This is a genomic window from Bacteroidota bacterium (assembly GCA_038746285.1).
Taxonomy (GTDB): domain Bacteria; phylum Bacteroidota; class Rhodothermia; order Rhodothermales; family JANQRZ01; genus JANQRZ01.
On sequence record JBCDKT010000019.1, the window covers coordinates 1 to 55,889 of the forward strand.

The 55,889-nt window shown below is 69.4% G+C and carries 52 protein-coding genes and 1 other RNA gene; 25 read left to right on the forward strand and 28 right to left on the reverse strand.

Features of this window, described 5'->3' with window-relative positions; genetic code table 11:
- Positions 1-122: 122 nt before the first annotated feature.
- Positions 123-1,478 carry a polysaccharide deacetylase family protein gene (locus AAGI91_07970; GenBank protein MEM1042550.1) on the reverse strand — a complete coding sequence of 452 codons (1,356 nt, stop codon included), beginning with the start codon at positions 1,476-1,478 and terminating at the stop codon, positions 123-125.
- Positions 1,479-1,661: 183 nt separating this feature from the next.
- On the opposite strand from AAGI91_07970, the gene AAGI91_07975 reads away from it, so the two are divergent.
- Positions 1,662-3,746 (forward strand): peptidylprolyl isomerase, encoded by a 2,085-nt coding sequence (locus AAGI91_07975; protein ID MEM1042551.1) that lies wholly within the window; start codon positions 1,662-1,664, stop codon positions 3,744-3,746.
- Between the two features lie 54 nt (positions 3,747-3,800).
- On the opposite strand, the gene dapF is transcribed toward AAGI91_07975, so the two are convergent.
- A complete protein-coding gene (dapF, locus tag AAGI91_07980; GenBank protein MEM1042552.1) occupies positions 3,801-4,634 on the reverse strand; it encodes a diaminopimelate epimerase in 834 nt (277 codons plus the stop codon).
- Between the two features lie 180 nt (positions 4,635-4,814).
- On the opposite strand from dapF, the gene AAGI91_07985 reads away from it, so the two are divergent.
- Together AAGI91_07985 and AAGI91_07990 are read left to right on the forward strand one after the other, a co-directional pair.
- Positions 4,815-5,780 carry a PhoH family protein gene (locus AAGI91_07985; GenBank protein MEM1042553.1) on the forward strand — a complete coding sequence of 322 codons (966 nt, stop codon included), beginning with the start codon at positions 4,815-4,817 and terminating at the stop codon, positions 5,778-5,780.
- Positions 5,777-6,565 carry an MBL fold metallo-hydrolase gene (locus tag AAGI91_07990; GenBank protein MEM1042554.1) on the forward strand — a complete coding sequence of 263 codons (789 nt, stop codon included), beginning with the start codon at positions 5,777-5,779 and terminating at the stop codon, positions 6,563-6,565. The genes AAGI91_07985 and AAGI91_07990 overlap by 4 nt, the downstream gene beginning before the upstream one ends.
- Here the strand turns inward: AAGI91_07990 and AAGI91_07995 are convergent.
- Positions 6,562-7,074 carry a CIA30 family protein gene (locus AAGI91_07995; protein MEM1042555.1) on the reverse strand — a complete coding sequence of 171 codons (513 nt, stop codon included), beginning with the start codon at positions 7,072-7,074 and terminating at the stop codon, positions 6,562-6,564. The two genes, AAGI91_07990 and AAGI91_07995, sit on opposite strands and share 4 nt — an antisense overlap.
- A gap of 135 nt (positions 7,075-7,209) precedes the next feature.
- Here AAGI91_07995 and AAGI91_08000 point away from each other — a divergent pair, with 135 nt between their 5' ends.
- From AAGI91_08000 to AAGI91_08010, 3 genes are all read left to right on the forward strand, one after another.
- Positions 7,210-7,479: a DUF4160 domain-containing protein gene (locus AAGI91_08000; GenBank protein MEM1042556.1), complete on the forward strand. Its 270-nt coding sequence runs from the start codon at positions 7,210-7,212 to the stop codon at positions 7,477-7,479.
- A gap of 47 nt (positions 7,480-7,526) precedes the next feature.
- Complete coding sequence (locus tag AAGI91_08005; GenBank protein ID MEM1042557.1) at positions 7,527-7,769, forward strand: DUF2442 domain-containing protein; 243 nt, start codon at positions 7,527-7,529, stop codon at positions 7,767-7,769.
- Between the two features lie 114 nt (positions 7,770-7,883).
- Entirely contained in the window at positions 7,884-8,273 is a 390-nt protein-coding gene (locus tag AAGI91_08010; protein ID MEM1042558.1) for a hypothetical protein, read from the forward strand.
- Between the two features lie 11 nt (positions 8,274-8,284).
- Here AAGI91_08010 and AAGI91_08015 read toward each other — a convergent pair whose 3' ends face one another.
- From AAGI91_08015 to panC, 6 genes are all read right to left on the reverse strand, one after another.
- Positions 8,285-8,923, reverse strand: coding sequence for a CoA pyrophosphatase (locus AAGI91_08015; GenBank protein ID MEM1042559.1), 639 nt, complete (start codon positions 8,921-8,923; stop codon positions 8,285-8,287).
- The gene (locus tag AAGI91_08020) at positions 8,920-9,714 is read right to left on the reverse strand and encodes an SDR family NAD(P)-dependent oxidoreductase (GenBank protein ID MEM1042560.1); all 795 of its coding nucleotides are present in this window, start codon (positions 9,712-9,714) and stop codon (positions 8,920-8,922) included. The genes AAGI91_08015 and AAGI91_08020 overlap by 4 nt, the downstream gene beginning before the upstream one ends.
- 72 nt (positions 9,715-9,786) lie before the next feature.
- On the reverse strand, positions 9,787-10,644 hold the full coding sequence (locus tag AAGI91_08025) for a 3-hydroxybutyryl-CoA dehydrogenase (GenBank protein MEM1042561.1): 858 nt from the start codon (positions 10,642-10,644) through the stop codon (positions 9,787-9,789).
- Between the two features lie 50 nt (positions 10,645-10,694).
- A complete protein-coding gene (locus tag AAGI91_08030) occupies positions 10,695-11,852 on the reverse strand; it encodes a WG repeat-containing protein (protein ID MEM1042562.1) in 1,158 nt (385 codons plus the stop codon).
- 163 nt (positions 11,853-12,015) lie between these two features.
- Entirely contained in the window at positions 12,016-13,191 is a 1,176-nt protein-coding gene (locus AAGI91_08035; GenBank protein MEM1042563.1) for a thiolase family protein, read from the reverse strand.
- 211 nt (positions 13,192-13,402) lie between these two features.
- Positions 13,403-14,269, reverse strand: a complete 867-nt coding sequence (gene panC / locus AAGI91_08040) for a pantoate--beta-alanine ligase (GenBank protein MEM1042564.1) — start codon at positions 14,267-14,269, stop codon at positions 13,403-13,405.
- Between the two features lie 124 nt (positions 14,270-14,393).
- Between panC and AAGI91_08045 the strand changes: the two genes are divergently transcribed.
- The 6 genes from AAGI91_08045 (at position 14,394) to rnpB (ending at position 20,419) form a co-directional block, all read left to right on the forward strand.
- Positions 14,394-15,785, forward strand: a complete 1,392-nt coding sequence (locus AAGI91_08045) for a class II fumarate hydratase (protein ID MEM1042565.1) — start codon at positions 14,394-14,396, stop codon at positions 15,783-15,785.
- Between the two features lie 24 nt (positions 15,786-15,809).
- Positions 15,810-16,283, forward strand: a complete 474-nt coding sequence (locus AAGI91_08050; GenBank protein MEM1042566.1) for a type II toxin-antitoxin system VapC family toxin — start codon at positions 15,810-15,812, stop codon at positions 16,281-16,283.
- 322 nt (positions 16,284-16,605) lie between these two features.
- Entirely contained in the window at positions 16,606-16,818 is a 213-nt protein-coding gene (locus tag AAGI91_08055; protein ID MEM1042567.1) for a DUF433 domain-containing protein, read from the forward strand.
- 588 nt (positions 16,819-17,406) lie between these two features.
- Positions 17,407-18,945 (forward strand): Do family serine endopeptidase, encoded by a 1,539-nt coding sequence (locus AAGI91_08060; GenBank protein MEM1042568.1) that lies wholly within the window; start codon positions 17,407-17,409, stop codon positions 18,943-18,945.
- A gap of 199 nt (positions 18,946-19,144) precedes the next feature.
- On the forward strand, positions 19,145-19,906 hold the full coding sequence (locus AAGI91_08065) for a hypothetical protein (protein MEM1042569.1): 762 nt from the start codon (positions 19,145-19,147) through the stop codon (positions 19,904-19,906).
- Positions 19,907-19,986: 80 nt separating this feature from the next.
- Positions 19,987-20,419, forward strand: an RNA gene (rnpB, locus tag AAGI91_08070) — RNase P RNA component class A.
- 69 nt (positions 20,420-20,488) lie between these two features.
- Here the strand turns inward: rnpB and secG are convergent.
- From secG to AAGI91_08090, 4 genes are all read right to left on the reverse strand, one after another.
- Entirely contained in the window at positions 20,489-20,848 is a 360-nt protein-coding gene (gene secG / locus AAGI91_08075; GenBank protein ID MEM1042570.1) for a preprotein translocase subunit SecG, read from the reverse strand.
- A gap of 221 nt (positions 20,849-21,069) precedes the next feature.
- Entirely contained in the window at positions 21,070-21,618 is a 549-nt protein-coding gene (locus AAGI91_08080) for an NUDIX hydrolase (protein MEM1042571.1), read from the reverse strand.
- A 5-nt stretch (positions 21,619-21,623) separates the two neighbouring features.
- The gene (locus tag AAGI91_08085; GenBank protein ID MEM1042572.1) at positions 21,624-22,373 is read right to left on the reverse strand and encodes an RsmE family RNA methyltransferase; all 750 of its coding nucleotides are present in this window, start codon (positions 22,371-22,373) and stop codon (positions 21,624-21,626) included.
- Between the two features lie 8 nt (positions 22,374-22,381).
- On the reverse strand, positions 22,382-24,022 hold the full coding sequence (locus AAGI91_08090; GenBank protein ID MEM1042573.1) for a BamA/TamA family outer membrane protein: 1,641 nt from the start codon (positions 24,020-24,022) through the stop codon (positions 22,382-22,384).
- A gap of 426 nt (positions 24,023-24,448) precedes the next feature.
- On the opposite strand from AAGI91_08090, the gene AAGI91_08095 reads away from it, so the two are divergent.
- From AAGI91_08095 to AAGI91_08105, 3 genes are all read left to right on the forward strand, one after another.
- On the forward strand, positions 24,449-24,775 hold the full coding sequence (locus AAGI91_08095; protein MEM1042574.1) for a hypothetical protein: 327 nt from the start codon (positions 24,449-24,451) through the stop codon (positions 24,773-24,775).
- Complete coding sequence (mutY, locus tag AAGI91_08100) at positions 24,772-25,902, forward strand: A/G-specific adenine glycosylase (GenBank protein MEM1042575.1); 1,131 nt, start codon at positions 24,772-24,774, stop codon at positions 25,900-25,902. Before AAGI91_08095 ends, mutY begins: the two co-directional genes overlap by 4 nt.
- 69 nt (positions 25,903-25,971) lie before the next feature.
- The gene (locus AAGI91_08105) at positions 25,972-26,577 is read left to right on the forward strand and encodes a hypothetical protein (protein ID MEM1042576.1); all 606 of its coding nucleotides are present in this window, start codon (positions 25,972-25,974) and stop codon (positions 26,575-26,577) included.
- 166 nt (positions 26,578-26,743) lie between these two features.
- Here AAGI91_08105 and AAGI91_08110 read toward each other — a convergent pair whose 3' ends face one another.
- Both AAGI91_08110 and AAGI91_08115 read right to left on the reverse strand, forming a co-directional pair.
- Complete coding sequence (locus AAGI91_08110) at positions 26,744-27,220, reverse strand: hypothetical protein (protein ID MEM1042577.1); 477 nt, start codon at positions 27,218-27,220, stop codon at positions 26,744-26,746.
- Positions 27,221-27,296: 76 nt separating this feature from the next.
- Complete coding sequence (locus AAGI91_08115) at positions 27,297-27,794, reverse strand: DUF2085 domain-containing protein (GenBank protein ID MEM1042578.1); 498 nt, start codon at positions 27,792-27,794, stop codon at positions 27,297-27,299.
- A gap of 123 nt (positions 27,795-27,917) precedes the next feature.
- On the opposite strand from AAGI91_08115, the gene groES reads away from it, so the two are divergent.
- The 4 genes from groES to AAGI91_08135 all read left to right on the forward strand — a co-directional run bounded on the left by groES (position 27,918) and on the right by AAGI91_08135 (position 33,656).
- A complete protein-coding gene (gene groES, locus AAGI91_08120; GenBank protein MEM1042579.1) occupies positions 27,918-28,211 on the forward strand; it encodes a co-chaperone GroES in 294 nt (97 codons plus the stop codon).
- 47 nt (positions 28,212-28,258) lie between these two features.
- Positions 28,259-29,896 carry a chaperonin GroEL gene (gene groL, locus AAGI91_08125; GenBank protein MEM1042580.1) on the forward strand — a complete coding sequence of 546 codons (1,638 nt, stop codon included), beginning with the start codon at positions 28,259-28,261 and terminating at the stop codon, positions 29,894-29,896.
- A gap of 114 nt (positions 29,897-30,010) precedes the next feature.
- Complete coding sequence (locus AAGI91_08130; GenBank protein ID MEM1042581.1) at positions 30,011-32,539, forward strand: LamG-like jellyroll fold domain-containing protein; 2,529 nt, start codon at positions 30,011-30,013, stop codon at positions 32,537-32,539.
- A gap of 181 nt (positions 32,540-32,720) precedes the next feature.
- Positions 32,721-33,656: a COX15/CtaA family protein gene (locus AAGI91_08135; protein ID MEM1042582.1), complete on the forward strand. Its 936-nt coding sequence runs from the start codon at positions 32,721-32,723 to the stop codon at positions 33,654-33,656.
- An 81-nt stretch (positions 33,657-33,737) separates the two neighbouring features.
- Here the strand turns inward: AAGI91_08135 and AAGI91_08140 are convergent, their stop codons facing one another.
- The 6 genes from AAGI91_08140 to AAGI91_08165 all read right to left on the reverse strand — a co-directional run bounded on the left by AAGI91_08140 (position 33,738) and on the right by AAGI91_08165 (position 39,442).
- A complete protein-coding gene (locus AAGI91_08140; GenBank protein ID MEM1042583.1) occupies positions 33,738-35,240 on the reverse strand; it encodes an MBOAT family O-acyltransferase in 1,503 nt (500 codons plus the stop codon).
- Between the two features lie 12 nt (positions 35,241-35,252).
- Positions 35,253-36,206 carry a hypothetical protein gene (locus AAGI91_08145; protein MEM1042584.1) on the reverse strand — a complete coding sequence of 318 codons (954 nt, stop codon included), beginning with the start codon at positions 36,204-36,206 and terminating at the stop codon, positions 35,253-35,255.
- 76 nt (positions 36,207-36,282) lie between these two features.
- Positions 36,283-37,548 (reverse strand): patatin-like phospholipase family protein, encoded by a 1,266-nt coding sequence (locus AAGI91_08150; protein ID MEM1042585.1) that lies wholly within the window; start codon positions 37,546-37,548, stop codon positions 36,283-36,285.
- A gap of 161 nt (positions 37,549-37,709) precedes the next feature.
- The gene (locus AAGI91_08155; protein ID MEM1042586.1) at positions 37,710-38,453 is read right to left on the reverse strand and encodes a phasin family protein; all 744 of its coding nucleotides are present in this window, start codon (positions 38,451-38,453) and stop codon (positions 37,710-37,712) included.
- Between the two features lie 50 nt (positions 38,454-38,503).
- Positions 38,504-38,923 carry a phasin family protein gene (locus AAGI91_08160; protein MEM1042587.1) on the reverse strand — a complete coding sequence of 140 codons (420 nt, stop codon included), beginning with the start codon at positions 38,921-38,923 and terminating at the stop codon, positions 38,504-38,506.
- A gap of 54 nt (positions 38,924-38,977) precedes the next feature.
- Positions 38,978-39,442 (reverse strand): polyhydroxyalkanoate synthesis regulator DNA-binding domain-containing protein, encoded by a 465-nt coding sequence (locus AAGI91_08165; protein MEM1042588.1) that lies wholly within the window; start codon positions 39,440-39,442, stop codon positions 38,978-38,980.
- A gap of 180 nt (positions 39,443-39,622) precedes the next feature.
- On the opposite strand from AAGI91_08165, the gene AAGI91_08170 reads away from it, so the two are divergent.
- Entirely contained in the window at positions 39,623-40,363 is a 741-nt protein-coding gene (locus AAGI91_08170) for a PspC domain-containing protein (GenBank protein ID MEM1042589.1), read from the forward strand.
- A gap of 130 nt (positions 40,364-40,493) precedes the next feature.
- Here AAGI91_08170 and AAGI91_08175 read toward each other — a convergent pair whose 3' ends face one another.
- From AAGI91_08175 to AAGI91_08195, 5 genes are all read right to left on the reverse strand, one after another.
- Positions 40,494-41,072 (reverse strand): hypothetical protein, encoded by a 579-nt coding sequence (locus AAGI91_08175; protein ID MEM1042590.1) that lies wholly within the window; start codon positions 41,070-41,072, stop codon positions 40,494-40,496.
- Positions 41,073-41,241: 169 nt separating this feature from the next.
- A complete protein-coding gene (locus AAGI91_08180) occupies positions 41,242-41,409 on the reverse strand; it encodes a hypothetical protein (protein MEM1042591.1) in 168 nt (55 codons plus the stop codon).
- A 36-nt stretch (positions 41,410-41,445) separates the two neighbouring features.
- A complete protein-coding gene (locus tag AAGI91_08185; protein MEM1042592.1) occupies positions 41,446-42,756 on the reverse strand; it encodes a pitrilysin family protein in 1,311 nt (436 codons plus the stop codon).
- A 40-nt stretch (positions 42,757-42,796) separates the two neighbouring features.
- Positions 42,797-44,110, reverse strand: a complete 1,314-nt coding sequence (locus tag AAGI91_08190) for a pitrilysin family protein (protein MEM1042593.1) — start codon at positions 44,108-44,110, stop codon at positions 42,797-42,799.
- Between the two features lie 202 nt (positions 44,111-44,312).
- Positions 44,313-47,393, reverse strand: coding sequence for a DNA polymerase I (locus AAGI91_08195; GenBank protein ID MEM1042594.1), 3,081 nt, complete (start codon positions 47,391-47,393; stop codon positions 44,313-44,315).
- Between the two features lie 161 nt (positions 47,394-47,554).
- Between AAGI91_08195 and AAGI91_08200 the strand changes: the two genes are divergently transcribed.
- Genes AAGI91_08200 through AAGI91_08210 form a run of 3 tightly spaced genes read left to right on the forward strand, consistent with a single transcriptional unit; the run spans position 47,555 to position 50,900 of the window.
- Positions 47,555-49,102 (forward strand): hypothetical protein, encoded by a 1,548-nt coding sequence (locus AAGI91_08200; protein ID MEM1042595.1) that lies wholly within the window; start codon positions 47,555-47,557, stop codon positions 49,100-49,102.
- 44 nt (positions 49,103-49,146) lie between these two features.
- Entirely contained in the window at positions 49,147-50,217 is a 1,071-nt protein-coding gene (rfbB, locus tag AAGI91_08205) for a dTDP-glucose 4,6-dehydratase (GenBank protein MEM1042596.1), read from the forward strand.
- Positions 50,214-50,900 (forward strand): HAD hydrolase-like protein, encoded by a 687-nt coding sequence (locus tag AAGI91_08210; protein MEM1042597.1) that lies wholly within the window; start codon positions 50,214-50,216, stop codon positions 50,898-50,900. Before rfbB ends, AAGI91_08210 begins: the two co-directional genes overlap by 4 nt.
- A 6-nt stretch (positions 50,901-50,906) precedes the next feature.
- Here the strand turns inward: AAGI91_08210 and AAGI91_08215 are convergent, their stop codons facing one another.
- Together AAGI91_08215 and AAGI91_08220 are read right to left on the reverse strand one after the other, a co-directional pair.
- Entirely contained in the window at positions 50,907-51,785 is an 879-nt protein-coding gene (locus AAGI91_08215; protein ID MEM1042598.1) for a fructosamine kinase family protein, read from the reverse strand.
- On the reverse strand, positions 51,782-52,297 hold the full coding sequence (locus AAGI91_08220; GenBank protein ID MEM1042599.1) for a low molecular weight protein-tyrosine-phosphatase: 516 nt from the start codon (positions 52,295-52,297) through the stop codon (positions 51,782-51,784). Before AAGI91_08220 ends, AAGI91_08215 begins: the two co-directional genes overlap by 4 nt.
- A 344-nt stretch (positions 52,298-52,641) precedes the next feature.
- Here AAGI91_08220 and dxs point away from each other — a divergent pair, with 344 nt between their 5' ends.
- Positions 52,642-54,588, forward strand: coding sequence for a 1-deoxy-D-xylulose-5-phosphate synthase (gene dxs / locus AAGI91_08225; GenBank protein ID MEM1042600.1), 1,947 nt, complete (start codon positions 52,642-52,644; stop codon positions 54,586-54,588).
- A gap of 215 nt (positions 54,589-54,803) precedes the next feature.
- Entirely contained in the window at positions 54,804-55,688 is an 885-nt protein-coding gene (locus AAGI91_08230) for a PEGA domain-containing protein (GenBank protein ID MEM1042601.1), read from the forward strand.
- Positions 55,689-55,889: the final 201 nt, after the last annotated feature.

Below are 55,889 nucleotides of genomic sequence, written 5' to 3' on the forward strand. Positions count from 1 at the left end.
CTTTCTCGGCTTTTCTTTCCACTCCTCCCACTCCTCCCACTCCTCCCACTCCTCCCACTCCTCCCACTCCTCCCACTCCTCCCACTCCTCCCACTCCTCCCACTCCTCCCACTCCTCCCACTCTACCGCCCCTCCAGCACGTCCCGCAGGCTGAGCACGGCGGCCCCGTCGGCGAGGGCGCGGTCGAGGGTGCGCTCGAAGACGGCGGCCTGGCCGGGGTAGTCCACCTCGTCGTAGACCGTGTTGTGCCAGAGCACGACGCACACGCCGCCCACGCGGCGGCATGCGGCGAAGAGGCCGAGGATCGCGGCCTCGGCGGCGTCCGGGGCGAGGCCGAGGTGGGCGAAGAGCGTCGTGTCCATCACCGCGAGCGGCAGCTCCCAGAGGTCGAGCGGCGCGTTTGCCTCCAGGTCGAAGAGCGGGAACGGGAAGCAGGTCCCGCGCCGGAAGCCCGGCTGCCGGGCGAAGCCGAGCGTCGAGTCGAGCCGGAACCCGGCGGCGGCGTGAAGCCTCGGCGTTGCCTCCGTCCAGCGCAGGAAGTGCTGGCGGACGGCGGTCGGCGGCGCGCCCGCGAGAGCCGCGAGGCGGCTGCGCTCCTCGGCGAGGTGGCCGGGGTGGTCGTGCGCGAAGTAGCTCGGGTGCAGCCCGACCTCGAACCCGTCGCCGAGGTCGGCGATGAACCGGCGCAGCCAGGGGTCGTACGCCGGGTACGGCACGTCCCACGGACTCCGGGCGGCGGTCTTGAAGAAGTAGGTCGCCCCGACGCCCCGACGCCGCTCGGCCTCGGCCATCCGTTCGAGGCTCCGCTTGCGGGGGTTGGGGTCGAAGACGGCTTGCCGGACGGCGGCACCGGCCTGCCCGTCGCGGCGGAGGGCGGCGCGGGCAAGCGTGCCGAGCCGCCGCTTGCGCAGCAGGTCGACGTCGTGCGTCAGCGCCACGGCCCACGGCCTCCCCTGCCGCGTCCACCGGCAGACCGGCACGCCGTGCGCGGCGAGCTGCTCGGCCAGCCTCTCCCGGTACAGGTCCACGACCGGCGCCGCCGCGCAGCCCAGCACCGCCTGGAGCGAGGCGTGGTACGGGAAGCGCCCGTGCTCGTCGCGCACCCGCGTCGTGGCCTCCTGCCAGCCCGCGAGCCAGAAGAACGCCGAGGCGATGAGGTCGGGGCGGTGAGACGGTGGGACGGTGAGACGATGGGACAGGCACCGGGGGAAGAGGACCGGGACGCCGTCGACCGTCGAGGCGTCAGCCGCCGCGTACGCATCGGACCCGTCGAAGAACGCGGCCGTGTCCGGGTCGAGGTGGAGGGCGAGGACGGACTCGGGCAGGCCGTCGGGCCGGGGGCCGTAATAGAGCGCGCCCGTGCCGAGTTCATCCCGGGACGCCCACGCCGGGGCGAGGCCGAGCGGGGCGAGGAGCACGCGCAGCGCGTAGCGCGCTTTCGGCTCGAACGCCGCCGGCGCTTCGACGCAGCAAGGCACGCGAGCGGCGTAGTCCCGCCCGCTGCCCGCTGCCCTCTGTCCTCTGTCCTCTGGAGTCGGCATTTCACCGAAAAATACCTTGGCGCGGCTCGACCCTCTCGCTATTCTTTCCGCGCACGAAACCGCCCCCGGCGGCTGACTTCGCGACCTACCTGACTTAACGGAGCACGTAACGTTATGGGCATGATGACCAAAATGCGGGAGAGCACGGGCGTGGTCCTGTGGATTCTCGTCCTCTCCTTCGGCGGCCTGTGGGTCCTCCAGGACTCCGGTGCCCTCGACAACATCGGCATCCAGCAGCGCCAGAACATCGCCGTCGTCAACGGCGAGCCCGTGCTCTACGAGGAGTACACGCGCGCGCTCGAGCAGGAAGTCCGCAACTACCGGCAGCAGACCGGGCAGTCGGCGACCCAGGCCCTGCGCGACCAGTACTCCGACGCGGTCTACGACCGCCTCGTCGAGGACCGGCTGCGCGAGCGCGAGATGGACCGCCTCGGCATCCGCGTCACCGACGCCGAGGTCGAGAACCTCTTCACCGGCCCGAGCCCGGACCCGGTCGTCCTCCAGCTCTTCGCGGGCCAGGACGGCGAGCTCGACCGGGGCCTGCTCCAGAGCGCCATCGACAACCCCGAGGCCACGCAGGACCTGATCGCGATCGAGGAGTACCTCCGGGGCAAGCGCCGCGCCGAGAAGCTCAACGCCCTCTTCGGGGCCGCCGTCCGCGTCAGCGACGCCGAGGTCGACGCCGAGTACGTCCGCCGCAACCGGACCGCGCAGGGGCGCTACGTCGCCCTCCGCTACGCCGAGATCCCCGACAGCGCCGTCGCCGCGACTGACCGCGACTTCCGGGCCTACTACGACGCCAACCGCGACGACTTCGCCCGCGAGCGCACCGTCTACGTCGACTTCGTCACGCTCTCGCAGGAGCCGAGCGCCGAGGACTCCGCTGCCATCATGAGCGACCTCGGCGACCTCCGCGCCGCCTTCGCCGCCGCCGAGGACGACTCGCTCTTCGTCCTCCAGAACTTCTCGCAGACGCCCTTCGACGGCCTCTACGCCGGGCCGAGCGGCATGGAAGCCGAGATCGCCGAGGCCGTCTTCGCCGACCCGACCGAGGGCCGCGTCGTCGGCCCCGTCCTCGTCGGCGACCAGGCGCGGCTCGTCAAGATCGCGGACGTGCGCGAGGCCGACGAGGTCGCCGTCCGCGCCCGCCACATCCTCTTCGGCAACCGCGGCGACACCGACGCCCAGCGCGAGGCCCAGCGCCAGCAGGCGCTCGACGTCAAGCGGCAGCTCGACGGCGGCGCGTCGTTCGAGACGCTCGCCCGGCAGTACTCCCAGGACCCCGGCAGCGCCGCCCGCGGCGGCGACCTCGGCTGGTTCGGCCAGGGCCGGATGGTCCCGCCGTTCGAGGAGGCCGCCTTCGGAGCCCGCACCGGCGAGGTCGTCGGGCCGGTGGCGACCGACTTCGGGTTCCACCTGATCCGCGTCGAGGACCGCACGAACGCTGAGGTCCGGCTGGCGCAGCTCTCGCAGTCCGTCGGCATCACGTCGGCCACGCTCCGCGCCGTGCGCGACCAGGCCGACGACCTGACCTACTACACCGAGGAGGGCGGCGACTTCGCCGGCGAGGCCGAGCGCCTCGGGCTGGAGCTCCAGCAGGCCGTCGTCCAGGGCGACCAGGCGTTCATCCCCGGCCTCGGCAACAGCCGCGCCGTGCGGAGCTTCGTCGCCCGCGCCGAGCCCGGCGACGTCTCCGACGTGATCGACACCGGCACGGCCTTCGTCGTGGTCCGCGTCACGGATGTCGAGGCCGAGGGCTTCCGCCCGTTCGAGGACGTGCGCGCCGAGGTCGAGCCGCGCGTCCGGCTGGAGCAGAAGAAGGAGGTCCAGGCCGCGAAGCTCCGCGACGCCAGCGGGAGCCTGGAGGAGATCGGGGCCGCCGTCGGCGCGCCCGTCCGCACCGCGCAGAACCTCGCGCTCTCGGCCACGACCGTCCCCGGCCTCGGGCGCGAGCCCGCCTTCGTCGGGACGCTGCTCGGGCTGGACGAGGGCGAGACCTCGGGCGTAGTGACCGGCGAGAACGCCGCCTTCGTCATCACGTCCACCGGTGTCACCGAGGTCGATCCGGCGTCGATGACGGCCGAGGAGCGGACGACGCTGCGCAGCGAACTGCTGAACCAGCGCCGCCAGCGCATCCAGCAGCAGTGGCTCGAGCGCCTCCGCGACGAGGCCGACATCGAGGACAACCGCTCGCTGTTCTTCTAGGTGCGGGTCCCGGATGCATCCTGTAGGGGCGACCGGCCGGTCGCCCCTACGCGTTTATACCTCCAGCATCCCCTGAAAGACGGCGACGGCGGGGCCTTCGAGCCATAGGTCGCGGACGTGGCCGTGCTCGTTGAGGCCGAACCCGACGCGGAGCGTCCCGCCCCGGGCGACGATCTCCACTTCGTCGCCCTCGACCCGCTCCATGAGCCGCGCCACGAGGGCCGCCGCGAGCGCCCCCGTCCCGCACGCCAGCGTCTCGGCCTCGACGCCCTTCTCGAACGTCCGCACCTCCACCCTCGCCGGGCTCGCCTCGGCGATCTGCACGAAGTTGACGTTGGCCCCCTCGGGCGCGAGCGCCGCGTCGTGCCGGATGCGCGGGCCGATCTTCTCGACGTTCGCCGTCGCCACGTCGCGGGCGAAGACGACCGTGTGGTGGGTGCCGGTCCAGATGTAGGGCACGGTCCCCCCGGCCTCGAGCACGCGCGCCGGGTCGAAGTGCTTCGGGTTCGGGACGAAGAGGCGAACCGGGGCGTCGGGATCGCCGGGCACCGAGGCGCGGTAGACGCCGTCGTCGGAGGCGAAGACGAGCGGCTCAGCGTCGAGGCCGGCGGTGCGGGCGAAGCGGGCGAGGCAGCGGGCGCCGTTGCCGCACATCCCGGCGCGCGAGCCGTCGGGGTTGACGTAGTCCATCCGGTAGGCGTGCCCCTCGTCATCGGGCGCGCTCAGCGCGAGGAGGCCGTCGGCCCCGACCCCGAAGCGGCGCGGGCAGAAGCGCCGGGCGAGGTCGGCGAGTTCGTCGTGCGCGAGGTGGAGGAAGCGGTTGTCGAGGACGAGGAAGTCGTTCCCCGCGCCGTGCATCTTGGTGAAGGGGACGACGAGGTTGGGCATAGAGCGGAAGAGCGGAAGAGCGGAAGAGCGGAAGAGCGGAAGAGCGGAAGAGCAAGATAGGCGGTGTCTCGCCTTCGCGTGGCGATCCGTCAGAGTTCACGCATCCAGCATCGTGCGCCGGAAAACCTCCGCCGAATCCGCGCATACCAGACGCCCCTACTCACTCTAGCTCCCTGCTGATTGGCTGACAAAACCCTCACGATCGAAGGCGTCGAGCCGCTGCTGCTCTTCGGCTTCGACGACACCTACCTCCGCAAGATCGAAGCCGCGTTCGCCGACACCCGGATCACGGCGCGCGGCCAGCAGCTCTTCCTCAGTGGCGACGCCGAGGCGCTCCGCCGCATCGAGCAGATCCTCGGCGAGCTGACGCGCATCCTGACGCGCAACGGCAACCTCACCGAGCGCGACGTGGACACCGTCCTCGACCTCACCACGCTCGGCAGCGGCCATCCGCGCGCGGACACGACCGATGTGGTGCTCTTCACGCCGTCGGGCGGCGTCATCAAGGCCAAGACGCCCGGCCAGGTTCGGCTCGTTGAGTCGGCTCGGCAGAACGACATCGCGTTCGCCGTCGGGCCCGCCGGGACCGGGAAGACCTATATGGGAGTCGCGCTCGCGGTCTCGGCGCTCAAGAGCCGGCAGGTGAAAAAGCTCATCCTCAGCCGCCCGGCCGTCGAGGCAGGCGAGAGCCTCGGCTTCCTCCCCGGCGACTTCCGCGACAAGATCGACCCCTACCTGCGCCCGCTCTACGACGCGCTCGAGGACATGATTCCGCGTGACAAGCTCGCGGCTTACCTCGACCAGAACATCGTTGAGATTGTACCGTTAGCTTACATGCGCGGTCGGACGCTCAGCCAAGCGTTCGTCATCCTCGACGAGGCGCAGAACGCGACGGCGGCGCAGATGAAGATGTTCCTCACCCGCCTCGGGCCGGGCAGCCGCTGCATCGTCACCGGCGACGTAACGCAGACCGACCTCCCCAACCGTGCCGACAGCGGCCTCGTTCACGCCACGCGCATCCTCCACGGCGTCGACGGGATCGACTTCGTCGAGTTCAACCGGGGCGACGTGGTCCGCCACCGCCTCGTGATGGACATCATCGAGGCCTACGAGAAGCACGAGGACAAGAAGGAGCGCACCTCGTGATCGAGTACGGCGACCTCCGCATCTGGCCGCTCCCCGAGGGCCGCTTCACCGTCGGGGGGGACAAGCGCTTCGTGCCGAGCGCCGACGGCGAGCCGAAGCCGCCGGGGACGCTTTTCATCTCCGTCACCCCGTTCCTCGTCGAGACGCCCGCCGACCTCCTCCTCCTCGACACCGGCCTCGGCGAGTACGCCCGCGGGCGCGACGCGACGTTCCTCACCGACGGCCTCCGCCGCGCCGGGTTCGAGCGCGAGGCCGTCACCCGCGTGCTCCTCTCGCACCTCCACTTCGACCACGCCGGCGGCACCGTCCTCGACGCGGGCGGCTCTGACCTCCCGACCTTCCCGAACGCCGAGTACGTCGTCCAGGCCGGCGAGCTCGACGCGCCCTACGCCGGCGTCTCCGCCGAGGCCCGCGACCGGGTAATCCACACGCTCGACACGGCGGGCCAGCTCGTGACGGTCGAGGGCAGCGGGTGGCTCACCGACGAGATCGAGTTCGAGCACACAGGCGGGCACACGCGGGACCACCAGCTTTTCCGGCTCCACACTGGCGGGCGCACCGTCGTCTTCGGCGGCGACGTGGTCCCGAGTCCAGGCCAGATCACGCGCTCGTTCCGCGCCAAGTACGACTTCGAGCCGGAGCGCTCGCAGGCCGAGCGCAAGCGGATCGTGGGCGAAGCTGCTGAGGGCGGGCACCTGCTGCTCCTCTATCATTCGACCGAGGCCCTGGCCGCGTTTGTGGACGAAGCCACGCGCGGCTTCCACGTCGAGCCGGTGGCGACTTAGTCGGCCTCGCGGTACGCCCGAATCCAGTCTACCTCCAGCCGGAAGAGTCCGTCCTGGCCGTCGATGATGTAGAGGCCAATCGACCGCATGGCCGCCAGGTCGAGCGGGGCGATGGTTACTCGCTCGCCGTGGGCGCGCGCTGTGGGGGCGGCGAATGGGACGCGGACCGTCGCCCACGCCTCGGCCGTCGGGACCGGTCCGCGACGGGTTACCTGGCGGTTCCGGTTGCGCGTCCCGTCGTCGATGTCGACCTCGAACGTGCGTCCGCCGCCGCGGACGCGAAGCTCGACCCCGTCGTGCCCGGAAGGGATTCGGGGTAGGGTCGCTCGTGCGACCGCCGCTGTGGTCGTCGTGCCGCGCGCCGGGTCTCGGCGGCAGCGCGGGCGGGCGCGGCAGAACTCACCGCTGCAGGCCGACGCCGGGCTCGGCGGCGGGGCTTGCCGTTGTGCTAGCGCCGGTCGTTTCTTGCGCTCGGTCGTCGTCGCCTCCGGTGCGTCTGAGCGGTCCACTGTTAGGAAGCACTCCCCGCACCGGTTCGCTATCCTCGACCTCACATGAGCGACCCAAGTAACGGGGGCACGGCAGAGTGTTAGCCAGCGCTACGAAGCGCGGCGGTATCTTCGGGCGTTCGAGAGCCACAGCCTATGCCGCGCGTCTGCGAGTTCTTCGGGATCACGATCTACCTCTACTTCGTGGACACGAACCGGCACGCCGCCCCGCACTTCCACGCCAAGTACGGCGGAGACGAAGCGACCTATTCGATCCCCGACGGCGACCGCCTGGCGGGTTCACTCCCGAAGCGCCAGGAGAGAATGGTCCAGGGCTGGGCCGCTCTGCGCTCGGCGGAACTGGAACAGGCTTGGGAGCGCGCCGTGAACATGGACCACCCTGGTAAGATTGAGCCTCTAGACTGATGGAAGCACCTCTTTCCCCGCCTCCGGCATCAGACCGGCCGCTGCCAATGCTCCCTCGGATCACCTCGGTAGAGGCTGAACCCGAGACTCACACCGTCCTCGCCACGTTCGAGAACGGCGAGCGCCGCCGCTACGACGTGTCTCCGCTCCTGGAGCGTGGAGTGTTCCGCCTCATCAAGTCGCCGGACACCTTCTCAGCGGTCGAGGTGGACGAGATGGGAGGCATTGTCTGGGAGGCCGGACCGGACCTTTCGCGGGACACGATTTATCTGGTAGGCCAACCAGCATAGCGGGCGCCGGCTAACTCGCTGTCGGCGTATCCTGCGCTCGGAACTACTTGCCAGCGGTCGTTCCCCTTCGCGGACATGCCGCGTCTTGCTCTTTTTCTCGCCATCAGCAACGCCATGGCATACCGCTCCAGCCTTTTGCTTCCCCTCGTCCTGCTCCTGCTCGCCGGCTGCGCCCGGACGGAGCAGATGATCTCGCCCTCCTCCATCGTCGGCACCTGGGCGTACGTCATCGAAGGCCCCGACAGCCCCTCCTCGGGCCTCTTCTCCATCGAGGAATCCGGCGACGGCCTCGTCGGGCAGATCAGCGGCGAGGCGCTCGACGGCACGGCCGAACTCACCGACGTGGTCTTCGAGGAAAACACCGTGTCGTTCGGCTTCGACGCCGGCACCCTCGGGATCGTCTCGGTCAGCGCCGACGTGGACGGCCCCGAACTGAGCGGCACCGTCGACGCGGCGGGCTTCGTGCAGTTGCCCCTGCGGGCCACGCGGCAGACGGACACGTAAGCCCTGCGCCCTCAGGCGGTGTCCTCGACGACGGCAAGCAGCTCGGCGAGCATCATCGCGGTCGCGCCCCAGATCTCGAACTCGCCAAAGGCGAAGTACGGGATCTCGATCTCGCGCCCCCGAATCGTCCACAGACCCGATTGCCGGCTCGCCGGACCGAGGAGTGCCGGGAGCGGGACTTCGATGATGACATCGACCTCCTCTTCCTGCGGCCGGAAGACGGGGCGCTCGTCGAGGCTTGCAATAACAGGCGTCACGGTGAAGTCCGACGGCGGGATGTAGAGGTCCGTCATCGTCCCGAGCACGTCAGCGGCGCTCCGGTCGATCCCGACTTCCTCCCACCCCTCGCGGAGCGCGGCCTCGGCCGGCGTCTCGCCCGGCTCGATGCTGCCGCCGGGGAACGAGATCTGCCCGCTGTGCGCCCTCAGGTCGGCGTTGCGCTGGGTGAGGACGAGCGCGGTCGTGTCCTCGTAGGGATAGAGCAGCACGAGGACGGAGGCGCGGCGGCCGTTCTGCTGCGCCTCGTCCCACTGCTCGGGCGCGCCCCGCTGCGGCGGCCCCATTGTGAGCTGCGCCGCCAGCCCCGGCAGCGGCCCGGCGAGGCGCGCGCGCAGCCGCTCGGCGAAGGCAGTGTGGGCCGGCAGCGTCACGCCTCGTCCCCCGCCGCGTTTCGGTCCGTGACCGCACTCCGGTCGATGAGCGAGACCGACGACTGCGCGGTCGGCATCATGATGACCTCGGCGATGTTGACGTGCGGCGGGCGGGCCGCGCACCACACGACGGCCTCGGCCACGTCTTCGGCCTGGAGCGGCGTCGTGGTCGAGTAGACCGTGTCCGCGCGCTCGGCGTCGCCGTCGAAGCGGACGAGCGAGAAGTCAGTCTCGGTCAGGCCGGGGTCGACCGTCGAGACGCGGACGGGCGTGCCGTGCAGGTCGATCTTGAGGCCGCGCGTGATCGCGTCGACGGCGTGCTTGGTGGCGCAGTAGACCGAGCCGCCGGCGTAGACCCCGTGCCCGGCCGTCGAGCCGATGTTGATGACGTGCCCGCGCCCGCGCTCGACCATCCCCGGCACGACGGCCCGCGTGACCCACAAGAGACCTTTCACGTTCGTGTCGAGCATCGTGTCGACCTGCTCGTCGGTGTGGTCCCACACGGGCTGGAGGCCGCGCGAGAGGCCCGCGTTGTTGACGAGCACGTCGATGGCCTGCCACGCCTCGGGCAGCCCGGCGACGGCCTCGCGCACCGCCGCCGCGTCGCGCACGTCGAGCGCGAGCGTGTGCGTCTCAGCGCCGAGCCGGGCGGCGAGGTCGTCGAGCTTGTCCTTGCGCCGGGCAGCGAGAAGCAGCCGCGCCCCGGCCTCGGCAAACGCCTCGGCGCACGCGGCCCCGATCCCGGCCGAGGCCCCGGTGATGAATACGGTGGTGTCGCGGAGAGGTCGCATGGAGCGATGCGGTGTAATGGATCGACGGCGTAGGGGTTTGATTAATCAAACCCCTACGTTCAGGAATACCCGTCAGCCCCCGTAGTCGTAGAACCCGCGGCCCGACTTCCGGCCGAGCCGCCCGGCGACGACCATCTTCCGCAGGAGGGGGCAGGGGCGGTACTTCGCGTCGCCGAGCTCGCGGTGGAGCACCTCCATGATCGAGAGGCACACGTCGAGGCCGATGAAGTCGGCGAGCGTGAGCGGTCCCATCGGGTGCGCCATGCCGAGCTGCATCACGGTGTCGATGTCCTTCGGTTCGGCGACGCCCTCCATGACGCAGTAGACGGCCTCGTTGATCATCGGCATCAGGATCCGGTTCGAGACGAAGCCCGCGTAGTCGTTGACCTCGACGGGCGTCTTGCCGAGCTTCTCCGCGAGGTCGTAGACGGCCTGGAAGGTCGCGTCCGAGGTCTCCAGCCCGCGCACGATCTCGACGAGCTTCATCACCGGCACGGGGTTGAAGAAGTGCATCCCGATGACCTGGTCCGGGCGCTCGGTGTCGGCCGCGATCTGGGTGATCGAGATCGACGAGGTGTTCGAGGCGAGGATAGCCTCGGGCTTGGTCGCCCGGTCGAGGGCCTGGAAGATCTCGGCCTTAACGGCCGGGTTCTCCGTCGCGGCCTCGATCACGAGGTCGGCCTCGGCGGTGTCGGCCGAGAGGTCGGTCGCGCACGCGACCCGCGCCATCGTCTCGACCTGCTCCCCCTCGGTGATCCGCCCTTTCTTGACCTGGCGGGCGAGGTTCTTCTCGATCGTGGCGAGGCCCCGGTCGAGGCGGTCCTGGTCGACGTCGATCAGGGTGACGCCGTGCCCAGCGAGCGCCGCGACGTGGGCGATGCCGTTGCCCATCGTGCCTGCGCCGATGACGGCGATGTGGTTGATGCTCATGGTGTGCGTGTTGTGGATAGCGATTGGGTAAAGGTGAGGAGGTAGTGCAGCTAGCGCGACGTGAGCTGGCTCCAGACGAAGGTTCCGTCGGGGTCGATGTAGCCCTCGCGCTCACCCTCGCGGACGAAGGCGAGGCCGCCCAGGAACGACCGCGCGTAGCCGAACCGAGGCGGCAGGACTTCGGTGCCGTCGGGCGCGACGAAGCCGAAGCGGTCGCCCTGCTGCACCAGCGCCCGGCCGCCCGAGAAGGCAAAGGCGAGGTCGTACTGCGGGGTCACGGCGAGGCGGCCCGACGCGTCGGCGAAGCCCCATCGCCCCTCCTGTCGGACCGGGGCGAGGCCTTCGCGAAAGGCCCCCGCCAGCTCGAACTGCGGCTCGATCACAAGCGCGCCGGTCGTGTCGACATAGCCGAAGCGCCCGCCGTCCACGACGGGGGCGAGCCCCTCGGAGAACCGGAGCGCGAGCTGGAACTGCGGCTCGATGACCGTGTCGCCCGCAGCGTCGAGGTAGCCCCACTGCTCGGTCACGAACGGCCAGACGCCGGCGTTGACCGCGTAGGGAAAGCGCCCTTCCGCGTAGCCGAGCACATTCTGCGCCTCGTCGAGCGCGAACGCCACCTCGCCGTCGGCGCGGATCACCTCCCACGCACCCACCGACCGCGACTGGGTGCTGAGAAAGCTGAACAGGCGGCTCCCGAAGGGGAGGTACTCCGTCGTCTCCGCCCGGATGACCGGAGCGAGCAGGCCGTCCGGCGTCTGCGCGAAGTCTCTCGCCTCGGCGAGGTTCGGGGCCACGACCGTCGCGCCCTCGACGTCGATGTAGGCCTCCAGGTCCGTCTCGGGCAGCACGACGCGCGCGCGCCCGTTCGAGAAGTCGAGCGCCTGGCGGAAGCGCGGGGCGATGACGCTGCCGCCGTCCGGGTCGATGTAGCCGTAGCGGCTGCGCACCTTGACTCGCGCCAGCCCCTCGGCGAAAGGATGCGCCTCGTCGAACTGCGGCTCGACGACCACGGAGCCGGACCGGTCGATGTAGCCGTAGCGCCCGCCCACGGCGATGGGGAAGCGGTCGGCTCCGGCCGCCACCTGCGCCTGGGCAATCGCGGTGGCAGGCCGGCCAGTCTCGTCCACAGACGGCTCAACGAGCGTCGCCGTGCAGCCGGGGGCAGCCAGCAGCACGGCGACGAAGACCCAGGGGCGCAGCGTGGGCATCCTAGGCTGTGTCTGATGGACCAGAGCGAAGCCGAGCGTGAGAACCCGGTGCAGCCTGCAAGGCGCGCGAAACAGCCGTAGCCTGAGCTACGGCGATGCAGCGCAACGCCGCAGGATGCGCCGGGGGCCACGCGGAGGCCGGTTTGGGTTCGTCAAACACAGCCTAGGGGCGTTCGACGATGAGGGCGGTCGCTTCGCCGCCGCCGATGCAGATGGCGGCGAGGCCACGCTTGGCGTCGCGCTGCTCCATCGCGTAGAGGAGCGTCGTCAGAATCCGCGCCCCGCTCGCGCCAATCGGGTGGCCGATGGCGACCGAGCCGCCGTTGACGTTCAGCTTCTCGTGGGGAATCCCGAGCGCGTCTTGGGCCGCGAGGGCGACGACGGCGAACGCCTCGTTGACCTCGAACAGGTCGACGTCGTCGACCGTGAGGCCGGTCTTCTCCAAGACCTTCTCTGTAGCCTGAATCGGAGCCGTCGTGAACTCCTCGGGCCGCTTGGCATGCTGCGCGTTCGCCACGATGCGGGCGAGCGGGGTGAGGCCCTGCTCGCGCGCCCAGTCCTCGTCGGCGATGACGAGCGCGGCGGCCCCGTCGTTGATCGTGCTCGCGTTTGCAGCGGTGACGGTACCGCCCTCCTTCGAGAACACCGGGCGCAGCGTCGGGATCTTGTCGAAGTTGGTGCGGAACGGCTCCTCGTCCTTCTCGACGACCGTGTCGCCCTTCCGGCCCTTGATCGTCACCGGCGCGACCTCGGCGTCGAACACGCCTTCGCTGACCGAGTGCTGGGCGCGCTCGTAGCTCGTGACGGTGAAGGCGTCCTGGCGGTCGCGGGGGACGTTGCAGGTATCGGCGCAGAGGTCGGCCGCGACGCCCATCGCCTGGCCGCTGTAGGCGTCGGTCAGGCCGTCGTGCTGCATCGCGTCGAGGAGCTGGCCGTTGCCGAATTTGTAGCCGTAGCGCCCGTTCTGCATGAGGTACGGGGCGGCGCTCATGTTTTCCATCCCGCCGGCGACGATCACCTTCGCGTCGCCCGCGCGGATCGCCTGGTCGGCGAGCATGACGGTCTTCATCCCCGAGCCGCAGACCTTGTTGATGGTCATGCACGGCGTCTTGTCCGGCAGCCCGGCCTTGATCGCGGCCTGGCGCGCCGGGGCCTGCCCGATCCCGGCGGTGACGACGCACCCCATGATGACCTCGTCGACGTCGCCCGCGCTGACGCCCGCGCGGTCGAGGGCGGCTTTGATGGCGGTCGCGCCGAGGTCGGGGGCCGGGACGGAGGAGAGCGCGCCGCCGAAGGAGCCGACGGGCGTGCGGGCGGCAGAAAGGATGACAGAGGCCATGACGAGGAAGTCGAGTTGCGAGTGAAGAGGGACGAAGGGGTGCCGCGTTTCGAAGCGCCAACTCCCACCGGGCACCCGTAGGGGCGACCCCGCGTGGTCGCCCTGTTCGAGGGCCGGCGAAGCGCTTCCGAAAATACCCGTCCGTAAAGGACCGAGCAGGCACGAGGTTCGCGGCGCGGCGCGTCCTCCCCGGTTCTTCACCCGGTCCCCGTCAGCCCCGGTCCGGCACCTCGATGAACGCGTTGTCGATCAGCCGCGCCGCGCCGAAATGCACTGCTACGGCGGCGAGCACCTCCTGCCCCGGCCGCAGCGTCTCGACAGGCTGGAGCGCTTCGGTGTCGACGACCTCGGCGTACTGCAAGCGTGCCCGCGGGGCCGTGCCGATCTCGGCCCGCATCGCCTCGGCGAGCACCGCCGCCCGCCGCTCCCCGGCCTCGACGCGACGCCGCACGCCGGCCAGCGCCTGCGAGAGCACGACCGCCTGCTGCCGCTCCTCGGCGCTGAGGTACTGGTTCCGCGACGACAGCGCCAGCCCGTCCGCCTCGCGCACGGTCTCGACCCCGACGATCTCGACCCCGAAGCCGAGGTCGCGCGCCATCCGCCGGAGGATGAGGAACTGCTGCGCGTCCTTCTTCCCAAAGACTGCGACGTGCGGGCGGCAGGCCAGGAGCAGCTTCGTCACGATCGTCGTCACGCCGTCGAAGTGGCCGGGGCGGTGCGCGCCGCAGAGGTGGTCGCCGAGGCCGCCGACCTCGACCGAGGTGGCCGCGTGCTCGGCGTACATCTCCCCCACTTTGGGCACGAATACCACGTCCGCCCCGCCGACGCTGCGAAGTGCGTCGAGGTCGGCGTCCAGCGTGCGCGGGTAGGCGTCGAAGTCCTCGCCCGGCCCGAACTGCGTCGGGTTGACGAAGACCGAGACCGTGACGTGCTCGGCCCGGCGGCGGGCCTCCTCGACGAGCGCGAGGTGCCCGGCGTGGAGCGCCCCCATCGTCGGGACCAGGGCTAGGGTGCGCCCGGCGCAGCGCGCTACCTCGGCGCGGGCCTGCATCTCGGCAACGGTGGGGACTACGTCCATGATTCAGTGAGACGGTGGACGGTGAGACGGTGGACAGAAGATCGGCACGGGCGGGTTCATGCGAAGAGAACGAGGCTCGGTATCTTCCGCTCCTCCCTTCCTCCGCTCTTCCGCTCCTAGCCCAATGCCTGAGATGCGCATCGAAAAAGACTCGCTCGGCGAGGTCCATGTCCCCGCCGACGCCCGCTACGGTGCCCAGACCCAGCGCGCGCGCGAGAACTTCCCGATCTCCTCGCTCCGCTTCCCGCGCCGCTTCATCGAGGCCCTCGGGACCGTCAAGCGCGCCGCCGCCCACGCCAACAACGGCCTCGGCCTCCTCGACGCCTCGAAGGCGCTCGCCATTGCCGACGCCGCCGACCGCGTGGCCCAGGGCCAGCTCGACGGCGAGTTCGTGCTCGACATCTTCCAGACCGGCAGCGGGACCTCGACGAATATGAACGCCAACGAGGTCATCGCCCACGTCGCCAGCGAGGCAACGGGCGACGCTCATGGCATCCACCCGAACGACGACGTGAACATGGGCCAGTCGTCGAACGACGTGATCCCGACCGCGATGCACGTCGCCGCCCGCGTCGGGATCGAGAACGAACTGATCCCGGCGCTGGAGCGGCTGCACGCCTCGCTCGCGGCAAAGGCCGAGCAGTTCGACGACATCGTCAAGAGCGGGCGGACACATCTGATGGACGCGACGCCGGTCCGGCTCGGGCAGGAGTTCGGCGGCTACGCGTCGCAGGTCGAGCACGGCATCCGCCGGCTGCGCAACGCCTCGGAGGAGCTAGCCGAACTCGCCCTCGGCGGGACCGCCACCGGCACCGGCATCAACCGCCACCCCGACTTCTCGCGTCTCGCCATCGAGCGCATCTCCGAGGCGACGGGGCTCGCCTTCCGCGAGGCCGAGAACCACTTCGAGGCGCAGGCCGCGAAGGACGCCTACGTCTCGGCCTCGGGCGCGCTGAGCACGCTCGCCGTCTCGCTCCTCAAGATTGCCAACGACGTCCGCCACCTGTCGAGCGGCCCGACGAGCGGGCTGAGCGAAATCCAGCTCCCCGCCGTCCAGCCCGGAAGCTCGATCATGCCGGGGAAGGTCAACCCGGTGCTCTCGGAGGCGCTGATGATGGTCTCGGCCCGCGTGATGGGCAACCACGCCACGATCACCGTCGGCGGGCAGCACGGCAACTTCGAGCTCAACGTAATGATGCCGGTCATGGCGCACGCCATGCTGGAGAGCATCGAGATCCTGGCGAACGGCTGCGACGCCTTCCGCGCGCGCTGCCTCGACGGGATCGAGGCCAACCGCGAGCGCTGCCGCGAGCTGCTGGAAAAGAACCCCTCGATTGCGACGGCGCTCAACGACGCCATCGGCTACGACGCCGCCTCGAAGATCGCCAAGCAGGCCGCCGCCGAGGGCCGCTCCGTCCGCGACGTGCTCGAAGAAAAGGACCTCATCCCCGACGACGAGATCGACGCCGTCCTCGACGTGCGCTCGATGACCGAGCCGGGCATTCCGGGGCGGTAGCGGGCGAAGCTCTAGCTCAGTCCCATGAAGCCGAAGCTCTACATCGAAACGACAATCATCAGCTACCTCACGGCCCGCCCGAGCAGCAACCTCATCACGGCAGGTCGCCAGCAACTGACGCGCCAGTGGTGGGAGAACGAGCGAGGCCGCTACGACCTTTTCGTTTCGGAGTTCGTGGCGTCAGAAGCCGCAGGCGGAGACCTAGGCGCTGCACAGTTGCGCCTCGATGCACTTTCGGGTATCCCTGAAGTCCTGCTGCCGCCCAAAGCCAAGGCGCTGGCCCGTACTCTCGTCGAGCCGGGACCGATACCGAGCAAAGCCGCGCTTGATGCTTCTCATATCGCCGCTGCCGTCGCAGGTGGAGCCGAGTATCTACTGACATGGAACTTCAAGCACCTCGCCAATGCTGCTCTGAGGAAACGGATCGACGCGGCCTGCCGTTTGAACGGATATGACCCACCCGTCATTTGCACACCGGAGGAACTGATCCAGCCATGAACCTACCTGAGAGGAACAACGAACCGATGCAGGACGAGATCATTGCCGAGGTCCGGCGAATCCGTGATGAGCTAGCGGCTGAGTTCGATTACGACTTAGACCGACTGTTCGAAGAAATGAAGCGACGTGAGCAGGCGTCGGATCGACCGAAGATAGAGCCGTCGCCGAAACGGCTTCCATCCGCTGCGTAGCCGGTGCCGTACTCGCCGTGCACTCGATGCCAAACTGGGCATTCTAGGGAGATGGGAGACGACAGGTCGCAGCCGGGCGGCAACTTCTTGAGATTCCACCGCGATTTCAGTGGCAACAGACCGGGCTAGCCATGAATCCCATCGTTGTTCGAGACCCTGACGTTCTCGGCGGTACGCCCGTGTTCGCCGGAACCCGCGTGCCCGTTCAGAACCTCGTGGATTATCTCGCCGCCGGGGACGACCTCGGCGAGTTTCTCGCCGACTTCCCAACGGTCCACCGCGAACAGGTCGGGACCTTTCTGGAGCGGGCGAAGGACGCGCTGCTCAAAGCAGAGGCTGCCTGAGCCGTGCGTGTCTTGCTCGACGAATGCTTGCCGGGCCGGAAGCTCAAGCCGGGGTTTCCGACGCACGACGTGCGGACGGTCGCTGACATGGACTGGCGCGGGATCAAGAACGGGGCACTCCTCGCGCTGGCCGAGCCAGCGTTCGACGCCTTCGTGACGGTGGACGGCAGTCTTCGGTATCAGCAAAACATGCCGGAGAGTGGACTCGCTGATCGTCGTGCTGAAAGCGAAGAGCAACCGGCTAGAGCGCCTGCTGCCTCTCATGCCCAATGCGAACGCAGCATTTGCACATGGTATCCGCCGCGCGGTCGTCGTCGTAGGCGTGCGGTAGGAGAACAACCCTTCTGGGCTGTGCTAAAAATCCAGCACTTCACATACCAACTTTGCCGCTCGCGTCGTTAACGATTCGCACCCTCCGAACAAACCCGCTCGCGGGTCATGCAGCGTGGCCTCGGTCGCGCTGCATATTTTTTCGGCCGGCTCCGTAGCAGGCTCCACCGGGCACCGGCACCCCCGGGCTCCGGCACCCAGCGCCGCGCCCGGCGTAGGACCTCCGACTGCTCCTCTGCCACAACCCTCTGCCCTACCATGTCCACGCGCACCTCTCGCAGACTCTCCGTCGCCCTCCTCGTCGCCGCCGCGTTCGTCGCGGGCGTGTTCTTCGTCACCGCTAGCGGGTCGTTCTTCGACGGCGCGCTCTTCGGCTCGGCCGAGGCGCAGCAGGCTCCGGTCGTCCGCGGGGACGTCTCCGAAGGCATCGAGACGGCGACCGAACTCGGCGAGGCGTTCTCGGCGGTCGCCGAGGCGGTCAACCCCGCCGTCGTCTCGATCTCCTCGACCCAGCTCGTCCAGCAGCCTGCGATGGGCAACCCGTTCCAGGGCACGCCCTTCGAAGGGTTCTTCGGCAACCCCGGCGGCGGAGGCGGCGGGCAGGCGATCCCGCGCTCCGGCCTCGGCTCCGGCGCCATCGTCCGCCCCGACGGCTACATCGTCACCAACAACCACGTCGTCGAGAACGCCGACGAGCTCGTCGTTCGCTTCTTCGACGGAACCGAACTCGCGGGCGAGATCGTGGGGACCGATCCGTTTGCGGACCTCGCGGTCGTGAAGGTGGACGCGGAGCAGCTCCCCTACCTCGGCTTCGGCAACGACGACGAGCTGCGCGTCGGGCAGTGGGTGATCGCTGTCGGGAGCCCGCTTCAGCAGTCGCTCTCGAATACCGTCACGGCCGGGATCGTCTCGGCGCTCGGGCGGGCGCAGGGCATCAACGGGCTAGAGAACTTCATCCAGACCGATGCCTCGATCAACCCCGGCAACTCGGGCGGCCCGCTCGTCAACTTGCGCGGCGAACTGATCGGGATCAACACCGCGATCGCCACGCGCACCGGCGGCTTCCAGGGCATCGGCTTTGCGATCCCGGTCGACATCGTCGAGAACGTCGTCGGCCAGCTCATCGACACGGGCGACGTGGAGCGCGGCTACCTCGGCATCCAGTTCACCTCGATCTCGCAGTCGCTCGCCCGCGCGCTCGACGTGCCGGTGGGCTCGGCGCAGATCTCATCGGTGCTTGGCGGCAGCGCGGCGGCTGAAGCGGGCCTCGCAGACGGCGACATCATCGTCTCCATCGACGGCGAGGAGCTGCGGACCAGCAACGACCTCCTGGCGATCGTCGCCAACCGCCGTCCCGGTGACGACCTCGACGTGGCCTACATCCGCGGTGAGGACCGCCGCCGCGCGACGGTCGAGCTCGGCGCTCGGCCGCAGGACGAGCAGGCGCAGCGCCAGCGCCGCGACCGGCAGAGCAATGACGAGCCGGCCGGGGAATCGATGGACGCCCTCGGCATGGAGCTCGGCGAGCTGACCGACGCGGCAGCGCAGAAGTTCGGTTACGGCAGCGACGCGTCGGGGGTCTACGTGGTCGACGTCGAGCGCGGCAGCGAAGCCTTCCGCGACGCCAACATCCGGACCGGTGACCTGATCGTGAGCCTCGACGGCGAGCCGGTCCGCTCGCTCCGCGCGTTCGAGCGCATCTACGACGGGATCGGCCAGGGCGAGACGTTCCTGCTCACGCTCCAGCGCGGCCGCCAGGACAGCCGCCAGCTCTACCGAACCGCGCTGACGAAGTGACGGAAGACAGACGACGGAGGACGGGCGTAGGCTCAGAAGGCTACTGAGGCGAGACTGCTTCGCCCGGCGCTTGTCTGTCTTCTGTGTTCCGTCGCCTGTCCGCTGGGCCTCAACGCCAAATTCTCCGTGCGGGTGCGAACCTCCTCTGCGCCTGGACGGTTAACGCCGTTGCCCTCGACGAAACCACCAGACCCCGCCCATGCCCACGACGGAAACCAGCAGCAGCGTCACCGACCAACTCCGCGCCCTCATCCGCCTCCAGCACATCGACAGCAAGATCGACCAGGTCGAGAAGCTGCGCGGCGACCTGCCCGAGGAGATCCGCGACCTCGAAGACGAGAAGGCCGGGCTCCAGACGCGGATCGACAACGCGCACGACGAAGGCCAGCAGGCCGAGATCCAGCGCCGCAAGCTTCAGATGGACATCACCGAGAGCGAGGGGCTCATCAAGAAGTACGAGGAGCAGCAGCTCAACGTCCGCAACAACCGCGAGTACGACGCCCTCACGAAGGAGATCGAGGCCCAGCGCCAGCGCATCGAGCAGGCCGAGGCCGACATCGAGTCTCACACGGAGCGCGACGGGGCGAACGAGGAGGTCGTCGCCGAAGCGCAGGAGCGCCTCGGCGAACTCGACGAGCTCCTGAAGGAGAAGAACGCCGAGCTTGCCCAGGTCGTCGAGGAGACGGAGAAGGAGCAGGAGTCCTACGTCTCCCTCCGCGACGCCGCCGCCGGAGCCATCGAGGCGCGCTACCTCCGCGCCTACGAGCGCCTCCGCAACCGCCTCCGCGACGGCCGCGCCGTCGTCCCAATCGAGCGCGGTGCCGCCGGGTCGTTCATGGTCCCGCCGCAGCGCCAAGTCGAGGTCCGGCAGCGCAACCGCATCGTCGTCTGCGAGCACACCGGCCGCGTGATCGTCGACGACGAGCTCTTCCGCGAGACGACGGACGACATGAAACTGTAGACCGTGTCGAGGGGCGAATGTCGAGTTGCGAACAAACAGACTCGGCGTTCGTCGCTCGTAACTCGTCGTTCGCAGACCTGCGTGCCGGTCGGACCGCCGCCTCGGGCGGGGCATTCCGCTCCGGGGAGGAAAGTCCGAACACCGCAGGGACCCGTGCTTCCTAACAGGAAGGCGCTCGGCCCGCCGGGCGACAGCATGTGCAACAGAGAACAGACCAGCCGATGGCCAGGGCTTTGCTCTGGCACAGGCGATGGGTGAAACGGTGGGGTAAGAGCCCACCAGCGGCTCCGGCGACGGGGCCGGCTAGGCAAACCTCACGGGGTGCAAGGCCAAACAGCGCCGCTCCCGGCAGACCGCTCGCGGTCGCGCCGGGAAACGGGTGCCCGCCCGAGGCGCGGGTAGGCCGCTCGAGGCCGCCGGCGACGGCGGTCCCAGATAGATGGCGGTCGCTCCGCCGCGGTGTACGGCCACCGCCCGGAGGCACAGAATTCGGCTTACAGACCGGCACGCGCCGTACCAACAGACGACGCCCCGCCTCTCACCGGAGAAGCGGGGCGTCGCTGTGCGAATCCGAGACTGGGGTTACTCGTTCTCGACGGGCGGGGCCGGAGCGGGCGGCTCGTCGTTGATCGTGCCCGGGCCCGGCGGCAGCGGGTTCTCGATGGGCGCGTTGGCACCGCCGCCTTCCTGGAGGATGCTTCGCTGCGCCTCCGACGGGTTGGCGAAGAAGTTGGCGAGGATGCAGAGCACGATGAAGACCGTCCCGAGCGTCCAGGTTGCCTTCTCCAGCGTGTCGGGGGCCTGACGGGCACCGAGGATCTGGGTGGTCTGGCCGCCTGCCGCGATCCCGGCGAGGCCGCCGCCCTTGCCGCTCTGCAGGAGCACGGCGATCGCCATCAGCAGGGCGATGATCGTGATGACGATAACGAGGAAGATGTACATGACGTAGGTGCGGCGCGGGTTGGACGGAAGCGGCAGGCAAGGTAGCACCGTCCCGGCTGGGGCGCAGGCAAGCGCGTGTGAAAAAGAGGGGCGAAAGGAAGAGGGGGCGAAAGGGCGTATGGGCGAAAGGGAGACTGAGGGACCTTCTCCAGCGTCGCCTTTCACCACTCGCCCACTCGCCCACTCGCCCACTCGCCCACTCGCCCACTCGCCCACTCGCCCTACCCCGACCGTCTCGCCACCTCAGCCCCGGCCCGCAGGAGCGCGACGGCGCTCTTGGTATCAAACACGTCGCCGCGCTCCGCCATCGCCACGGCCTCGGCGAACGGCAGGCGGAAGGGCTCGACGAACTCGTCGTCTTCGGCCTCGGCCTCGGCTTCGGACAGGTCTTCGGCGAGGAAGAGGTGGATGACCTCGTTGCTGTATCCGATGCACGGGTAGGTCGGGCCGAGCGGCGTGAGCGCCCGCGCCGTGTAGCCCGCCTCCTCCTCGAGTTCGCGCACGGCAACCTCAGCCGGGTCCTCGCCGGGCCTGTCGATCTTGCCCGCCGGGACCTCGACAAACTCGCGCCCCGGCGCGTAGCGGTACTGCCGGAGTAGGATCGTCGTCCCGTCTTCGAACAGCGGCACGACGGCCGCGGCCCCGGGGTGCTCGATCCATTCGCGCACCGAGGTCCCGCCGCCGGGCAGCGTGACCGTGTCGCGGTAAGCACGAAGCAGCACGCCGTCCACGAGCAGGGCACGGTCCTTCAGGGTTTCAGTGAGGTCCATTTCGCTCAGTAATAGGAAGCCATGTCGTTCCTGACTTGATGTGATAGATGAAGCATCGCAGCCGATGCTGCGGCGAGGGCTGCCGTCTCAGCGCGCAGCCGACGCGGCCCGAGCGAGGCGACTGCCCACCCGGCGGCCTGGGCTTCGGCGACCTCGGCTTCGCTGAACCCGCCCTCGGGGCCGACAAGAATCGTGGTCTCCCCGGCGGGGTTCCGATCCAGCACGCGCGGGAGCAGCGCGTCCGGGCCGGCCGCCTCATGGCAGAGGATGCGCAGCCCTTCGGTGCGCCCGCTCAGCACCGCCGCCAGCGGCTGCGGCTCGGCGAGGCCGGGGAGCCGGCTCCGGCCGCTCTGCTTGAGCGCCGCGACGAGCATGCTGCCGAGCCGTTTCGGTTTGAGGCGAGCGCGCTCCGTCCGCTCCGTGACGAGAGGGAGGATCTCCGTGACGCCTAGCTCGACCGCCTTCTCGGCGAACGTCTCAAACCGCCCGGCGTTCTTGAGCGTGCTCAGCCCGACCGTCAGTCGGTGCGCTGGCTCGCCGACCTCGCGCTCGGTGGCGACGACCTCGCCCGCAGCGCTGCTCTTGCCGGCCTCGGTCAGCCGGACCCGGTACCACCCGCCCGCGCCGTCCACGACCTCGATCTCATCCCCCACCGCGTGCCGGAGCGCCCGCACCGCGTGCCGCGCTTCGTCGTCCGGCAGCACGATGCGCCCATCGGCGATGCAGTCGGGCGGCGCGAAGAACGTAGTCGTCATGCTGCAAGCTACAACCCGACAGAGAGGCCGAGGTGGACCTTGCCGCGCGTCGGTCCGTCGTCGGGGTTGAGGGCGTAGCTGACCGCGACCAGGCCGAGCGGGGTGCGGTACTGAATGCCCAGCCCGTAGCCGGGGCGGAACGAGCGGTCGGCCAGGATGCCGGTTGTCACTGGGCGCTCGACGTAGCCGAGATCGGTGAAGAGAAACGCGTAGGACGTCCGGTCGATCTGGTAGCGGTACTCGATGATCCCCCGCCCGACGATGTTGCCCCGGAAGCGCTCCTCGTCGTAGCCGCGCAGCGAGGTCGCCCCGCCATAGCGGAAGAGGTCGCTGTCGTCGTAGACCTCGCCGAGCAGGAACGCCGCGTCGCCACCGAGGACGAGTACCTGCCGCCGGAGGGTCGGGATGAAGAGGCGGGCCTCGGCGACGAGCCGCTGCTGGCTGATGCTCACCGGCTCGGCGATGGCGGCGGTGTCGGCCGCGAGGTCGCGCCGCTTGACGCCCTGCTCGAGCGAGGTCTGGAGCCACAGCCCCCGGCGCGGGTTCAGCCGCGCGTCGACCCGCCGGTAGCGCACGCCGACGCCAGCGAAGAAGGCGTCGGCCTGGGGGATGCGCTGCCGCCCCTCGACGAGCACGACGCCCGCGATCCCCGCCTCGACGAACTCGCGGCTGGCCGTGACGAAGCCTTCCAGGCCCGGCGCAAACCGGTAGCCCGCTTCGAGCCCGAACCGCTGGCGCTGGAACGTCGAGTCCTGCTGGTAGCCCGCGAACTGCGCCTCCAGCCGGAGCGGCAGGCCGAACACGAACGGATCGGCGACGCGCACGTCGACCGACGAGACGAGGCCGGGGTTGCGGACGAGTTCGAGGGCGAGGCTCCGGCCCCGGCCGAAGAGGTTGCGCAGCAGCAGCGACCCGTTGCCGACGACGGACCCGCTCTCCTCCCCCGCGTTCGGCGGGAGGTAGCCGAAGACGAGGTCGAACGTGCCCGGAGGGGCCTCGGTCGCGGGCACCCGCACCGTCGCCGTGCCGTCGGTCCCGAGCGCGAGCTGCGGTGCCCCGACCGACTCGAAGAGGCCCGTCTCCTCCAGCCCGCGCCGGATGCCGTCGGAGTCGAAGGCGGCAAGCGGCGCGCCGGGTTGGAGGCCGGCCGTGCGGGCGGCAAACGCGGGCGACGTGCGCCCGGCCGGCGTCAGTTCGATGGCTCCGAAAGCCAGCGTCTCCCCTTCCGCGATGCGGATGGTCAGGCGCAGCCCTGCCTCGTCGACCTCGACCTCGCCGAGGGTCGCCTGCGCGAGCGGGTAGCCGGCACGCTCGTAGTCCCGGAGCACCGCGTCGAGATCGGCGCGCAGCACGTCGGGGTCCAGCGGCCGGCCGGGGCGCGTCTGCATCTGGCCCCGCAGCCGGTCGGCGTCGAGCGCCGCCGCGCCCCGGAGTTCGACCGACGCCACCTCGACGCGAGGGCCCCGGGAGACGAACAGCGTTCCGACCTGCCCGCTCACCTGCGCCGAGTCGACGGCGGCGAAGTAGTAGCCCTCGCGCTGGACGTGCTGCAACACCCCCGTCGCTGCCGCGCCGAGGCTGTCCGCCGGAAGCGGCCGGTCGAGCGGCCACGGGGCGTCGCGCCCGTCGGCGACGAGCGTCCAGCGCACGGCCGAGGTATCGGCAGGCTGCGCTCTCGCCGAGGCTGCGCAGAGCACGCTGAGCATGAACACGCAGCAGGATGTACGCACCACCCATCGTATCATTCCGAACTCGTTTCGGAATCTCCCCGAACGGAGCAAGCATGCGGCGACAGATCCCGGACCGAGTTCAGGATGACAGTTTTTGCGTAGGTCCTGTGCGTGAGCGGCGGCGTTCGTCATCAACCCGGCTACCGGTGGGCTGGGGTAGGGTTTCGCAGCGTGACAGTGGTTGTTCGGCGTGGAGGGAACGGAGGGGTAGGCGGGTTTCGCGTGGGTGACGGGAGCGTTGGCGCGGAGTGCGGGTGAGATCGGTGCGTTCCTCCAAGCCGACGAGGGGATCGCGCTTCGGGGCCGGGCGTACCTTCTCCCTACCCGCCCAACCTCGCCATTTCTGTGCGCTTCCTCCCCGTCGTCCTCTTCGTGGCCGTCCTGCTCCTGGCTGCTGCGCCCGCCCCGCCCGCTCCTGCCTCTGCCGCTGCGGCCGACACGCTCCAGCTCTCGGTCCGCTCCGGCGAGCCGCTCGTGACGGCGCTGCCCGGGACGTCGGCCTCGACCTACCGCGTGCTCCGCGCGCCGGCGCTGAGCTGGCTCGTCGGCCGGTCGTTCTACTGGAGGACGCTGCCCGCCGAGCGCGGGCGCGAGTTCGTCCTCGTCGAGCAGCGCCTCGGGGGCGAGCCGCAGGACACCCTCGTGCTCGTGATCGACGTGGCACCGGGATGAGCGAGGGGTACGTCGGCCGCGTCGAGCAGCGACACCTCGACGCCTTCCACGGGCCGCTCGCGGCCTGGTTCGAGCAGGTCCGCCGCCCGATGCCGTGGCGCGAGACCGGACCGGACGGCCGGCGCGACCCGTACCGCGTCTGGCTCTCCGAGATCATGCTCCAGCAGACCCGCGTCGACCAGGCGCGGCCCTACTACGAGCGCTTCACCGCCACATTCCCGACCGTCGACGCCCTCGCCGCGGCCAACCTCGACGACGTGCTGAAGGCGTGGGAGGGGCTGGGCTACTACAGCCGGGCGCGGAACCTCCACCGCGCCGCGCAGCAGGTCGTGGACGCCTTCGATGGCCGGATGCCGGAGACCGAGGCCGAGATCCGCAGCCTGCCGGGCGTCGGGCCGTACACCGCCGCCGCCGTGCTCTCGCTGGCCCACGGCGTCCCGCTCGCCGTGCTCGACGGCAACGTCATCCGCGTCCTCACCCGCGTCTTCGCCATCGGCGACGACGTGACCTCGGGCCGCACCCGCCGCCACCTCCAGGCCCTCGCCGACGCGCTCCTCGACCGCGACCACCCCGGCCGGTTCAACGAGAGCGTGATGGAACTCGGCGCGACGGTCTGCACCCCGGCCGGCTGCCGGGCGAGCCCCCTTCGCGCCGTCTGCACCGCCTGCGCCGAGGGCAACCCGACCCGCTACCCCATCGCCAAAAAGAAAAAGCCCGTGCCTCATCGCGATGTCGCCGTCGGCGTCCTCTTCGACGACGAGGGCCGCGTCCTCGTCCAGCAACGCCCGACCGACGCGATGCTCGGCGGCCTGTGGGAGTTCCCCGGCGGCAAGGTCGAGCCAGGCGAAACCGTCGCCGAGGCGTGCCGGCGCGAGCTGCAGGAGGAACTGAGCATAGAGGTCGAGGTCGGCGAGCCGCTCGACCGGATCGACCACGCGTACTCGCACTTCAAGATCACGCTCCACGCCTTCGCCTGCCGCCTCGTGGCGGGCACGCCCGTTCACCACGCGGCGCAACCGATGCGCTGGGTGGCCGTCGAAGACCTGGACGACCTCGCCTTCCCCCGCGCTAGCCGCCGCCTGATCGACACCCTCGTCCGGCGCGAGCAGAACCCGACGCTGTTCTAGATCGCAGGTCTGAAGCCAGATCTCCCAAGCTCCCACCCCCGACATCCTGACTCTCGACTCCCGACCCGGATGGACTTTGACCTGATCATCTTCCTGCTGATCTTCCTGTTCCCGCTGTTCCAGCGGCTCTTCGGGAAGAAGCGCCAGCAGCCGGCGAAGCAACCGCAGCCGGCGAAGCGGGCGCGGCGCGCGCGGCCCGAACTGGAGGCGACCTCGGCCGAGCAGCCAGAGCCCCAGCCGGCGCGCGACCCGCTCAGCGAGGCGCTCCGCCAGATCCGCGAGGCCCTCGCCGAGCAGGCCGAGCCGGAGCGGCAGCAGCCGGAACCGCAGCCCCGAGCCCTGGCCGAGCGGCCCGACGAGTTCCGGGAGGTAGGCGAGTTCGAGCACGAGGCGCACGGCTTCGGCCGGGAGAACCCACTCTCGGAGGAGGTCTTCGAGCGGCGTCCCGCCTTCCAGACGCGCACTCAGGCCCGCCCGGAGCGCGTAGCCCCCAAGCGCATTCCCCAGAAACCGCTCGGCGACGTAGACCTCTCGACGCCGCTCGAAGTCAAGACTGAGGGCGACGCGTCGCGCCGCGACCTCGCCCGCCGCCTCCGCCAGCCGGGCAGCGCCCGCGACGCCTTCGTGCTCAAGGAAATCCTCGACGCCCCGCGCAGCCGTCGCTCGATGCGCTGACAGAGGACAGAGGACAGAGGACAGAGGACAGAGGACAGAGGACAGAAAGGTAGTCGCGGAGCGCGACGGGGTCGGTAAATTTCGCGGTTTTTATTCCACTCTCCCACTCTCCCACTCTCCCACTCTCCCACTCTCCCACTCTCCCACTCTCCCACTCTCCCACTCTCTAAAACTCTGGCTCCGGCCCGCCTTTCTTGAAGAGCGCAGCGCCGACGGCGCCGCCGATGGCGCCGAAGACGGCGAAGAGCAGGGCCCCAAGCAGGGTGCCCGAGAGCCAGCCGGTCACGGTACGCGACGCCTCCTGCTGCGCCTCGATGTCGCGGATCTGCTCCTCCGTCATCATCCCCCGGAACCGGTCCATCACCAGGTCTTCGATAGCTCCGCCGTCCAGCCCCAGCGCAAGCAGCAGCAGGGTGAGTAGCGCTGAGACGATGGACCCGAGCGCTCCGGCCGCAGCGCCGATCCCGGCTCCAGTTCCTCCGGCAATCGTGAGCGCGTGCGTGTCGGTGTAGTGCCACACCGCCACCGCCGCTCCGATCATCACGCCCAGGCAGCAGAGCGCGTTGATGAGGCCGAGGTAGGACGTAGAGAGCACGCCGACCGTGAGCGCACCGACCAGGATCGAGGACTGTTTGCTGGGCATGACAGGCGGGGGCAGGGAGGCGAGGCAAGATAGCCTGCGCGCCCTATTCCCCGCTAGCAGCCGACGCGCAGAACGACTACGGTGAGGCAGGCGCGGGTCGCGCTCTCCGCACGGCGAGGGCGCGGGCGAAGAGCACCCCGATGACGAGACCGAACCATAACCCCGTCGCGAAGCGACTGCCGACCGTGTTGGCCCAGAGGCCGAGCACGCCGCCGCCCCAGTCGAGCGCGGCGGGCACGACAGCGACGAGCACCCACAGGCCCTCGTAGCGAGCGAACCCGGCAAGCCACCGGCGGAGCCCCGGCAGCGCGAGCGCCCCGAGCGCGAGCCCCGCGACGACGCCGGTGCAGCGGTGGCACAGGGCGAGGGGCACGCCGCCGACGGCGAACGAGCGGTCCGCGAGCTGATGGCAGAACGGGTCGAACGCGGCGTGCAGCACGGCGCGCACACCAGGCCCAACGAACGGCGGGAGCACGGCCGGAACGAGGAGCACGAGCACGGCTGCGAGGGCGAGCGCCCAGCCCGCTCCGCTCCACCGGTCGCCCGGGGTTGGTTTGCTTAACGCACTCTTCATTGCGGTCTCGAATCCTCCGTGCCGGCACCCGGTACGTACGCCTGGCACTCTCAGACAGGGAGTGCCAACGCACTTGGGTTCACCCCGCAGTTTACACCCGCTCACTTCAACTACCTAGTACCTATGGCTATCAGCATCACGCCGCTCGCCGACCGCGTCGTCGTCAAGCCGCAGGACGCCGAGGAGACGACCTCCGGCGGCCTCATCATTCCCGACACGGCCAAAGAGAAGCCGCAGCGCGGCACCGTCCTCGCTGTCGGCAAGGGCAAAGTCGAGAACGGCACGCACGTCGACATGACCGTCAAGGAAGGCGACACCGTGCTCTACGGCAAGTACGCCGGCACCGAGATCACCGTCGACGGTGACGAGGTGATGATCATGCGCGAGAGCGACATCCTCGGCGTCGTCAAGGGCTAAGAACGCCCCTCTCCCCCATTCCCCAACTCTGAGACAGACCACACACCATGGCTAAGCAAATCACTTTTGACACCGAGGCGCGCAACAGCCTCAAAAGCGGCGTCGACAAGCTCGCCAACGCCGTCAAGGTCACGCTCGGGCCGAAGGGCCGCAACGTGATCATCGAGAAGAAGTTCGGTGCCCCGACCGTCACCAAGGACGGCGTCACCGTCGCGAAGGAAGTCGAGCTCGACGACAAGATCGAGAACGTCGGCGCGCAGATGGTCAAGGAGGTCGCCTCGAAGACCTCCGACGTGGCCGGCGACGGCACGACGACCGCGACCGTGCTCGCCCAGGCGATCATGAACGCCGGCCTCCGCAACGTCACCTCGGGCGCCAACCCGATGGACCTCAAGCGCGGCATCGACAAGGCGGTCACCGCCGTCGTCGCCGAGCTGAAGACGCTCAGCCGCGAAGTCGGCGGCAAGAACGAAATCGCCCAGGTCGGCTCGATCTCGGCCAACAACGACTCCGAGATCGGCGACCTCATCGCCGAGGCGATGGAGAAGGTCGGCAAGGACGGCGTCATCACGGTCGAGGAAGCCAAGGGCACCGAGACCTCGCTCGACACGGTCGAGGGCATGCAGTTCGACCGCGGCTACCTCAGCCCGTACTTCGTGACCGACCCGGACAACATGCAGGTCGCGCTCGAGGACCCGATGATCCTCATCCACGACAAGAAGATCTCCGCGATGAAGGACCTCCTCCCGGTCCTCGAGAAGGTCGCCCAGATGGGCCAGCCGCTCCTCATCATCGCCGAGGACATCGACGGCGAGGCCCTCGCCACGCTCGTCGTGAACAAGCTGCGCGGCACGCTCCGCGTGGCGGCCGTCAAGGCCCCCGGCTTCGGCGACCGCCGCAAGGCCATGCTCGAAGACATCGCGACCCTCACCGGCGGCACCGTCGTCAGCGAGGAGCGCGGCTACCGCCTCGAGAACGCCACGCTCGACTACCTCGGCCGCGCCAAGCGCGTCGTGATCGACAAGGACACGACGACCGTCGTGGACGGGGCCGGCACCGAGGACACGATCAAGGCCCGCATCGGCCAGATCCGCGGCCAGATCGAGAACACGACCTCCGACTACGACCGCGAGAAGCTCCAGGAGCGCCTCGCCAAGCTGTCGGGCGGCGTCGCGGTCCTCAAGATCGGTGCCGCGACCGAGGTCGAGATGAAGGAGAAGAAGGCCCGCGTCGAAGACGCGCTCCACGCCACGCGTGCGGCCGTCGAAGAGGGTATTGTCCCCGGCGGCGGCGTCGCCTTCATCCGCACGCTCGGCTCGCTCGACAACGTCGAGACCGAGAACGAGGACCAGAAGATCGGCGTCGGGATCGTGCGCCGCGCGCTCGAAGAGCCGCTCCGCCAGATCTCCTCGAACGCCGGCCTCGAAGGCTCGATCGTCGTCCAGAAGGTCAAGGAGGGCGAAGGCACCTTCGGCTTCAACGCCCGCACCGAGGAGTACGGCGACCTCATCGAGCACGGCGTCGTGGACCCGACGAAGGTCGCGCGCACCGCGCTCGAGAACGCCGCGTCGGTGGCCGGCCTGCTGCTGACGACGGAGTCGGTCGTGGCCGACAAGCCGGAGCCGGAAGCGGCTGCGCCCGCGATGCCCGACATGGGCGGCATGGGCGGCGGGATGGGCTTCTAAGCCAGTCCCGAGCACGGATGCTCCACCGGGGCGGCTCTCTGCGGAGGGCCGCCCCTTGCTTTTGTGAGGCGCGGTGTTATACCATGATATTTTCACCCACAAACCCTTGCTGTCATGAACTTAATTCTTCGCTTTCCACTTACGGCACTCGTCGTACTGTTCGCCGCCGCACCTGCCCTCGCCCAGTACCCGCTGGGCGTCGGGGGACCGCAGCCGGACGCCGCCAACGCGGCCCACTACGACGACCTGGGCAACACGTACCTCGTCGGTGCCTTCCGGGCCACGTCGGACTTCGATCCCAGCGCCGGCTCGCTCGCGCTCACCTCGGCGGGCAACACCGACGCGTTCGTCGCCTCCTACGACCCCGGCGGGACCGTGCGCTGGGCCTTTGCGATTGGAACGCCCGGGCGCGAGGTCGCCAACGACGTGATGCACCAGGACGGCGTGCTCTACGTCACCGGCCAGTACGAGGGCACGCCCGACTTCGACCCTAGCCTCACGGGCATCGCCACTGCGCCGGCAGGCGGCGGACTCGACGCGTTCGTAGCGGCGTACGATGTATCCGGGGTCACGCCTGCTTTTCTCTGGCTGGCCCCCATCTTCGGGCCGGACGACCAGATCGGGCAGGACCTCGACGTCAACGCGTTCCCGCCGTTCAACGTCTGGGCCACCGGCTCCATCGTCGACAACGCCGACTTCGGCGGGGCCGTCCTCGCGGCGGCCGGCACCAACAGCGACGTGTTTGTCGCGGGGTACGACGCCGGGGGCGGCGCGCTCTTCGACGCGTTTCTCGTCGGCGGTCTAGGCCGCGACGAGGGCTTGGGGCTCAGCCTGCTGCGGCCCAACGTGCCGTGTGTCACGGGTCGGTTCCGCAACACCGCCGACTTCGACCCCAGCGCGGGCACGTTCCTGTTGACCTCCACCGCGAACGACGATGCGTTTGCGGCGTGCTACCTCGCCACCACGCCCGGCTCCCCGACGCTCTTCGCTCCGTTCAACGCGATCCAGATCGGCGGCCCGAGCGTGCAGCGCGGCTACGACATCAGCGCCAGCCCGAACGGCATCCGCGTCACCGGGACGTTTGCCGCCACGACAAACTTCAACGGCCCCTCGTTCCCGAGCAACGGGAGCGTGGACGCGTTCATCGCCACCTACGACATCGCCGGGTCGCCGCTGTGGGTCGTCCCGTTCGGCGGGCCGCAGATCGACGCCGGGCTCGGGATCGACGCGGACCTCTGCGGGAACGTCTATGCCACCGGCACTTTCCGCGCCGGACCGGTGGACTTCGACCCGTTCGTCGGCGGCGCGAGCTACATCCTCCCGACGGTGGGCAACTACGACGCGTGGATCGCGAGCTACGACGCGGGCGGCGGCTTTCGCTTCGCCAACCGGATCGCCCAGAACCAGCGCGACATCGGCTATGGGGTGGCCGTGAAAACGACTTCGGGGGCGCACGTCGCCGCGGGCGAGTTCGGCGGGACGCCCATCTTCTCCTCGGGTACGGTTGTGAGCGCGGCCTCGCCGATCACCTCGAACGGCAGCCGGGACGGCTACCTCGGGGCCTATAACACGAACGGCGCGCTCCAGTCGGTTTCGTGCCCGGCCCCGCCCGGCGGCCTCGAAGTGTGGACCGACTACGACGCTTTCACCGGGACCTTCCTCGACCTCGCCTCGCTGACCTCGCCCGCCAACAACGGCACGCCCGTAGGCAGCGTTGCGACCGTCCCCGGCGTCGTCGGCCGCGCCGCCGAATTCCCGTCCCTGGGCGACCACATCGAGATCGCGCCCGACCCGTCGCTCGCCGTCAACAACGACGACCTGACGGTCGACGCCTGGGTGCAGATCGCCCCGACGTTCGTCTCGGACTTCTTCACGATCGTCTCGAACTTCGACGTGCCCGACCGCAACGGCTACGAGGTCATGCTCCGCCGCGTCAACAACACTGACTGGGTGATCAACGTCACCATCGGGGACGGTGTGATCGGGTTCGACCTGACGAGCGCGCCGTTCCCGGTCACGCCGAGCACGTGGCGCTTCATCGGCGTGACGATTGACCACGACGCGCTCTCGACGACGGCGCGGTTCTACGTCGACGGCCTGCCCTTCGGCACGGCGACGGGGGTAGCGCTCGGCCCGATCACGCACGCGGGGCCGATGTACCAGCACCGCTCGGCGCAGTTTGGGCCGAACGACGAGCTGGGCTTGCTCGACGAGGTGGAGGTGTTCCACGCGCTGCTGAGCGACGACGACGTCCAGCGCATCTTCGAGTTCGGCAAGTGCAAGCCGTGCTTCACCGCTGACTTCCAGCCGGTGTCGCGCGCGGCAAGCGACGAGGGCCTGGACGTAGACTTCGCGTCCTCGGCCTCGTCGGCGCTGCCGGCGGCGCTCACGCTCGCCCCGGCCCGGCCCAACCCGTTCCGGGGCCAGGCCGAGATCGACTTCGCGCTCCCGGCCACGGGCGCGGTCAGCCTGCAGGTCTTCGACATGATGGGGCGGCGCGTCGCCACGCTCGCAGAGGGGGTCCGGGAAGCCGGTCCCCACACCGTCCGCTTCGACGCCGGCACGCTGCCGAGCGGCGTCTACCTGGTCCGGCTCGAAGCCGGTGGCCAGGCGGCGACCCGGCGCGTCACGCTCGTCCGCTAGCGTGCGCGGGGCACGGCTTCGACGCGGCGGCCTCTCGGAACCGGAGAGGCCGCCGCGCTTCTGTTTGCCCCCTCTGCGTGATCCACGCGCGCGCTGTGTGCTCCGCAAGAATCCACCTGTTCCGCCGGAACCGAACCGCGCCGAGCGCCTTATTTCGCCGAACCCACTCGCTTCGCTCCCGATGAGTCCTTCGGTACGCCGCTTCGTCGCCTTCGCTTGGGTGCTCCTGATCTACACAGGCTTCGTCATCCTGTGGGGCGCGTTCGTGCGCGCGACGGGCTCGGGCGCGGGCTGCGGCGACCACTGGCCGCTCTGCAACGGCGAGGTCATCCCCCGCGCCGAGACGATGGCGACGCTCGTCGAGTTCGGCCACCGGCTGACGAGCGGCCTGGCCGGTTTCCTCGCCCTCGGGCTAGGCGTCTGGGCGTTCAGGGTCTTCCCGCGCGGCTCGAAGGTGCGGAAGGCCGCCGCGTGGACCGTCATCCTGATGGGCACCGAGGCACTGGTTGGGATGGCGCTCGTGAAGCTCGAACTCGTGGCCTACAACGTATCGGTGCTGCGCGGGTGGGTGATCGCGGCGCATCTGCTCAACACGTTTCTCCTGCTGACGGCGATCACGCTGACCGCGTGGTGGGCCGGCGGCGGGCACGCCCCCCGGTTCCGGGGCAGCGGCGCGCTCGGCGCGACGCTCGCCGCGACCGTCGCGGGCGTCTTCATCCTCGGCGCGAGTGGAGCCGTCACCGCGCTCGGCGACACGCTCACGATCGGCGGCGGCATCGACCCGGCCTCCGACCCCGTCGTGGCGGCGCTCGTCGGGCTGCGGATCTACCACCCGCTGCTCGCCCTCGTGGTCGGCGTGGGGGTGCTGGCCACGTTCCTGCTGGTCCGCCGGACGGGCCGGCGCAAGGCGTACTTCCTCAGTCTCGGCATCCTCAGCCTCTACTTCACGCAGCTCATGATCGGGGTCCTCAACGTGCGGCTGATGGCTCCGGTCCCGCTCCAGCTCGTCCACCTCCTCATGACGGACGTGATCTGGGTCGGGCTCATCCTCCTCTGCTGCACCGCCCTGGGCGACACCGTCACGCCGCGCCGCCGCACGGTCGCCTACGCAGCATAGCGCTCGGGCCACATGCCGTCGTGTGCTGCTGGCCCCGTCAACAAGGGTCCGAGGCTGGAGCCGTAGAGTCGGGGTAGCGTATCAGAACTGGAAGTAAATAAAGGTCGTCTCGCCGTACGACCCGAAGAGGACGACCACGGCGGCGAGGACGAGGTAGACGCCCCAGCGCACCGGCCACGCGAGCGCGTCCAGCCGCTCAGCGAACGAGCGGCGGCGCTCCAAGAGGTCCACGGCGACCAGGGCGAGCACAGCCAGCGCGGTGATGACGATGTCGGCGTCTGTGAAGCCCGGCAACCACGGCGAGGCGTGCGTGCCCGGAACCACGGCGAACGCCCGCTCGATCAGCGTGACCGCTCCCTCCACACCCTCGGCCCGGAAGAACACCCACGCCAGCAGCACGAGGTGGAACGTGAGCAGCATCTGCCACCACCGCCGCACGGCGCCACCGGGCACCGGCACGTCGACGCCCATCCGCTCGACGACCTCGCCCCGCTGCATGCCCCGGCGGTAGGCGGCCTCGGCGCGCGCCCAGAGCCGGTCCCGGAACCCTCCCGTCGCCGCGCCGACCGCGAGGTAGGCCCCGTGCAGCACGCCCCACACCACGAACGTCCACGCCGCCCCGTGCCACAACCCGCTGACGGCGAAGACGACCATCATGTTCACGTACCACCGCCAGCGCGCCACCCGGTTGCCGCCGAGCGGGATGTAGAGGTAATCCCGGAACCAGGTCGAGAGGCTGATGTGCCACCGCCGCCAGAACTCCGAGATCGACTTCGAGAAGTAGGGCCGGTGGAAGTTGTCCATCAGGTCGTAGCCCATCACGCGCGCCGCGCCAATCGCGATCAGGCTGTAGCCGGCGAAGTCGCCGTAGATCTGGAAGGCGAAAGCGTAGGTTGCCGTCCAGACGGCGAGGCCCGAGAAGCCGCCAGGGTCATTGTAGACGAGGTCCACGTAAGGCGCAAGGCGGTCGGCGACGACGCACTTGATGAAGAACCCCCACAGCATGGTCCGTAGTCCGAGCGCGATGCGCGCCTCGTCGAGTTCGAACTGCCGGTGGAACTGCGGCAAGAGGTGCTGGCTGCGCTCGATCGGACCCGCCACCAGCTGCGGAAAGAAGCTCACGTACAAGGCGAAGATCCCCAGATGCCGCTCCGGCTCCTGACGGCCCCGGTACACGTCAATCGTGTACGCCAGCGTCTGGAACGTGTAGAAACTGATCCCCACCGGCAAGAGCAGCTCCACCACCGGAAACGACCCGCCCCCCAGGCGAGCCAGCGCGTCGGCCGTGCTCGTGAAGAAGCCCAAATACTTGAAGCTAAAGAGCAGCCCCAGGTTCGAGGCCAGACTCAAGAGCAGGAACGGCCGCCGCCCGGCCCGGGTCTCGCGCCGCCCCATCGCTAGCGCGGCGACGTAGTCTACCAGCGTCGAGAAGAGGATGAGGGCGAGGTAGTCGACGCGCCACCAGCCGTAGAAGAAGTAGCTGGCCGCCAGCAGCAGCATCCAGCGGTGGCGGGGGGGCCAGAGGAAGTAGCCCCCGACGACGAGGGGGAAGAAGAGGAGGAAGGCGAGCGAGTTGAAGAGCACGGCGCGGCAGAGCTAGGAGGACGCCGGGGGAAGGCGAGCGGCGAGAATATCCGTGACCTGCTCTGCGCCGCGCTCGTTGAGGTGACCCGGGTCGAACCAGAGGTCAGGATCGAAGAGACCTGGATAGCGCTCCATATCGTTGAGGATGATGAGATGCCCCGGCGGAAGCGCATCGCCCAGCACACGGGCTAGCCCGTCCAAGCCTACTTCGCCGACCTGCTCGGCGAAGTAGACCTCGACGTCCTGTGCTTCAGCGCGTCGGTAGAGGTCGATCCAGATGCTCGCCATCGCAGAGTCTGCCGCTGTCGGCTCTGCGTCTCGGTGCCGTAGCCGCTCCAGCTTACGGCGAAAAGCCTCCTGGCCCTTCGGGTGCCGAAAAGCCTCGCTGCGCCGGCCCGCGTTCTCCGCATAGTCCAGGGCAGAAAACCCTCGCCGGTCGAACCGAGAGAAGGGCTCCGGCTCTACCGTCCGCCCGGTGATGAGCGCCTCGCCCTGACCGACGAGGAAGTAGTGGTCTAGCGCTACCTTGAGCCGACCGCGTATGATCTCGAGCCGGCGCATCAGGGGCATATCGAACGCCAAAGTAACATCCGATGCCAGCTTTACCCGCCGCAGGTCGTGGTAGTAGTAGGTCCGACGCGTATCCCGATTCTCGAGCCGCACCAGAGGCCGGACCGTGCCTAGCTCCAGAACGAGCCACCTGACGTGAGGCAGCTCCAGCATGCGCTCGGCCTGGTAGTGCACCTCCAGGGCCGTCCCGCCTCGCATGCCGAAGTTATAGCTGTTGCCACCGCCTCTCAGACTGTCGAAGCGGGTGACATCTACGTGACGGTACGTGCGGCTCGATCCCAGAAACACCGTCTCCGCCTGGAGCTCGTTCAACTCTTGCGTTTTGTACCCAACTTCGTCGATGTCCGCCGCACGGTCCTGGCTCTTGACAGCCAGCAGCAGCAGCCCCAGCAGCACGGGAAAGGCGACGGCTTTGATAATGATGCGAGGGGGCACGGTCGCGTGCGGACGAGGTGAGGAAGGCGAGGAACCGTCAGGCAGCGCGGTCCAGGACAGCGTCGAGGCGGGCGAGCACGTCGCGCAGCGTGCGCGCCACCGGCGTGCCTCGGTCGTCTTCGTCGATCTGCAGCGGCTCCTCCATCAGGTCCAGCCCGACGCCCGCCCAGAGGCGCGGGGCCGGGTCGTCGAGGACCTCGTCGCGCAGCCGCAGCCCGTGCTCGGCCAAGACCGGGGCCAGCACCGAGCGGCGCTCGGCCAAGCTGCCGAGCGTGGCGTGGTACGCGTGCTCCACGACGGCCTTGCGCGAGTCGAACGAGAAGACGTTCGTGAAGAACATCTGGTAGTCCTCCCGGCTCGGCTCGAAGAGGAGGATGTCGGCCCCCTCGTAGCGCGCCTCGTAGGCCGCGATGCCGGTGGCGAGGCGCGAGTGGATCAGCGTGCGGAACGTCTGCGCAAGCACGCCCGGCATCCCCCGGTCGATCAGCTTGCCGCGGCGCATGATCCCCTGCTCCACCGCCCGCGCCGTGTCGACCGGCACGATGGGGTTGACGCAGAGCACGAGGTCGGCCCCCGCTTCGAGCGCGACGGAGGCGTGGACCGTCTTGAGCAGCACGCCGTCGACGTACTCCCGTCCCTCGATCGTGACGGGCGGATAGACCACCGGCAGCGCGGTCGAAGCCTGCACGGCCTCGGCGATGTCGATGTGGTCGAGGCCCTGTTCGCCGAAGCGGACGGACTCGCCCGAATTCAAATCCGAGGCTACAATCGTGAGGTGGCCCCGGAGCTTGCGGAAGTCCGTCGTGCGGCCTTTGATCGAGAACACCTTGCGGAGATAGTCCCGGATGCCGGTGTTGCTGAAGAGCCCCACCGGCAGCGCCCGCCCGAGCCGTCCCATGAGCGCCGCGACGACGCCACCCTCGAAGTCGTGCTTGAACAGCCAGTCGGCCAGCCCCTCGACGACGTGAACCGGCACTGAGATGCTGCGCCGGGCGAGTTCGCCGTAGGCCGGGACCATGAACAGGTCCGGGCGGAACGGGTGCTCGCCAGGCTCGTCGTGGACCACGCTCCGGCAGAGCTGCGCCGTCGAGATGCCGTTGGCGAGGCAGGCCCCGACGAACGCGCCGGCCGAGACGCCGACGTAGATCGGCACGTCGGCGAAGTCGATCCCCTCGATGGCCTCCTCGAGGGCCCGCAGCGCGCCGATCTCGTAGATCGCGCCCTCGGGTCCGCCCCCGGCCAGCGCAAGGCCGACCGTGGAGCGGGCACCTGGTGCGGTGCCGGTGGAATCGGTGTCAGTCATCGCGGAGCATAGCATGGAATGCCGGATCTATGATCGGACGGCGAACCGTCCGGCCAAAGCCGGCACAAAGAAGGGGGTGCCAGCGGCTGGTCCCGGCACCGAAGGCCGGCGGCCGCTTGCACCCCCGTAAGATCGGCAACAGCGCCCGTACAAAGGGCGCGTTACCGCTGCGCTTCTAGCTCTGCCACGGCAGTCTCGGCCGCGCTCTTGCCCTGCACCTTGCCGACCACAAGGCCGTGGAGCTTGACCTGGTACCAGCCGCCGCCGCCCTGGACGGCCTCGACGCCCGCCGCGCGCTCGGCGGCGGTGAGGGTCGCGTTCTCGCGCTGCAGCTCGGCGACGCGCTCGACGGCTTCGTCCTCGCCGTGCACCTTCTCGGTCACAGCACCGTGGACGACGACCTCATACCAGCCGTTGCCGGTGGCGCGGGCCTCGACCTCGGGCTGCGCCTCGGCCTCCATCGCCCGCTCCTTGCGGAGGGCGTCGAGGTTCTTCGAGAGCTGGTGCACGCTCGTGCGGAGCGCGGCGATCTCGTCGCGGGTCGGGATGCCGAGGCCCTGGAGGGCGACCGTCACGGCGTCCTGGACGCGCTGCTCGAGGCCGCCGAGGGCACCGTCGGCCACCTGGAGGACCTTGTCCACCTGGGTGTCGATCACCTTCTTGACCTTGCCGGTCTGCTGGTCCACGTCGCGCTTGACCTGCCCGGCGCGGCCCTCGACCTGCTTGCGGATCTGCTCGACTTGCTCGAGGCCGGCTCCGTTGTACTTCTTGCCTTTCTTGACGAGCTTCTTGAACAGCTTGCTGCCCTGCTTCTCGGTGACGGCAAGTGCGCCGACGCCCGCGAGGAGCACGCGCTCGGTAGCTTCCTGGACGTCGGTCGGGAGATCGTTCTTTTTCTTTGCCATGATAAGGTCCTCTAGGGTCTGCTGGTTGAGTGGGGCGATGCCGCGGTGCGTTACGCCGAGCGGAGGGCGACGGCCTTTTTGTTGAGCCGGTCCACGCTGCGCTTGAGCGACTCGACATCGTCGCGCGTCGGGATGTTCATCCGGTTGAGCGCCGTGCCGATCATCTCGACGATGCGCGTCTCGACCTCGCTGCTGACGGCCTCGATCTGCTCGCCGACCTGCTCGATCTCCTGCCGAGCCTCGCGCACGTCTTCTTTGGTCTCGGTGACGGCCTTCGCTGTGAGCGTGCGCACGCGGCCCCGCTCGGTGCGGCGGCCTTCGCGGACGAGCGCGTCGAAGCCGTCGGCGACTTCTTCTTCGATCATGGCCGCGAGCCCGATGCCGGCGTAGTACACGTCGCGCGCGGCCTCGACGAGGGTGTCGGCCGTGTTGCGGAAGGCTCGAGTGGCGTCCTGGATGGTCTGGTTCATGTCGGTAGGAGGTTGGGTTGGTAGCGGGAACGGTCCTGTGGGACGGGACCGGGGTTAGTCGGTGTTGCTGCGGTCTTGCTGGTCTTCGGCGAGGCGGCCAAGCGAGGTTTCGAGCGCGTCGAGGCGCTCGCGGAGCCGGGCCATCTCGTCCTGCATCGGGCTCGGCTGCCGGAGCTTGCCGAGGGTGCTGCGCGACGCCTTCTGCACGATTCCCTCGACGCCCTGCTGGAGCTGGCGGACGCCCGTGGTGACGGCGTCCTCACCGGCCTGCAAAGCCTCTTCGCCAGCCCGGATCAAGTCGTGGAGCAGGCTGCTCGGGAACGAGTTGCCGCGCCGCCCCTGCTCGGAGATCACCTGGGTGAGCACCGGTACGGTCACATCCTCGCCCGACTTGTTGTCCACGACCTCGATCTGCTCGCCGGACTGGATGAGCCCGGCCACCTCCTGCATGGAGATGTACCGGCTATCGCCGGTGTCGTAGAGCTTGCGGCTGCCGTAGCGCTTGATGAGTCGGGGCATGGAGCGGGTCGTCTTGTTATGGCGCTTATGACGCAGTGCGTCAAGGCGCGTTCCCCTGTCTTGACGCGTTGCGTCAATCTTCACATTGCCTTCGGCGAGCGCCTCCTGGCCGGCCGCGCCCGAGCGCAACAACAGGCTCCGGCGCAACGTACATTCGACCTGTATTCGATCCTGCACCCCATGAGCGCACGCACCCGGAACCGCAAACCGTCCGACGGCGAGGCCCGCGAGCCGGACGAGGTGTTCGCCTACGAGGCAGCCTACGGCCTCGACGACGACATCACCGACGATGACATCGCGGACTTCCTCCACGCCAAGGAAGCAGAGGAGGAGAAACCCGGCATCTGGAACCTCCCCACGATCGCCGGCCTCTCGACGATCACGGTCGGCTCGGCGTACCTGCTGCAGGAACTCGGCCTCTTCGCCTCGGGCTTCGACTTCTCGGCGCTCGTCGGGCCGTGGCTGATCGGGGTGCTAATCATCCTGCTCGGCTTCGGGGTGCTCTCGTGGAGCCCGGACCGGAAGCGCCGCAAGCAGAAGCAGCGCGAGCGGGCCGCCCGCCGCCGCGCCCGCGCGCAGGCTGGCCGGACCGCGTCGCGCCGCGAGCGCAAGCAGGACCGCCGCGAGCGCAAGACCGAGCGCCGGTCGGACCGCCGGGCCCGCTACGAACGCCGCCGTGGCCGCTTCGCGAAGTCGCGCACCAACCGTAAGCTGTTCGGCGTCGCCGGCGGCATCGGCGAGGCGCTCGGCATCGACCCGACGCTCGTGCGGATCGCGTTCGTGATCGCACTCATCGCGGGCTCCGGGGCGGCCATCCCGATCTACCTCCTCCTGGCCTGGCTCATGCCCGACGCCAAGTCTACGGCCTCGGCGATCTCCGACCGCGACCTCGACGACGACCGGATGATCATCATTCGGTGAGACGGAGGACGGTAGGACAGAGGACGGTGAGACGGAGGACGGTGAACGGGTAACTCCTCTGTACAGCAAGAGGCCGACGCCGCGGTGGGCATCGGCCTCTCTTAGTTTGCGTTCCGTCGTCGCGGTGTGCTCAGGCTTCGACGTGGTTGCCGGACCAGGCCTCCTGGGTGTTCGACACGGCCTGCGGGCCGACGGTGCCGTCGAAGACCTTGTCCTCGTCGGCCAGTTCTTTGGCGACGACGTGGCAGACAACCTTCGACAGGTCGACGAGGACCGGTGTGAGGTCTTTGAGGTGGCGCAGCGCCATGCTCGCGACGTTGTCGTTCTTGAGGCCGAGCGCCGTCGTGTGGAGCATGTGGTACGAGACCGCGGCGAGGCCGAGCGCGGTGTAGTTATCGCGGATCATGCGCGAGACCTCGTCGGGGCGCACCTTGTCGTAGAGACCGGCTGCGAAGCCGAGGGCGTCGCCGAGGGCTTCCTTGAGCGCACCCTTGATGCTCGCGCCGTCCTGCCGGGCTTCGATGAGGTTCTGGAGCGCGGTCGTGTGTTGTTCGAGCGTCGTGTGCACGGTGCGGACGACGCGGCCGGCCTCGGGGTAGTCTTTGATGGCCTCGCCGTTCAGCTGGCGCTCGACGGCTTCGAGGATGTGGCTCTCGACCGCGTGCATGTCGGTGAGGTAGGCGTGGAGGACTTCGTTGGGGTTCTTCATGCTAGGGAGAGGATGCGGATGAGAGGTGAGGCCGGGCGGGCGCAGGGAAGAGACAGAACAGAACGTGCCCTGGGCGCTCGGCGAATGGAGGTTATTTCACGACCTCGCCGTACCGTTCGTTCCGCCGAAGGCGGGGCCGGGCGGGCGAAGACGGTGTGCAGCCGCCAGGTTAGCGGACGACCGTGAGCCGCTGCGCCGCCGCCTCCGTGCTGGCTGTGCCGCGCACGAGGCAGTCCCCGCTCGGCAGCCGCACGTCGTGGAGCACGGCGACCTCATGGCCGAGCACGGCGAAGACCGCGACGCGCGCCTCGCCGCTCTCCGCCAGCACGAGCGGCACCGAGGAGCAGCCCGGCGAGGCCGCGCAGCAGGTGGGTCATCCCGCGTGCTGCGCAGGAAGCGTGCCGGCGACGGCGAGGTGCAGCCGCTCGGCGTCGAGGTGACGGGCGATGGCGGTGTTGACCTGCTCCACCGTCAGCGCGCCGACGTGGCGCGGGAAGTCGTCGAGGTAGGCGACCCCGAACCCGCGCTCGGCGTTCGTCAGGAGCGCCCCGGCAAGGCCGCCGGTCGTAGCGAGGCCGACCTTGTAGGCCCCGGTGAGCGTCTGCTTCTTCTCCTCCAGTTCCGCCTGTGTGATGCCGCCCTCGACAAAGAGGCGCGCCTGCTCCCGCGTCGCCTCAATGCCACGCTCCAGGGCGTCGCCGCTGAGCGTGACCGCGATCCGCCAGTAGCCCTCGTACTCTACGCGGACGCCGGAGAGCGCCGAGCCGATCCCGTAGGTCAGCCCCTGCTCGTCGCGGACGGTGCTCATCAGGCGTGCCGAGAAGTTGCCGCCGAGGACGTAGTTGCCGAGGTGGAGCGCGAGGAAGTCGTCGCTGTCGCGGCGGAGCGCGACGGGGTGCCCGAAGCGGACGTCGAGGTTCTGCCGGTCGGCGATCTCGACCTCGACCCGGCCCGGCGGCCCGGCGTCGGCAGCCGCGGCGAAGGAAGCGGCGGCGGTCGGCACCGGCCAGTCGCCGAGGGTGTCGGCCGTGAGACGGGCGGTGGCCTCGGGGTCGCAGGCCCCGGCGAAGGCGACGAGGAGGCCGCGCCCGCCGAGGTGCGCCGCGTGGTAGGCCCGCACGTCCTCGACCGAGAGCGCCTCCAGCCGGTCCAGCATCGCCCCAACGTCAGGCTGGAAGTTGGGGTGGTCGGCCGGGTAGAGCCGGCGCGCGAGTGCCCCCGACGCCTGGCTGCCCGTGTTGTCGAGCGAGCGGCGGAGCGAGGCCGCGTGCTGGGCCTTGACCTTCTCGAACTCGCCCGCGTCGAAGAGGGGTTCGCGGAGCTGCTCGGCCAGGAGCGCAAGCACGTCGGGGAGATCGTCGCGGAGGGCCCGGCCGGAGAACCCGCACCGGACGCCGCCCGCGTTGAAGTGGAGTTGGACGCCCCGGTTCTCGAGCGCCTCGGCTACGGCGAAGCGGTCGCGCCGGAGCGTGCCTTTGTCGAGCATCATCGTGACGAGCTTCTGCTCCAGCTCCTCTGCTGCTCCGAAGTCCGGCAGCGTCTCGAACGAGCCCCGGAACGAGACCACGCGGTCCACCGGCGTCGGCAGCGTGAGGACGCGCGCCGCGCCGGCGTCGGCTTCGTGGACGCGCTCGGCAAAGGCATCGGGTTTTTTGTTTCTAGTTTCTAGTTTGTAGTCGGACACAGGGGCAAGGATTGATGAGCGGGAGACTAGAAACCGAAAACTAGGGACCAGAAACTGGGTCGTAGACCCCAACGGTCAGGCGGTCGCGGTCGAAGAGGCGGCGGGCGGCGGCCTGCACGGCCTCAGCGGTGACGCGCTCGATCCGGTCGAGGTAGGTGGTGTAGAGCGTCCAGTCGCCGGCGGCGACGGCCTCGTTGAGCTGGGAGGCGATGGCGTACGGCCCGTCGCGCCCGAAGGCTTCCTGGGCGACGACCTGGTTGCGGGCGCGCTCGATCTCTGCCTCCGTCAGCCCCTCGTCGGCGACCGCCTGCAGCGTCTCCCACAGCGCGGCCTCCACCTCGGCGTGGGTCACGTCGGGCGCGAGCGCGCCGTAGACGATGAACAGGCCGGGGTCGCGCAGGCGCGGGGCGTAGGCGAAGACGCTCGTCGTCAGGCCCTGGTCGGTCAGGCGGCGGTAGAGGCGGCTGCTCTTGCCCGACCCGAGGGCGACCGAGAGCACGTCGAGCGCGTCGGCGTCGGCGTCGAGCGCGGCGACCGACTTGAACCCGAGCATGACCGCCCCCAGCTGCCCCGCTTGGCGGACCGTCACGCGGCGCTCGCCGGCCTGGGGCGGCTCGGCCGTGACGGGGTGCTCGAAGGCGTCCGGCGCCGCCGGGATCGCCCCGAAGTGCTGCTCGACAAGGTCGAGGGCGTCGGTCCGGTCGAAGTCGCCGATGACTGAGGCTGTCGCGTTGTCGGGCCAGTAGTAGGTGTCGTAGAAGTGCCGCAGCCCGGCGGCGGTGACGGTCTCCACGTCCGAGCGCCAGCCGATGGTCGGGTGCCCGTAGGGGTGGGCGAAGTAGGCCGTCGCGTGGAGCGCCTGGAGGAGCTTGCGCGTGGGGTCGTTCTCGCCCCGGTCGAGTTCGTTGAGAACCACGGTCCGCTCGCTCGCGAGGTCCTCGTCGCGGACGCGCGCGTTCCGCATCCGGTCGGCCTCGACCTCGACGGCGAGGCCGAGGTGCTCGCTCGGGAGGAGCTCGAAGTAGTTCGTCCGGTCGAACCACGTCGTCGCGTTGACGGCGGCGCCGACGCGCTGGAGGGTCGGGAAGATGGCGGTCCCGTCGTCCTTGTTGTAGCGCGCCGTCCCCTTGAACATGAGGTGTTCGAGGAGGTGGGTCGCACCCGTCAGCCCGGCACGCTCGTTCCGGCTCCCGACGCGGTAGGTCACCATGAACGTCACGACCGGCGCGGCGGCCTGCGGCAGCAGGAGCACCGTCAGGCCGTTGCTGTCCAGGCGGTACTCCTCGATCCCGCCGGAGGCTTTGACGAACGTGAAGGCGGGGTGCTCGGCGGAGGTCGGGTCGGTGATCTGCATAGGGTGCGGGGGCTAGAAACCAGGAAACCAGCACACGCACCGCCCGCGAGAGGTTCCACCTGCGTCTCGTGCTGCTACAGGCTCACCCTGACGGGCTTGTCATCCCGAACTCGGTTCAGGATCTCGGAGCCACGCTTTAGATCCCGGATCGGGGTCCGGGATGACAGCGGAGGGGGCCCGTCAGTCTCAGCTTGCCGGAGGACTAGTGCGCGTCGAGCCAGTTGCTTCCGAAGCCTACGTCGACGACGACCGGCACGTCCAGCGGGAGCGCGCCCGTCATCGCCTCGCGGACGAGGGCCGCCATCCGGTCGCGCTCGTCGTCGGCGACCTCGAAGACGAGCTCGTCGTGGACCTGGAGGATCATCCGCGAGGCCAGCCCCTCGGCGGCGAGGCGCTCGTGGATGCGGATCATGGCGATCTTGATCATGTCGGCCTGCGTCCCCTGGATCGGCATGTTGACCGCCGTGCGCTCGGCGAAGGCGCGGTCGTTGGGGTTGCGACTGTTCATCTGCAGGTAGTACCGCCGTCGGCCGGTCAATGTCTCTGCATAATGATGCATGTGCGCCAACTCCGCCTTCTGAGACCTCGCTCTTTCAATCAGTTCGTCCGCAAAAGAAGCGACCCGGGGGAAGGCAGCTTTGTACTCATTGATCAATTGCTGCGCCTCGCTGTTGCCGATGCGGAGGCGCTGGGCAAGCCCGAAGGCGGAGATGCCATACGGGATGCCGTAGTTGACCTGCTTGACCCGGTCGCGCTGCGCCCGCGTCACGTCGCCGTAGGCCACCTCGAAGACGCGGGCCGCCGTCGCGGTGTGGATGTCCTGCTCCTGCCGGAACGCCTCCACGAGGTCGGGGTCGCCCGACATCGAGGCGATGATCCGGAGCTCGATCTGCGCGTAGTCCGCCGCCATCAGCACATGCCCCGGCTCGACGACGAACGCGCGGCGGATCTCCTTGCCGAGGTCGGTGCGGACCGGGATGTTCTGGAGGTTGGGGTTCGACGACGAGAGCCGGCCGGTCGCGGTGACGGCCTGGTTGAAGTCGGTGTGGACGCGGCCGGTGTCGGGGTGGATTAGTTCGGGGAGCTTGTCGACGTAGGTCGACTTGAGCTTCGAGACCTTGCGCCAGTCGAGCACGAAGGCCGGGAGCGGGTGCTCCTGCGCGAGTTCGGCGAGCACCTTCTCGTCGGTCTTCGGCTTGCCCGTCTTGGTCTTGCCGAGCGGCTGGAGGCCAAGCCCGAACGTCGGGGCTTCTTCGGCGAGCTGCTTTTTGGTCTTCGGCTTGGCGTCAGGGTCGCCGGCGACGGTGCCGGCCTCGTTGTCTTTCACATCCTGCACCCACTGCTCGTACGCCGCCTTCTCCTCGCTAGAGGGCGGGTCGTTGAAGAGGACCTCGCCGAGCTGCTTCGTGGAGCCGATTCCAAACGTGCGCCCGGCCTCGGCGTAGACCTGCGCCTCGAGCTCGGCGAGCTGCGCGTCGAGTTGGGCGCGGATGTCGGCGAGGACGCCCTCGTCGACCTTGACGCCGGCCATCTCCATCTCGGCGAGGACCGGGACGAGCGGGAACTCGATCTCCTCGGCGATTTGGAGGAGCCGCCCTGCGCCGTCGTCCATCTTCTTCAGCTCCTCGGAGAGCACCGCCACGAGGCGGAGCGCGATGTCGGCGTCCTCGCAGGCGTAGGGCCCCACGTCCTCGACCGGCACGTCGCGCATCGTGAGCGCGTTCTTGCCGGTCCCGATGAGGTCTGAAATCGGCTGCGGGCGGTAGTTGAGGTGGAAGCTCGCCACGTCGTCGAGCTTGTGGCTGGCCTCGGGGTTGAGGAGGTAGTGGGCGATCATCGTGTCGAAGACCGGCCCGCCGACGGCCACGCCGTGGCGCCGCATCACGACGAGGTCGTACTTGACGTTGTGCCCGACTTTGGGGAGGTCGGCGTTCTCTAGCGCCGGGCGGAGCGCGTCGAGGGTCTTGGGCGTGGCGGTGCCGTCGGGGAGCGGGGTCGGGACGTAGACCGCGGCCTTCTCGCGCTGCGCGAGCGAGACGCCGACGAGCTCGGCGTGCATCGGGTCGGTCGAGGTCGTCTCGGTGTCGAAGCTGAGGCGCTCGGCGCCGCGGACGGCGTCCTCGGCGAGGCCGAGGTCGCCCTGCTCCCAGACGGTCTGGTAGTCGACGGCGTCCTCGTCGAGGGCGACGACCGGCTCGTAGGGCCCGAAATCAAACTCGAGCGCGGGGTCGTTCTCGGGGAGCAGCCTCGCTTTGCGGGGGCCGCCGCTGGAGCGCTGGCGGACGCGGCCCTCGGCGTAGTCTTTGGCCCGGTTGCGGAGCCGCGACCCAAAGCCGACCTCGTCGAAGAGCGCCTCGAGTGCGCCCAGGTCGGGGTCGGTGCGGCGGAGCGTGTGCCAGTCGAGCGGCGAGCCGTCGGGGGCAGCAAGAGGGACGTCGGTGCGGATCGTGACGAGCTGCTTCGAGAGGCGGGCGTCGTCGGCGTGGTTCGTCATGCCTTCGCGGGCGCGCTTGCCCTTGAGGTCGGCCGCGTGCTCGATGATCGTCTCGACGGTGCCGTACTCCTGGACCAGCGCAACGGCCGTCTTCTCGCCGACGCCGGGGACGCCGGGGACGTTGTCCGCCGTGTCCCCGATGAGCGCGAGCAGGTCGATGAACTGGGCCGGGGCGAGGCCGCCGTATTTCTGGGCGAACGTCTCGGGGGTCTCGCGGCTGAACGCCTCGCCCTGATACGGCGGGCGGAGCATCGAGACGCGGTCCGAGAGGAGCTGACGGAAGTCCTTGTCGGCCGAGAAAATCACCGCGTCCACGTCCTCCGCCTCGGCGCGCTTGGCAAGCGTCCCGATCACGTCGTCGGCCTCGACGCCCGCGGCTTCGAGCACGGGGATGTCGAAGGCCTCGACGAGCCGCTTGATGAGCGGGATGTTGCTCTTGATCTCGTCCGGCATCGGCGGGCGGTGCGCCTTGTAGTCTTCGTAGAGCGTGTCGCGGAAGGTCGGGGGCCCGCCGATCGTGTCGAAGACGACGGCGATGTGTTCGGGCTGGTGCTCTTCGAGGAGCTTGAGGAGCGCCCCGGCGAAGCCGTAGAGCGTCCGCGTGTCGGTGCCGTCGGGGGCCGTCAGCGAGGCGTTCTTCATCGAGAAGAAGGCGCGGTAGGCGAGCGCCATCGCGTCGGCGAGGAAGAGGGTCTCGCGGGCGTCGCCGCCGTCCGGTTCGGCAGCGTCCGGCTCGGCGTCGTCGAACGGAATGTCGGGGCGGGGCGAGAAGAGGTCGAGCTCGGACATCGTGGGCAGTCAGGGGCAGTCAGTCGAAGGGGCTGGAAGCTACGCCCGCCGGGTGACAGCGGCGCGGCGCGGCTGGAGGCGGATTCACGCCGTGTTACTCCGTCGCCTGACTGCGCGACTCGTAGGTTGCTCACCTCTGTCTACCCACATCACCTGTCTCCATGCACGCATTCCGCTGGCTCACGCTCGCCCTCCTCCTCCCGGCCTCCGCCTTCGCTCAGTCCGAGGTCTCCTCCGTCTCCGACCCCATTCGCCCGAACCGTGCGCCGCTGGCTTTGACCGAGGAGGTGCCTGCGATCTTTCACCTCGGGCTAGGCGATCCCGCTGCCCTCTTCGTCAACCCAGCCCGGGCCGCGCGCGCCAGGCAGCGCTTCGTCTATGGCACACTCCGCGCGGACGGATCGCCTGAGTATCCGGTCTCGTTCGCTGGTCTTTTCGGCTCTCGTGACCGGCGCTGGCTCATCGCCGTCGAGAATGGTGTAGCGCTCGACGGCAATGAACGGACGCAGACCACTACATTCGAGATGCTCGATTCCGACCTCACTCGAGAAGAAGTGACCCAGTTCTCCAACGAGGCTGAGTCGGTGCTGACGAGCACACGAGCGCGCCTGCTATTCGTCAGCCGTACGGACTTCGGGGGGGTGGCCTTCGGGTTGTTCGGTGGCTATCGCCACACGTCGAGCGAGCTAGTCGAGACGCGAGACGTCGAGAGAACCCTTCGGCAAACCACGTCCTTCTCGGAAGTCACGGATGTGCGATTCGACGAAGAACGCCTCAGGCGAGACTTCCGACTCGACGGGTACGGCGTCGGTGCCGAGGTCGCGTTTGCCGGCCGGACGTGGGACCTGGCGGCCTCGGTCTCCTACCAGGGACGTGCCGATGACCTCGTGAGCGACGTTACGGACAACCGCGATGAGACCACCGAGGAAGACTTCGAGGACGGGAGGCGCGTGGTTTTCATCTCCAGGACGAATGTCGAGAACCGGACTAGCGTCGAGGGCAGCCCGAGCGCAGTAGACTTCGAACTGGTCGGAGCGCTGCGAACGGGTCGGGATCAGGAAGACTACCTCTTCGGGACGGTCGCCGGCACCTTCGGTAGCGGCAGCGTCGAGGCTGACTTCCGCAGTGCCACCTCCTTCTTTACCCGCCGCGACGAAGACGGTGTGATCACCGAGACTATGAACGGCACCGAAGTGGGCGGAGGCGAGGAAACGGATCTAGCGACTCGTGCGACGGAGGTGTCATTGGGCTACGTCTTCGCCCGCAAGCGTCGGGGGGTAACCGTACTCGCGGCCGTCAACCCGGTCGGTACGTTCGCACATACGGAGGCCGTAGCCATCAGCGGCTTCAGTCCCTCCCCACTTCCCTCGCGGCAGGAAACCGATGCAACCACGCTGGCGCTGCACCTGCCGCTCTTCGTCCGCTTCAACGTGTCGAAGCGACTCGAGGCTTTTGGCGGCGGGACCTACGCCTACGCGTACAACCGGACAGAAACGGAGAGCAGCCCGATCCCGCTCGGCGACGAACCCGACCTATCCAACATATTCGAGGAAACGCTTGAGCGCACGACCGAGCAATTCTCGTCGGACGGGCGGCTCTATGCCGGAGCGGTGATGACCTTCCGCTCAGGTCTTACCGCGCAGGCTGTCTTCCGGGGTGACCTCGCGGAGATAGACCGCTGGACTGTCTCGCTAGGCTACCGGTTCTGAGCGGCGGGCGTAGTTTGCCCTTCTCTGAACCTCCCGCCGCTCGCATGCACCAGCCACGGTCCGTCCTCGTCACCGGCGGGGCCGGGTTCATCGGGTCCAACTTCCTGCTCGCCCTCGTCCCGCGCTGTCCCGAGGTGCGCTTCGTCAACCTCGACCTGCTGACCTACGCCGGCAACCTGCTCAACCTGCGCGCCGTCGAGGGCGCCCCGGGCTACGCGTTCGTGCGCGGGGACGTCGCCGACGCCGACCTCGTCCAGCGCCTCTTCGCCGAGCACGACTTCGACACGGTCGTCCACTTCGCCGCCGAGAGCCACGTCGACCGCTCGATCCTCGATCCGCTCGCGTTCGTCCGCACGAACGTCGTCGGGACGGCGACGCTGCTGGAGGCGGCGCGGCAGGCGTGGAGCACGCCGGCGGGGATACGGGACGACGTGCGCTTCCACCACGTCTCGACCGACGAAGTCTTCGGAACGCTCGGCGACACCGGTGCCTTCGACGAGGCGACGCCCTACGACCCGCGCAGCCCCTACTCCGCCTCGAAGGCCGGGAGCGACCACCTCGCGCGGGCCTACCACCACACCTACGGCCTGCCGGTCACGGTCTCGAACTGCTCGAACAACTACGGCCCGTTCCAATTCCCGGAGAAGCTCGTCCCGCTCGTGATCCGCAACGCGGCGGCGGGCGCTCCGCTCCCGGTCTACGGCGAGGGCCAGAACACGCGCGACTGGCTCCACGTCGCCGACCACGTCGACGCCCTGGACCTCGTGCTGCGCGCCGGCACGCCGGGCGAGACCTACGCCGTCGGCGGGCGGGCCGAGCGGCGCAACCTCGAGGTCGTCGAAACGCTGGCCGACCTCGTGGACGCCCACCTTGGACGCGCCCCAGGCACGGCGCGCGGCCTGATCACCTTCGTCACCGACCGGCCGGGCCACGACTGGCGCTACGCCATCGACCCGTCGAAAACGGAGCAGACGCTGAACTGGCAGCCGGCCCACTCGTTCGAGTCAGGGCTGCGCGCGACGGTCGACTGGTACCTCACCCACCCGGCATGGCTGGACGCCGTCGCCGACGCCTCCTACCGCGCCTACTACGCCACCCAATACGATTCCCGATGAACCTCCTCCTGTTCGACATCGACGGCACGCTCCTGACCACGAACGGCGCAGGCCGCGGGGCCGTCGAGTCCGCCCTCGCCGAGCTCACCGGCCAGCCGATCTCGGCCGACGGCATCTCGTTCTCCGGCAAGACGGACCCGCAGATCCTGCGCGAGGTGCTGACCCAGAACGGCGTGGACGCCGCCTGGACCAACGGCCGCTTCGCCGAGGTCGTCGAGTCGTTCCGGCAGACGATGCACCGCCTCTTCGACCCGGACGGCACGGACGAACTCGAAGGCGCGGCCGCGCTCGTCGAGCGCCTCCATGCCGACGACCGGGTGCAACTGGCGCTGCTGACCGGTAATCTCAGCGAGATGGCCTACCTCAAGGTCGGGGCCATCGGGCTCGGCGAGACCCACTTCCCGTTCGGGGCCTTCGGGAGCGACGCCGAGGACCGCAACGCGCTGCCGGCGATTGCCGTGGAGCGCGCCCACGCCCACGGCGACCGCTCGTTCGAGGCCGGCGAGGTGATCGTAATCGGGGACACGCCGCGCGACATCGCGTGCGCCCGGGCCTACGGAGCCCGCGCCGTCGCCGTCGCCACCGGCCGCTTCGACCGCGACGCCCTCGCCGAGCACGAGCCGGACGCCCTGCTGGACGACCTCGCCGACACCGACGCCGTCGCGGAGCTGCTGGTCAGCTAAGTCCTGTCAGCCGAACCGGCGCAGTGTGCCCTCGACGCCTGCGGCGTAGCCAGCGCCGAAGTGGTTGAGGTGGTTGACGAGGTGGTACAGGTTGTAGACCTCGCGCCGCTCGGGGTAGCCCGGCTCCAGCGGCCACGCAGCGCGGCAGGCGTCGTAGAACCGCCGGCCGAACCCGCCGAAGAGTTCCGTCATCGCGAGGTCCGCTTCGCGGTGACCGACGTAGGTTGCCGGGTCGATGAGCGCGGCGCAGCCGTCTGCAGCGGCGAGGACGTTGCCGCTCCACAGGTCGCCGTGGAGGACCGAGGCGGGCGGCGAGGCAGGCAGCAGGTCATCCAGCCGGTCGAGGAGCCGGCCGGCCGGCTCGTCCCACGCTGTGCGCCAGCGGCCGGTCTTGCGGGCGAGGGCGATCTGCGGCTCCAGCCGCTGCGAGCGGAAGAAGTCGGGCCAGCGCTCCGCCCACGCGTTAGCCTGCTCGATCCGTCCGATGAAGTTGTCGACCTCGAACCCGTAGCGGCGGTCCTTCGCCGCGTGCCGGTGCAGCACGGCCAGCCCCTCGCCAAAGCGCTGCCAGAACCCGTCGCCCTTCGCGCCTGGCTCGACCCAGTCCATCAGCAGGAACCCCGGCTCCGGGCCGCCGGCGTTCTGGGCGGCGATGACCTCGGGGATGACAAGCGGCGAGTCGGCAGCGCGCAGCGCCCGTAGCCCCGCCGCCTCAGCCTCGAAGGTCAGCCCGGCGTCGCCTCCGCTCCACTTCAGAAAAAAGCGGCCCTGCTCCGTGTCGATGCGCGTCGCGTTGGCGATGCATCCGCCGCCGACGGAGACGGCGTGCTGCACCGCGCCGACGTGCGCGCGGAGGCCGGCGGTGACGGACTCGGGGAGCGTCACGCAGTCTGCTCGTCGAGGTCGTAGATCTCCCGGAACCGGTCGAGGAGCGCCCGGCTCGTGCGCTCGACGATGTCGTAGACGCGCTCGAACCCAGCCTGCCCGCCGGTGTAGGGGTCCGGCACCTGGTAGTCGCCCGGCTCGGGGTCGAACTCGCGGAAGAGGCGCACGCGCGTCCCGTGGTCGCCCGACGGGTCGAGCGCGAGCGTGTCGTGGAGGTTCGACTTGTCCATCACGAAGACATGGTCGAAGCTCTGGAGGTCGCGGCGTTCGAGCTGGCGCCCGCGGAGGTCTTCGAGGCTGATCCCGCGCCGCCGGGCCGTCGAGCGCATCCGCGCGTCCGGCGGATCCCCGGCGTGCCAGGGCCCCGTGCCGGCGGAGTCGATCTCGAAGCGGTCGGCGAGTCCTTCGTCCTGGACGAGGTGCCGGAAGTAGCCCTCGGCGAGCGGGCTGCGGCAGATGTTGCCGAGGCAGACGAAGAGAACGCGGACGGGGTCGGAGGGCGAGCGGGACATGGCCAGGGCGAGTGGGTGAGGGCGAGCGCTTCTATGCGCGCCGGCCCCGGCAGGATGCAGAGAGCCTGTGGAAAGTGCGCCCGCGGCGCGGAATGGGAGGAGTGGGGCGAACGGGAAGAACGGGCGTTGGTGCCAGGCGCGAAGGTCCCAGTAGCTTTCTCGGCTTTTCTTTCCACTCCTCCCACTCCTCCCACTCCTCCCACTCCTCCCACACTCCTGCTCGCCTTTCAGTTTATATTGAAACCCGCTCCAGGCCGCTGCGTCCACGCCCGACCTGCCTGCCAGTATATTTCCCGGGCGGTGCCCGCTCCCGACGCTCTCCCCTCTCACCCTCTGCTTTGCTGATGCCCTCCGCCGATGTGATGTTCAAGCCCGGCACGCTCCTCGCCCAGATCGACAGCCCGGCGGACTTGCGGGCGCTGCCGGAGGACCAGCTCCCCCAGGTGTGCGACGAACTCCGGGACTACATCATCGACGTCGTAGCCGTGCACGGGGGGCACTTCGGCGCCTCGCTCGGCGTGGTCGAGATGACCGTCGCGGCGCACTACGTGTTCGACACCCCGCAGGACCAGCTCGTGTGGGACGTCGGGCACCAGGCCTACGGGCACAAGGTCCTCACCGGCCGGCGCGACAGCTTCCCCACGCAGCGGAAGTACGGCGGCCTCTCCGGCTTCCCGAAGCGCTCCGAGAGCGTCTACGACACCTTCGGCGTAGCCCACGCCAGCACCTCGATCTCGGCCGCGCTCGGCATGGCGAAGGCGCGCGACATCAAGGGCACGGGCGAGAAGGTCGTCGCCATCATCGGCGACGGGGCGATGACGGGCGGCCTCGCCTTCGAGGGCCTCAACAACGCCGGCACCGCGGGGAGCGATCTCCTCGTGATCCTGAACGACAACCGGATGAGCATCGACCCCAACGTGGGCGCGCTCAACGAGTACCTCGCCCAGGTCGCCAGCGGGAAGGCGTGGAACGAGCTCCGCGACGACGTGTGGCAGTTCTTCGAGAAGCTCCGCGGCGTCGGCGGCGGGACGCTCCAGAAGATCGCGGCGCGCGTCGAGAACGGCCTCAAGGCGACCCTCACGCCGGGGATGCTCTTCGAGGCACTCGGCTTCCGCTACTTTGGGCCGGTCGACGGGCACGACGTGAACGCGGTCGTGGACCGGCTCCAGAACCTGAAGGACCTCAAGGGCCCGATCCTCCTCCACACGCTCACGACGAAGGGCAAGGGCTTTGCCCCAGCCGAGGCCGACCAGGTCAAGTGGCACGCCTCCGGCTCGCCCTTCGACAAGGTCACCGGCAAGAGTCTCGCCGTGGCGACGTCCAATGGCACGAAGCCGCCCAAGTGGCAGGACGTCTTCGGGCGCGCCGTGATCGAGCTCGCCGAGGCCGACGAGCGCATCGTCGGCATCACGGCAGCGATGCCGAGCGGGACGAGCCTGAAGTACATGATCGCCGAGATGCCGGACCGGGCGTTCGACGTCGGGATCGCTGAGATGCACGGCGTCGTCTTCGCCGCCGGGCTCGCCACGCAGGGCCTCAAGCCGTTCGTGGCGATCTACTCGACGTTCCTCCAGCGCGCCTACGACGGCGTCGTCCACGACGTGGCGCTCCAGGACCTGCCGGTGGTCTTCTGCATGGACCGCGCGGGCGTCGCCGGAGCCGACGGGCCGACGCACCACGGCGCGCTCGACATCCCCTACCTCCGCTGTATCCCGAACATCGTCTGCGCCGCCCCGCTCGACGAGCAGGACCTCCGCGACCTGATGTTCACCGCCGCCGCCTACGACGACGGGCCGTTCGCCATCCGTTACCCGCGTGGGGCAGCCACGGGCATGACGCTCCGCCCGGACTTTGAAGCTATCGAGATCGGCACAGGGCGCAGGGTGGCCGACGGCACCGACATCGCCTTCCTGAGCTACGGCGCGATCGGGCAGTACGTCCACGAGGCCCGCGAGCGCCTGCGCGCCCACGGCGTCGATGCGGCCCACTACGACCTCCGCTTCTGCAAGCCGCTCGACCACGCCCTCCTCGCCGAGGTGTTCGCCAGGTTCGACAAGGTGATTACCGTAGAGGACGGCGTCACGGTCGGCGGGGCGGGCACCGCCGTCCTCGAATGGATGGCCGAGCACGCCGAGACCCCGGCCGACGTGCTCCGCCTCGGGCTCCCGGACCACTTCGTTGAGCACGGCTCGCAGCGCGAACTGCACGACGAAGTCGGCATCGGGCCAGACGGCCTCGTGGAGCACGCCCTCGCCTTTCTGGGCCAGGAACAGCACACCGAGGCCGCCTGAGAGGGCGCGCGCGGCCTTTCCGCCTGATCGGTTTCGTCTCTCTACCTGACTCACGGGCTCATCGCTGCTCCGCGTGCGGTACCGTCACAACGAAGGCACAAGTATTGCACATGCATCCTGTAGCGTCTTCGCTACCTTTGGCCTCCGCATAGAGGCGAATCCGTTCCCCTCCCATGAGTGAGCGACTTCCCGATTCTGCCTCGCGTGCCCGTCCCATGCCCCCGCCACCGCGGACGGCACCACCACCGTCTGCACCGCCGAAGCCGCTGCGGTCCGGCATCCACCCGCTCGCGTTCATCGGCCTCCTCGTCGCGGCGCTCGGGCTCGGGCTCGGGCTGCTGCTGCTTCCCGAGAAGGAGAGCGAGGAACTGACCGAGGCCGAGGTGCAGGCGCTCGTCCACGCGGCCGCCGACCCGACCTCGCCTTCCTCCACCGACCGGTGGACGACGCCTGCCCAGCCCTCGACGCTGCGCCTCACGACGGAGCCGCTCGGGGCCGAGGTGCGGATCGACGGTCGCTACGCGGGCCTGACACCGCTCGAACTCGACCACCTCGGGCCGGATTTCTACGACGTGACGCTGCGCCTACCGGGCCATGCTCCGCTCGACACGGCTCTCTACCTCGCCAGCGGCTCCGTGTTCGCGCTCGACGTGGCGATGACTCCGCGACGGCAGGAGGCCGCTTCTGCCACCCCGGACCTCGTCGCAGCATCCACGGACGCGCTGCCCGCGGAGCCGGTACCGGCACCCGACAGGCCCCGCACGAGCATCGACCAGCCGGGGACACCTGCCGGCGGTGGAGCCGCTCCCCGACGCCCGGCCCCCAAGCCGTCGCCGCGGCCCTCTTTCGCAAGCGCGAGCCCCGAGGACCTGCAGCGCGTGAGCCACACCGGGTCGCTCTCCGTATCGTCCAAGCCGGTAGGTGCCGAGGTGCTCATCGACGGCGTCCCACACGGGCGCGCGCCCCTCTCGCTGAGCGGGCTTCGTCCCGGGTTCTACGTCGTGACGCTGACCCTCCCGGGCGAGACGCCGGTCTCGTACCGAGCCGAGGTGACGGCCCAGGCGGTCTCCGTCGTCAAGGGAGCCTTCCCGCGCGATTAAGCGGCGAGGACGCCTCCGCACGTTGACGCGGCGCACGTCTCCTAGTGGACTGGCAGGCAATTTGCTCTGTGGTGAGGCGTATATGCTGTGCGTGCTAGAGGTTTTGCGCGAGTTCCAAGAACGGCCCGCCGCATGCTGCGCACCCCGTCTGTAGTTTCTACTCCCCCGCTGCCCCACCCCGACCACCGGCCAGCAGCAGAC

What these genes read in the sequence shown, in the direction of transcription:
- AAGI91_07975 (MEM1042551.1), top strand. Translation starts at nt 1,662, where the DNA reads ATGATGACCAAAATGCGGGAGAGCACGGGCGTGGTCCTGTGGATTCTC.
- dapF (MEM1042552.1), bottom strand. Translation starts at nt 4,634, where the DNA reads ATGCCCAACCTCGTCGTCCCCTTCACCAAGATGCACGGCGCGGGGAAC.
- AAGI91_08000 (MEM1042556.1), top strand. Translation starts at nt 7,210, where the DNA reads ATGCCGCGCGTCTGCGAGTTCTTCGGGATCACGATCTACCTCTACTTC.
- AAGI91_08005 (MEM1042557.1), top strand. Translation starts at nt 7,527, where the DNA reads ATGCTCCCTCGGATCACCTCGGTAGAGGCTGAACCCGAGACTCACACC.
- AAGI91_08010 (MEM1042558.1), top strand. Translation starts at nt 7,884, where the DNA reads ATGGCATACCGCTCCAGCCTTTTGCTTCCCCTCGTCCTGCTCCTGCTC.
- AAGI91_08020 (MEM1042560.1), bottom strand. Translation starts at nt 9,714, where the DNA reads ATGCGACCTCTCCGCGACACCACCGTATTCATCACCGGGGCCTCGGCC.
- AAGI91_08025 (MEM1042561.1), bottom strand. Translation starts at nt 10,644, where the DNA reads ATGAGCATCAACCACATCGCCGTCATCGGCGCAGGCACGATGGGCAAC.
- AAGI91_08030 (MEM1042562.1), bottom strand. Translation starts at nt 11,852, where the DNA reads ATGCCCACGCTGCGCCCCTGGGTCTTCGTCGCCGTGCTGCTGGCTGCC.
- AAGI91_08035 (MEM1042563.1), bottom strand. Translation starts at nt 13,191, where the DNA reads ATGGCCTCTGTCATCCTTTCTGCCGCCCGCACGCCCGTCGGCTCCTTC.
- panC (MEM1042564.1), bottom strand. Translation starts at nt 14,269, where the DNA reads ATGGACGTAGTCCCCACCGTTGCCGAGATGCAGGCCCGCGCCGAGGTA.
- AAGI91_08045 (MEM1042565.1), top strand. Translation starts at nt 14,394, where the DNA reads ATGCCTGAGATGCGCATCGAAAAAGACTCGCTCGGCGAGGTCCATGTC.
- AAGI91_08050 (MEM1042566.1), top strand. Translation starts at nt 15,810, where the DNA reads ATGAAGCCGAAGCTCTACATCGAAACGACAATCATCAGCTACCTCACG.
- AAGI91_08055 (MEM1042567.1), top strand. Translation starts at nt 16,606, where the DNA reads ATGAATCCCATCGTTGTTCGAGACCCTGACGTTCTCGGCGGTACGCCC.
- AAGI91_08060 (MEM1042568.1), top strand. Translation starts at nt 17,407, where the DNA reads ATGTCCACGCGCACCTCTCGCAGACTCTCCGTCGCCCTCCTCGTCGCC.
- AAGI91_08065 (MEM1042569.1), top strand. Translation starts at nt 19,145, where the DNA reads ATGCCCACGACGGAAACCAGCAGCAGCGTCACCGACCAACTCCGCGCC.
- secG (MEM1042570.1), bottom strand. Translation starts at nt 20,848, where the DNA reads ATGTACATCTTCCTCGTTATCGTCATCACGATCATCGCCCTGCTGATG.
- AAGI91_08080 (MEM1042571.1), bottom strand. Translation starts at nt 21,618, where the DNA reads ATGGACCTCACTGAAACCCTGAAGGACCGTGCCCTGCTCGTGGACGGC.
- AAGI91_08085 (MEM1042572.1), bottom strand. Translation starts at nt 22,373, where the DNA reads ATGACGACTACGTTCTTCGCGCCGCCCGACTGCATCGCCGATGGGCGC.
- mutY (MEM1042575.1), top strand. Translation starts at nt 24,772, where the DNA reads ATGAGCGAGGGGTACGTCGGCCGCGTCGAGCAGCGACACCTCGACGCC.
- AAGI91_08105 (MEM1042576.1), top strand. Translation starts at nt 25,972, where the DNA reads ATGGACTTTGACCTGATCATCTTCCTGCTGATCTTCCTGTTCCCGCTG.
- AAGI91_08110 (MEM1042577.1), bottom strand. Translation starts at nt 27,220, where the DNA reads ATGCCCAGCAAACAGTCCTCGATCCTGGTCGGTGCGCTCACGGTCGGC.
- AAGI91_08115 (MEM1042578.1), bottom strand. Translation starts at nt 27,794, where the DNA reads ATGAAGAGTGCGTTAAGCAAACCAACCCCGGGCGACCGGTGGAGCGGA.
- groES (MEM1042579.1), top strand. Translation starts at nt 27,918, where the DNA reads ATGGCTATCAGCATCACGCCGCTCGCCGACCGCGTCGTCGTCAAGCCG.
- groL (MEM1042580.1), top strand. Translation starts at nt 28,259, where the DNA reads ATGGCTAAGCAAATCACTTTTGACACCGAGGCGCGCAACAGCCTCAAA.
- AAGI91_08130 (MEM1042581.1), top strand. Translation starts at nt 30,011, where the DNA reads ATGAACTTAATTCTTCGCTTTCCACTTACGGCACTCGTCGTACTGTTC.
- AAGI91_08135 (MEM1042582.1), top strand. Translation starts at nt 32,721, where the DNA reads ATGAGTCCTTCGGTACGCCGCTTCGTCGCCTTCGCTTGGGTGCTCCTG.
- AAGI91_08150 (MEM1042585.1), bottom strand. Translation starts at nt 37,548, where the DNA reads ATGACTGACACCGATTCCACCGGCACCGCACCAGGTGCCCGCTCCACG.
- AAGI91_08155 (MEM1042586.1), bottom strand. Translation starts at nt 38,453, where the DNA reads ATGGCAAAGAAAAAGAACGATCTCCCGACCGACGTCCAGGAAGCTACC.
- AAGI91_08160 (MEM1042587.1), bottom strand. Translation starts at nt 38,923, where the DNA reads ATGAACCAGACCATCCAGGACGCCACTCGAGCCTTCCGCAACACGGCC.
- AAGI91_08165 (MEM1042588.1), bottom strand. Translation starts at nt 39,442, where the DNA reads ATGCCCCGACTCATCAAGCGCTACGGCAGCCGCAAGCTCTACGACACC.
- AAGI91_08170 (MEM1042589.1), top strand. Translation starts at nt 39,623, where the DNA reads ATGAGCGCACGCACCCGGAACCGCAAACCGTCCGACGGCGAGGCCCGC.
- AAGI91_08175 (MEM1042590.1), bottom strand. Translation starts at nt 41,072, where the DNA reads ATGAAGAACCCCAACGAAGTCCTCCACGCCTACCTCACCGACATGCAC.
- AAGI91_08190 (MEM1042593.1), bottom strand. Translation starts at nt 44,110, where the DNA reads ATGCAGATCACCGACCCGACCTCCGCCGAGCACCCCGCCTTCACGTTC.
- AAGI91_08195 (MEM1042594.1), bottom strand. Translation starts at nt 47,393, where the DNA reads ATGTCCGAGCTCGACCTCTTCTCGCCCCGCCCCGACATTCCGTTCGAC.
- AAGI91_08200 (MEM1042595.1), top strand. Translation starts at nt 47,555, where the DNA reads ATGCACGCATTCCGCTGGCTCACGCTCGCCCTCCTCCTCCCGGCCTCC.
- rfbB (MEM1042596.1), top strand. Translation starts at nt 49,147, where the DNA reads ATGCACCAGCCACGGTCCGTCCTCGTCACCGGCGGGGCCGGGTTCATC.
- AAGI91_08210 (MEM1042597.1), top strand. Translation starts at nt 50,214, where the DNA reads ATGAACCTCCTCCTGTTCGACATCGACGGCACGCTCCTGACCACGAAC.
- AAGI91_08220 (MEM1042599.1), bottom strand. Translation starts at nt 52,297, where the DNA reads ATGTCCCGCTCGCCCTCCGACCCCGTCCGCGTTCTCTTCGTCTGCCTC.
- dxs (MEM1042600.1), top strand. Translation starts at nt 52,642, where the DNA reads ATGCCCTCCGCCGATGTGATGTTCAAGCCCGGCACGCTCCTCGCCCAG.
- AAGI91_08230 (MEM1042601.1), top strand. Translation starts at nt 54,804, where the DNA reads ATGCCCCCGCCACCGCGGACGGCACCACCACCGTCTGCACCGCCGAAG.